The sequence below is a fragment of the Nocardia nova NBRC 15556 genome, assembly GCF_001613005.1.
Classification (GTDB): Bacteria; Actinomycetota; Actinomycetes; order Mycobacteriales; family Mycobacteriaceae; genus Nocardia; species Nocardia nova.
In genome coordinates this window covers 172,061-229,224 of sequence record NZ_BDBN01000002.1, presented here as the reverse complement: position 1 = coordinate 229,224, position 57,164 = coordinate 172,061, and the positions used below count along the sequence as shown (strand labels likewise).

Annotated in this window: 53 protein-coding genes and 1 pseudogene (2 of these 54 running past the window's edge); 36 read left to right on the top strand and 18 right to left on the bottom strand. The window is 66.6% G+C overall.

The window, feature by feature from the left end:
• On the bottom strand, window positions 1-41 hold the 5' end (the start) of the coding sequence (locus tag NN2_RS02140) for an acyl-CoA dehydrogenase family protein (RefSeq protein ID WP_063009822.1). Its footprint begins 1,198 nt before the window's first position; only the first 41 of its 1,239 coding nucleotides appear in the window; the start codon lies at window positions 39-41; its stop codon lies off the left edge, out of view.
• A 46-nt stretch (window positions 42-87) separates the two neighbouring features.
• On the bottom strand, window positions 88-501 hold the full coding sequence (locus NN2_RS02135) for an SCP2 sterol-binding domain-containing protein (RefSeq protein WP_063009820.1): 414 nt from the start codon (window positions 499-501) through the stop codon (window positions 88-90).
• A gap of 381 nt (window positions 502-882) precedes the next feature.
• Between NN2_RS02135 and NN2_RS02130 the strand changes: the two genes are divergently transcribed.
• The 7 genes from NN2_RS02130 to NN2_RS02100 all read left to right on the top strand — a co-directional run bounded on the left by NN2_RS02130 (window position 883) and on the right by NN2_RS02100 (window position 10,000).
• On the top strand, window positions 883-1,335 hold the full coding sequence (locus tag NN2_RS02130; RefSeq protein WP_063009818.1) for a ketosteroid isomerase-related protein: 453 nt from the start codon (window positions 883-885) through the stop codon (window positions 1,333-1,335).
• Window positions 1,336-1,365: 30 nt separating this feature from the next.
• Entirely contained in the window at window positions 1,366-1,869 is a 504-nt protein-coding gene (locus NN2_RS02125) for a ketosteroid isomerase-related protein (RefSeq protein WP_063009816.1), read from the top strand.
• 2 nt (window positions 1,870-1,871) lie between these two features.
• Entirely contained in the window at window positions 1,872-3,437 is a 1,566-nt protein-coding gene (locus NN2_RS02120) for an acyl-CoA synthetase (RefSeq protein ID WP_063009814.1), read from the top strand.
• A 47-nt stretch (window positions 3,438-3,484) separates the two neighbouring features.
• On the top strand, window positions 3,485-4,990 hold the full coding sequence (locus NN2_RS02115) for an aldehyde dehydrogenase family protein (protein ID WP_063009812.1): 1,506 nt from the start codon (window positions 3,485-3,487) through the stop codon (window positions 4,988-4,990).
• A 140-nt stretch (window positions 4,991-5,130) separates the two neighbouring features.
• Window positions 5,131-5,748, top strand: a complete 618-nt coding sequence (locus NN2_RS02110; protein WP_063910641.1) for a hypothetical protein — start codon at window positions 5,131-5,133, stop codon at window positions 5,746-5,748.
• Window positions 5,749-5,802: 54 nt separating this feature from the next.
• Complete coding sequence (locus tag NN2_RS02105; protein ID WP_063009808.1) at window positions 5,803-6,360, top strand: flavin reductase family protein; 558 nt, start codon at window positions 5,803-5,805, stop codon at window positions 6,358-6,360.
• A 184-nt stretch (window positions 6,361-6,544) separates the two neighbouring features.
• On the top strand, window positions 6,545-10,000 hold the full coding sequence (locus tag NN2_RS02100; RefSeq protein WP_063009806.1) for a serine/threonine-protein kinase: 3,456 nt from the start codon (window positions 6,545-6,547) through the stop codon (window positions 9,998-10,000).
• Between the two features lie 120 nt (window positions 10,001-10,120).
• Here the strand turns inward: NN2_RS02100 and NN2_RS02095 are convergent, their stop codons facing one another.
• The 3 genes from NN2_RS02095 to NN2_RS02085 all read right to left on the bottom strand — a co-directional run bounded on the left by NN2_RS02095 (window position 10,121) and on the right by NN2_RS02085 (window position 14,771).
• Window positions 10,121-12,286 carry a 3-hydroxyacyl-CoA dehydrogenase NAD-binding domain-containing protein gene (locus NN2_RS02095; RefSeq protein WP_063009804.1) on the bottom strand — a complete coding sequence of 722 codons (2,166 nt, stop codon included), beginning with the start codon at window positions 12,284-12,286 and terminating at the stop codon, window positions 10,121-10,123.
• Window positions 12,287-12,306: 20 nt separating this feature from the next.
• Window positions 12,307-13,515, bottom strand: a complete 1,209-nt coding sequence (locus tag NN2_RS02090; RefSeq protein WP_063009802.1) for an acetyl-CoA C-acetyltransferase — start codon at window positions 13,513-13,515, stop codon at window positions 12,307-12,309.
• Between the two features lie 158 nt (window positions 13,516-13,673).
• Window positions 13,674-14,771 carry an LLM class F420-dependent oxidoreductase gene (locus NN2_RS02085; protein ID WP_082856641.1) on the bottom strand — a complete coding sequence of 366 codons (1,098 nt, stop codon included), beginning with the start codon at window positions 14,769-14,771 and terminating at the stop codon, window positions 13,674-13,676.
• Window positions 14,772-14,843: 72 nt separating this feature from the next.
• Here NN2_RS02085 and NN2_RS02080 point away from each other — a divergent pair, with 72 nt between their 5' ends.
• Window positions 14,844-15,473: a TetR/AcrR family transcriptional regulator gene (locus NN2_RS02080; protein WP_063009800.1), complete on the top strand. Its 630-nt coding sequence runs from the start codon at window positions 14,844-14,846 to the stop codon at window positions 15,471-15,473.
• Window positions 15,473-15,727: pseudogene (locus NN2_RS38365) on the top strand (AMP-binding protein); the annotation flags it as partial. The gene NN2_RS02080 and the pseudogene NN2_RS38365, both read left to right, overlap by 1 nt.
• 48 nt (window positions 15,728-15,775) lie before the next feature.
• Here the strand turns inward: NN2_RS38365 and NN2_RS02075 are convergent.
• A complete protein-coding gene (locus NN2_RS02075) occupies window positions 15,776-16,375 on the bottom strand; it encodes a TetR/AcrR family transcriptional regulator (protein WP_063009911.1) in 600 nt (199 codons plus the stop codon).
• Window positions 16,376-16,683: 308 nt separating this feature from the next.
• Here NN2_RS02075 and NN2_RS02070 point away from each other — a divergent pair, with 308 nt between their 5' ends.
• Window positions 16,684-18,279: a long-chain-fatty-acid--CoA ligase gene (locus tag NN2_RS02070; RefSeq protein WP_063009798.1), complete on the top strand. Its 1,596-nt coding sequence runs from the start codon at window positions 16,684-16,686 to the stop codon at window positions 18,277-18,279.
• Window positions 18,280-18,947: 668 nt separating this feature from the next.
• Here the strand turns inward: NN2_RS02070 and NN2_RS02065 are convergent.
• From NN2_RS02065 to NN2_RS02055, 3 genes are all read right to left on the bottom strand, one after another.
• Entirely contained in the window at window positions 18,948-20,153 is a 1,206-nt protein-coding gene (locus NN2_RS02065) for an acetyl-CoA hydrolase/transferase C-terminal domain-containing protein (protein WP_063009791.1), read from the bottom strand.
• A gap of 3 nt (window positions 20,154-20,156) precedes the next feature.
• Entirely contained in the window at window positions 20,157-21,347 is a 1,191-nt protein-coding gene (locus tag NN2_RS02060; RefSeq protein WP_063009789.1) for an acyl-CoA dehydrogenase family protein, read from the bottom strand.
• Between the two features lie 108 nt (window positions 21,348-21,455).
• Window positions 21,456-22,577, bottom strand: coding sequence for an acyl-CoA dehydrogenase family protein (locus NN2_RS02055; protein ID WP_063009787.1), 1,122 nt, complete (start codon window positions 22,575-22,577; stop codon window positions 21,456-21,458).
• A 243-nt stretch (window positions 22,578-22,820) separates the two neighbouring features.
• Between NN2_RS02055 and NN2_RS02050 the strand changes: the two genes are divergently transcribed.
• Entirely contained in the window at window positions 22,821-23,306 is a 486-nt protein-coding gene (locus NN2_RS02050; protein ID WP_064909361.1) for a MaoC family dehydratase, read from the top strand.
• Between the two features lie 120 nt (window positions 23,307-23,426).
• Window positions 23,427-24,569 carry an acyl-CoA dehydrogenase family protein gene (locus tag NN2_RS02045; protein WP_063009778.1) on the top strand — a complete coding sequence of 381 codons (1,143 nt, stop codon included), beginning with the start codon at window positions 23,427-23,429 and terminating at the stop codon, window positions 24,567-24,569.
• Between the two features lie 85 nt (window positions 24,570-24,654).
• Here the strand turns inward: NN2_RS02045 and NN2_RS02040 are convergent, their stop codons facing one another.
• A complete protein-coding gene (locus NN2_RS02040; protein WP_063009776.1) occupies window positions 24,655-25,440 on the bottom strand; it encodes an enoyl-CoA hydratase/isomerase family protein in 786 nt (261 codons plus the stop codon).
• A 48-nt stretch (window positions 25,441-25,488) separates the two neighbouring features.
• The gene (locus NN2_RS02035) at window positions 25,489-26,169 is read right to left on the bottom strand and encodes an SDR family oxidoreductase (RefSeq protein ID WP_063009774.1); all 681 of its coding nucleotides are present in this window, start codon (window positions 26,167-26,169) and stop codon (window positions 25,489-25,491) included.
• A 171-nt stretch (window positions 26,170-26,340) separates the two neighbouring features.
• On the opposite strand from NN2_RS02035, the gene NN2_RS02030 reads away from it, so the two are divergent.
• On the top strand, window positions 26,341-26,796 hold the full coding sequence (locus tag NN2_RS02030) for a MaoC family dehydratase (RefSeq protein WP_094026590.1): 456 nt from the start codon (window positions 26,341-26,343) through the stop codon (window positions 26,794-26,796).
• 78 nt (window positions 26,797-26,874) lie between these two features.
• On the opposite strand, the gene NN2_RS02025 is transcribed toward NN2_RS02030, so the two are convergent.
• A complete protein-coding gene (locus NN2_RS02025) occupies window positions 26,875-27,780 on the bottom strand; it encodes a VOC family protein (RefSeq protein ID WP_143860115.1) in 906 nt (301 codons plus the stop codon).
• 382 nt (window positions 27,781-28,162) lie between these two features.
• On the opposite strand from NN2_RS02025, the gene NN2_RS38900 reads away from it, so the two are divergent.
• The 9 genes from NN2_RS38900 (at window position 28,163) to NN2_RS01980 (ending at window position 38,059) form a co-directional block, all read left to right on the top strand.
• Entirely contained in the window at window positions 28,163-29,362 is a 1,200-nt protein-coding gene (locus NN2_RS38900) for an acyl-CoA dehydrogenase family protein (RefSeq protein WP_082856640.1), read from the top strand.
• Window positions 29,359-30,402, top strand: a complete 1,044-nt coding sequence (locus NN2_RS02015; protein WP_218021983.1) for an acyl-CoA dehydrogenase family protein — start codon at window positions 29,359-29,361, stop codon at window positions 30,400-30,402. The genes NN2_RS38900 and NN2_RS02015 overlap by 4 nt, the downstream gene beginning before the upstream one ends.
• A 201-nt stretch (window positions 30,403-30,603) precedes the next feature.
• Window positions 30,604-30,855 (top strand): SDR family oxidoreductase, encoded by a 252-nt coding sequence (locus NN2_RS38895; RefSeq protein WP_063009766.1) that lies wholly within the window; start codon window positions 30,604-30,606, stop codon window positions 30,853-30,855.
• Complete coding sequence (locus NN2_RS02005) at window positions 30,855-32,000, top strand: acyl-CoA dehydrogenase family protein (RefSeq protein WP_063009764.1); 1,146 nt, start codon at window positions 30,855-30,857, stop codon at window positions 31,998-32,000. The genes NN2_RS38895 and NN2_RS02005 overlap by 1 nt, the downstream gene beginning before the upstream one ends.
• Window positions 31,997-33,052 carry an acyl-CoA dehydrogenase family protein gene (locus NN2_RS02000; RefSeq protein WP_063009761.1) on the top strand — a complete coding sequence of 352 codons (1,056 nt, stop codon included), beginning with the start codon at window positions 31,997-31,999 and terminating at the stop codon, window positions 33,050-33,052. Before NN2_RS02005 ends, NN2_RS02000 begins: the two co-directional genes overlap by 4 nt.
• A 62-nt stretch (window positions 33,053-33,114) precedes the next feature.
• Window positions 33,115-33,564, top strand: coding sequence for a Zn-ribbon domain-containing OB-fold protein (locus NN2_RS01995; protein ID WP_063009759.1), 450 nt, complete (start codon window positions 33,115-33,117; stop codon window positions 33,562-33,564).
• On the top strand, window positions 33,551-34,699 hold the full coding sequence (locus tag NN2_RS01990) for a thiolase family protein (protein ID WP_063009757.1): 1,149 nt from the start codon (window positions 33,551-33,553) through the stop codon (window positions 34,697-34,699). Before NN2_RS01995 ends, NN2_RS01990 begins: the two co-directional genes overlap by 14 nt.
• Window positions 34,700-34,735: 36 nt before the next feature.
• Window positions 34,736-36,280, top strand: a complete 1,545-nt coding sequence (locus NN2_RS01985) for an AMP-binding protein (RefSeq protein ID WP_063009755.1) — start codon at window positions 34,736-34,738, stop codon at window positions 36,278-36,280.
• A 213-nt stretch (window positions 36,281-36,493) separates the two neighbouring features.
• Window positions 36,494-38,059 carry a class I adenylate-forming enzyme family protein gene (locus NN2_RS01980; RefSeq protein ID WP_063009753.1) on the top strand — a complete coding sequence of 522 codons (1,566 nt, stop codon included), beginning with the start codon at window positions 36,494-36,496 and terminating at the stop codon, window positions 38,057-38,059.
• Between the two features lie 40 nt (window positions 38,060-38,099).
• Here the strand turns inward: NN2_RS01980 and NN2_RS01975 are convergent, their stop codons facing one another.
• The gene (locus tag NN2_RS01975; protein WP_063009751.1) at window positions 38,100-38,978 is read right to left on the bottom strand and encodes an acyl-CoA thioesterase; all 879 of its coding nucleotides are present in this window, start codon (window positions 38,976-38,978) and stop codon (window positions 38,100-38,102) included.
• Window positions 38,979-39,283: 305 nt separating this feature from the next.
• Between NN2_RS01975 and NN2_RS01970 the strand changes: the two genes are divergently transcribed.
• From NN2_RS01970 to NN2_RS01935, 8 genes are all read left to right on the top strand, one after another.
• Window positions 39,284-39,847, top strand: coding sequence for a TetR/AcrR family transcriptional regulator (locus tag NN2_RS01970; RefSeq protein WP_218021982.1), 564 nt, complete (start codon window positions 39,284-39,286; stop codon window positions 39,845-39,847).
• Between the two features lie 264 nt (window positions 39,848-40,111).
• A complete protein-coding gene (locus NN2_RS01965) occupies window positions 40,112-41,296 on the top strand; it encodes an aromatic ring-hydroxylating oxygenase subunit alpha (protein WP_218021981.1) in 1,185 nt (394 codons plus the stop codon).
• A 5-nt stretch (window positions 41,297-41,301) separates the two neighbouring features.
• Window positions 41,302-41,655: a 2Fe-2S iron-sulfur cluster-binding protein gene (locus tag NN2_RS01960; protein WP_063910640.1), complete on the top strand. Its 354-nt coding sequence runs from the start codon at window positions 41,302-41,304 to the stop codon at window positions 41,653-41,655.
• Entirely contained in the window at window positions 41,648-43,294 is a 1,647-nt protein-coding gene (locus NN2_RS01955; protein WP_063009743.1) for an FAD-binding protein, read from the top strand. The genes NN2_RS01960 and NN2_RS01955 overlap by 8 nt, the downstream gene beginning before the upstream one ends.
• Complete coding sequence (locus NN2_RS01950; protein WP_063009741.1) at window positions 43,291-44,280, top strand: thiamine pyrophosphate-dependent dehydrogenase E1 component subunit alpha; 990 nt, start codon at window positions 43,291-43,293, stop codon at window positions 44,278-44,280. Before NN2_RS01955 ends, NN2_RS01950 begins: the two co-directional genes overlap by 4 nt.
• Before the next feature lie 2 nt (window positions 44,281-44,282).
• Window positions 44,283-45,281, top strand: coding sequence for an alpha-ketoacid dehydrogenase subunit beta (locus tag NN2_RS01945; protein WP_063009906.1), 999 nt, complete (start codon window positions 44,283-44,285; stop codon window positions 45,279-45,281).
• Between the two features lie 40 nt (window positions 45,282-45,321).
• On the top strand, window positions 45,322-45,552 hold the full coding sequence (locus NN2_RS01940; protein WP_063009739.1) for a biotin/lipoyl-containing protein: 231 nt from the start codon (window positions 45,322-45,324) through the stop codon (window positions 45,550-45,552).
• A gap of 154 nt (window positions 45,553-45,706) precedes the next feature.
• Complete coding sequence (locus NN2_RS01935; RefSeq protein ID WP_063910631.1) at window positions 45,707-46,084, top strand: hypothetical protein; 378 nt, start codon at window positions 45,707-45,709, stop codon at window positions 46,082-46,084.
• A 67-nt stretch (window positions 46,085-46,151) separates the two neighbouring features.
• Here NN2_RS01935 and NN2_RS01930 read toward each other — a convergent pair whose 3' ends face one another.
• From NN2_RS01930 to NN2_RS01915, 4 genes are all read right to left on the bottom strand, one after another.
• Complete coding sequence (locus tag NN2_RS01930) at window positions 46,152-47,066, bottom strand: LLM class flavin-dependent oxidoreductase (RefSeq protein WP_063009737.1); 915 nt, start codon at window positions 47,064-47,066, stop codon at window positions 46,152-46,154.
• 3 nt (window positions 47,067-47,069) lie between these two features.
• Window positions 47,070-48,614: an AMP-binding protein gene (locus tag NN2_RS01925; RefSeq protein WP_063009735.1), complete on the bottom strand. Its 1,545-nt coding sequence runs from the start codon at window positions 48,612-48,614 to the stop codon at window positions 47,070-47,072.
• A gap of 67 nt (window positions 48,615-48,681) precedes the next feature.
• Window positions 48,682-49,719, bottom strand: coding sequence for an alpha/beta hydrolase (locus NN2_RS01920; RefSeq protein WP_063009733.1), 1,038 nt, complete (start codon window positions 49,717-49,719; stop codon window positions 48,682-48,684).
• A 90-nt stretch (window positions 49,720-49,809) separates the two neighbouring features.
• Window positions 49,810-51,042 carry an FAD-dependent oxidoreductase gene (locus NN2_RS01915; protein WP_063009731.1) on the bottom strand — a complete coding sequence of 411 codons (1,233 nt, stop codon included), beginning with the start codon at window positions 51,040-51,042 and terminating at the stop codon, window positions 49,810-49,812.
• A 104-nt stretch (window positions 51,043-51,146) separates the two neighbouring features.
• On the opposite strand from NN2_RS01915, the gene NN2_RS01910 reads away from it, so the two are divergent.
• From NN2_RS01910 to NN2_RS01895, 4 genes are all read left to right on the top strand, one after another.
• Window positions 51,147-51,794: a TetR/AcrR family transcriptional regulator gene (locus NN2_RS01910; RefSeq protein ID WP_218021980.1), complete on the top strand. Its 648-nt coding sequence runs from the start codon at window positions 51,147-51,149 to the stop codon at window positions 51,792-51,794.
• Window positions 51,791-52,132: a nuclear transport factor 2 family protein gene (locus NN2_RS01905; protein WP_063009730.1), complete on the top strand. Its 342-nt coding sequence runs from the start codon at window positions 51,791-51,793 to the stop codon at window positions 52,130-52,132. The genes NN2_RS01910 and NN2_RS01905 overlap by 4 nt, the downstream gene beginning before the upstream one ends.
• Before the next feature lie 201 nt (window positions 52,133-52,333).
• Entirely contained in the window at window positions 52,334-53,104 is a 771-nt protein-coding gene (locus tag NN2_RS01900; protein ID WP_063009728.1) for an SDR family NAD(P)-dependent oxidoreductase, read from the top strand.
• A 218-nt stretch (window positions 53,105-53,322) separates the two neighbouring features.
• Window positions 53,323-54,120, top strand: a complete 798-nt coding sequence (locus NN2_RS01895) for a FadR/GntR family transcriptional regulator (RefSeq protein WP_369689948.1) — start codon at window positions 53,323-53,325, stop codon at window positions 54,118-54,120.
• A 4-nt stretch (window positions 54,121-54,124) separates the two neighbouring features.
• Here the strand turns inward: NN2_RS01895 and NN2_RS01890 are convergent, their stop codons facing one another.
• Window positions 54,125-54,946: an enoyl-CoA hydratase/isomerase family protein gene (locus tag NN2_RS01890; RefSeq protein ID WP_063009724.1), complete on the bottom strand. Its 822-nt coding sequence runs from the start codon at window positions 54,944-54,946 to the stop codon at window positions 54,125-54,127.
• 228 nt (window positions 54,947-55,174) lie between these two features.
• Here NN2_RS01890 and NN2_RS01885 point away from each other — a divergent pair, with 228 nt between their 5' ends.
• Together NN2_RS01885 and NN2_RS01880 are read left to right on the top strand one after the other, a co-directional pair.
• Window positions 55,175-56,389 (top strand): amidohydrolase family protein, encoded by a 1,215-nt coding sequence (locus NN2_RS01885; protein WP_063009722.1) that lies wholly within the window; start codon window positions 55,175-55,177, stop codon window positions 56,387-56,389.
• A gap of 104 nt (window positions 56,390-56,493) precedes the next feature.
• Window positions 56,494-57,164: the 5' portion of an acyl-CoA thioesterase gene (locus NN2_RS01880; RefSeq protein ID WP_063009720.1), read on the top strand. It continues 151 nt past the right edge of the window; the window shows 671 of its 822 coding nt (coding positions 1-671); its start codon is at window positions 56,494-56,496; its stop codon lies beyond the right edge, outside the window.

Below are 57,164 nucleotides of genomic sequence, written 5' to 3'. Positions count from 1 at the left end.
TGCGGCTGGAATTCTTCGTCGGTCATATCCGGTTTCAGCATGTCTGCTCCTTGATTGGGGTGAGAAATGGTGGGGGAGAGGGGGTTTCTAGCGGATCAGCAGATCCTCGCGGCCGTTGTCGACGAGCAGCTTCTTGTAGACGTCGAACAATCCGGAGGTCAGCGGCAGCAGCTTCAACGCGACCGACCGCTTGCCGTCGAGCTTGACCTTGCGCTGTGCCATGGCCAGCGTGAAGTTGAGCTTGCCCTGCCAGAACCGATTGCTGTTGTCCGACGACATCCGAAGCTGCACGGTGGCGTCCAGATCCCGCGCGGCTTCGCCGGTCGTAACCTTCTGCCCCGGGAAGTCGATGACCAGCACCGCGTCCGGGTCGGTCTGGATCAGTTTGACGACCAGACCGGTGCCCGCGGTCGCCTCGACGAACGCCTGTTCCTTGGTGGCGATATCGAAAATTCCGCCGATATAGGTGTAGACCTCGTCGGCATTTTTGAAGGTGCTCATGGATCAACCCTTTTGTTTTCCGAGTGTGTGCAGCCCAGTCTGGCAACGGCGAGCATGCGGCCACACCTCCCGGAAGAGGGATTTGAGACCAACAAAGGGGGAGAAATTCCGGGGTACGGACGAGATGACCGCGTTCGTGAGTACACGTGTGCGGGTGGTGGCGCCGGCCGGACGCCGGTTGGGGTGCGGCCGGTCGGCCGGCAACGGCGCTAATTGCCGTTCCGGCCAGATTTCGCGCTGCCGGCAGGTGGTTGCCTCGGTGCGCCCGACCCGGCATCCCCCCTTAGGGCGGTGCTTTTCCTCCGAGAGGAAGTCGAATCAGTGATGTGGGTCGCAATACCTTGAAGGTGTTCCTGACGAACCGAGGGAGAGCGAAGTTTCATGAGTCATACGTTTGCGATCAAATGGCTGAAGGCCTTCCGAGAGAGCCCGGAGGCAATCGTGGCGCTCTATGCCGACGAGTTTGTTTTCGAGGACCCGATTCTCGGTCAGAAGATCACTGACAAAGAAGAATTGCTGCGTGTTTTCGCGCCCTACGCGAACAAGGACACCGAGAACGGCATCGGTATCAACAATTTCCGGATCGACGAGGTCGTCGGCGACGAGAAGTCCGCGATCTATCGGTGGACCTGGGAGGCGCCCACCGCGACCGCGTTCGTCGGTGTGCCCACCAACGGCAAGGTCCCAGGGACTCGCGGGATCACCTTCCACGTCTACAACGACGAGGGCCTGATCGTGAAGGAGGCGAGCCTGTGGGATGTCGCCACCGCCGCCGCCGAACTGGGCCAGCCGATCCAGCCACGTTCGGTGACCAAGTCGCTCGCCAACGCCTGAACCGCGAACTCTCCGAAGGGAATCCGAATCATGAGCACCCACGAAGACCACGCCCAGCGCTGGGCCAAGGCGCTGACCACCGATACGGCGGCCGCGGTCGAGCTGTATGCCGACGACCTGGTTTACGACGATCACGCCGATCGTGACCACGTGCTGTCCACGGCGATCACCAAGCAGGAGCTCGAGCCGCGCCTGGCGCCGTTCGCGAATACAAATCCGGCCAACGGCGTCGGTACCCACCGCTTCGATGTCTTCGAGACCTTCGCAGTGGCCGGCGCCGGCGGCAACCCCGCGGTGGTGATCCGCTGGCAGTGGACCGGTGAGGGACTCGAGACCTACCGCGGCGTTCCGACCGGCGGCAAGACGCTGACCACCCAGGGCATCACCTGGCACCAGCTCGACGCCGACGGCAAGATCGCGCGTGAGACGACCTACTGGAACGACACTCCTGTGCTGCAGGAGCTGGGCGTACCGATCATCACTCCCGAGTACTGGGTCGAGGGCTTCGATCCGTCGACGCTCGTCGGTTCCTGACCATGTGGGGTACGTTGCCGGACGTCCTGGATCGGGCGTGCACCTATTACTCCACCTCGGTGGCGATCATCGACGGCGACCGGTCTGTCACATACCGGGAGCTGGGCGAATGGCGTAACCGCGTGGCCAACGGCTTGGTCGCGCTGGGTCTGCAGAAGGGCGAACGAGTCGGACTGTTGCTGCCGAACTGCCTGGAGTTCATCCCGACACAACACGGGATATGGGCGGCCGGCGGCGTGCTCGTCCAACTGCCGACGCGATCGGCCGCCGAGGGACTCCGATCGAATCTCTCGCAGACCGACGCCACCACGCTGATCTACCACGCGCAGTTCGACGACAAGGTCGCCGCGATCCGGGGCCAATTGCCGAAACTGCAGAACCTGATTCGGATCGGCGGCAGCCCGGAATCGAATCCGAATGACGCACAAGACTATTCGGAACTTTTCCGGGCCCAGCCGACGACCCGGCCGGAACTGGCGCTGTTCGAGGACGACGAAGCGTATGTCCTGTTCACCTCGGGCAGCACCGGGGAGCCGAAAGGTGTGGTGAACTCCCACTTCACCTGGGCGCAGTACAGCATCTCGGCGGGACTCGAGATCGGTGACATCCGGTTCGGCGAGGTCTTCGCACACGGTGCGCCGCTGACCCACTTCAGCCAGATCTTCGTGATGCCGACGTTCGTGCGCGGTGGTACGAACGTCATGTTGCCGGGGCTGGAAGTCGACGGTCTGCTGAGCAGTATCGAGCGATTCGGCGTCACCGCGACAGCGGTGGTTCCGACGATCATCTACCTGTTGCTGGATCATCCGGCGTGCGAACAACGAGACTTGTCGTCGTTGCAGACCATGATCTACGCGGGGTCGCCGATCACGCCCGAGCGGCTGCGCGAGGCACTGGAGGTCTTCGGGCCGATTTTCATCCAGACCTACGCCGGAACCGAGCAGGGATACGTCTCGTGCCTGCGTAAGAACGAGCACCGGCTCGACTCGCAGGTCTGGATCGACCGCCTCGCATCGGCGGGGCGACCGATGTTCCAGGTGCGGGCGAGCATTCAGGATGAGGACGATCAGCCGCTGCCGGTCGGCGAGGTGGGAGAGATCTGCTCGAAACAGCTCGGCCAGATGCTCGGCTATCTCGACTCGTCCCGCAATCACGAAGCGGTACGCGACGGGTGGGTGCACACCGGCGATATCGGCCGGCTCGACGAGGACGGCTTCCTCTACATCGTCGACCGCAAGAAGGACATGGTCGTCAGCGGTGGATTCAATGTCTTTCCGCGACAGGTCGAAGATGCGCTGGCTACCCACCCGGCGGTGGCGCAATCGGCGGTGATCGGCGTACCGCACCAGAAATGGGGCGAAGCCGTGCATGCCGTGGTCGTCGTGAAACCGGGGGCGCGGCTGACCGAGCGCGAAGTGATCGACCATGTCAAGGCCGCGCTCGGTAGCGTTCCCGCGCCGAAGACGGTCGAGTTCGTCGACAGCGTGCCGGTGAATCCGGCGGGCAAGGTCGACAAGAAAGCGATCCGCGCGCCGTATTGGCAAGGGCGAGAACGCCAAATCGGATGACGCGCCCGCGCCATATCCGACGGTTCACATCACATCAGGAGTAACCGATGAGTACCCCCCACTACTCACTGTTCGTCGACGGCAAATGGACCGACACCGGCGACATCTACGAAATCCGTAGTCCCGCAACCGAAGAACTCGTCGCGACGGTCGCCAAGGGTGGCGTCGCCGAGGTCGACCAGGCGGTGGCCGCGGCCAAGGCGGCGCACGAAGAGGGCACCTGGCGGCGCACGCCGCCGGCCGAGCGCGCGGCCCTGCTCAACGAGGTCGCCACCCGGCTGGGCGGTCGCATCGACGAACTCGCGGTGCTGCAGACCCAGGAGAACGGCGCCACTATCCGTATCACCGGCGCGCTGCATGTCGGCTTGTCGGTGGCGCAGATCCAGTATCTGGCCTCGCTGGCGGAGAACTACGAATGGGAGACCAGCGGTCCGGAGATCGGCCCGGTCCCCGCGGTCGGAATCGTGCGCCGCGAGCCGCTGGGCGTGGTTGCGGCCATCGTCCCGTGGAACATCCCGCTGCTCACCACGGTGTGGAAGATCGCGCCGGCGCTCGCGGCCGGAAATACGGTGGTGCTCAAGCCGGATGAGCACGCACCGCTACTCGCCCTCGAGCTGGCCAAGGAATTCGAAGCAGCAGGCCTGCCCCCTGGCGTGCTCAATGTGATCACCGGTGACGGTGATCCGGTGGGCGCCTACCTCGCGGGACACCCGGATGTCCGCAAGGTGGCATTCACGGGGTCGACCGTCGTCGGCAAGAGCATTCTGCGTCAGTCCGCCCAGACCATTCGGCGGGTCACCCTCGAACTCGGTGGTAAGGGCGCCAACGTCCTGCTCGACGATGCCGATCTGGATATCGCCGTGGACGGCGCACTCTTCGCCTGCATGGCCAACAACGGTCAGGCATGCGAGGCGGGGACCCGGCTGCTGGTGCCTGCGAGCCGTTACGACGAGGTGGTCAGCCGCCTGGTCGAGCGCGCCTCGACCCTGAAGGTCGGTGACCCCCTCGATCCGGCCACCCATATCGGCCCGATCGCATCCCGGGTACAGCGCGATCGCATCGTGGAGTACTTCAAGATCGCGGCTGAGGAAGGCGCCACCGTCGCGTTGGGCGGACGTGTCCCGTCCGCGCCCGGATTCGACAAGGGTTACTGGGTGGAACCGACCATTTTCGTCGACGTCACCAACGACATGCGGATCGCGCGGGAGGAGGTCTTCGGGCCGGTTCTCACCGTCTTGGCCTACGACTCGGTCGACGAGGCGATCAAGATCGCCAACGACACCAACTACGGATTGTCGGCCGGCGTCTGGGGCAGCGAGGAGCGCGCGCTCGAGGTGGCCCGGCAGCTGGATGCCGGCATGGTCTGGGTCAACGATTGGCACGTGATCCATCCGGCGTATCCGTTCGGTGGCTACAAGGAAAGTGGTCTCGGTCGCGAGGGCGGGCCGGATGCGCTCGACGAGTACACCGAGCAGAAGTTCATCTCGCTCGACCGGTCGGGCGGTATCGAGAACAAGGCGTTCGCCATCGTGATCGATCCGGTCGCGAGCTGACGCCTCGGCTGGCCCCGTAGTGGATGGTGGCTCGCGCCGTCGTGGCGAGCCACCATCCGCCCCGGGCTCGTCAGGCCTGCGCCGGGCGACGCTCGGCACCGACGGACGAAGACGGGATCCGAAGACAGGAGTGGATGAATATGTCGCGCTGGATAATCGGGGCCAGGCCCCCCTTGCATGTGGCACTGGAGCTGGCGAACGCCGGCCACCACGCCGCTGTGGCGAGCGACGGTCACACCACCGAGCCGGACGAATGGCTGAATCTGACCTCCACCGACCCGCATCGGCGCCGACCACCGTCCATAGTCCGAATTCAGGCGCCGGACCTTGCCGCCGCTCAACAACAGACAGCCCGGATCAGAGCGGCCGCGACCGGTGAGGGATACGACTCGTCCGACGTGATCGTCTTGGTCGATGTCGAAGTGATGGTCGCGTACGACGCGCCGACCGCGCGTAGGGAACTCACACGGCTGGACGGTCACCTCACGGCCCCCTCGGTCCCGGCCTCGCTGCGGTACGTCGGAACACCGAACGGATTGGCCGGCCTGGTGGCCGACATCCACGCCGTGCATGTCGCCGACGGCGTGACGCTGCGGCCACTGATCAACTCGGAGGTGTTGGCGCACATCGCGTTCCGCACTCTGCCGTGGCTCGAGTCGATCGGTGTGCCGTTGTCGCCGCAGCAGGTCGCGGCGGTAAGGAGGCGCGCTCTTCGATCCGGCGCCGGTCGGTGCGCGGACAATCGGCAGCCGGCCTGAAGAGCGGCGAGCTCAGTTACCCCTACCGTCTCGAACGAAAACCAGGAGGAAGCTATGTCGAACTCGGTCGAAAAGGACGAGGACGTGCTTACTCGGTCGGACCGGTTCCGCAGTGTCAGTGCCGTCGAGTACCGCGCCGCGCTGCGCCGTCACCCGGCCGGCGTCACAATCGTCACCCTGAACTCGCGCAGTGGTCCCGTTGGGTTTACCGCAACCTCCTTCGCCTCGTTGTCGCTGGACCCGCCACTGGTGTCGTTCAACATCACCTGCACGTCGTCGAGCATCGGTGCCCTGCAGGCAGCGGAGTCCGTGGTCGTCCATCTGCTCGGCGCCCATCAACTCCATCTCGCGCAGCGATTCTCCAAGAGCGCCGATCAGAGGTTCTCCGATGAGTCGCTCTGGGCGCCCCTGGATACGGGCGAACCCGTGCTGCACGGGACGCCGACGTGGATGCATGCCCGGGTGCACCAGTTGATTCCCGCCGGTGATTCGGTATTGGTCATCTGCCGGGTCGTCCGCGTGTACTGGGACGACGACGACGGCGAGCAGAGGCACGAGCCCCTGCTGTATCACAAGGGCGCCTACTCGGCCGCGGTTCCGCTCGCCGAGTAGCCGACCAGGCCCTGCCATGTTCAGGCAGCGGGTAGTTTCCGGAGCTGTCTCGCTCTCCCGAGCCGGCCGCACCCAGCGCGGTATGCTGGCGATACGCGAGCAGGCGGACCGGACGTCTGACGGGGTGATAAACCTTCTCCGGTCCCATGTGGCGCGGGTGGACATCGGGAGATGGGACCGATCGATGGTCAGCGGCGACCCTCAGGACGCGCACCGAGATCTCACCGAAGGCATTGCGGCGGAGTTGCGGTCGGCCGGGTTCGAGGCCGTCGTTCCGATCGGGAAGGGCGGCTTCGGAGTGGTGTACCGCTGTGAGCAGTCCGCACTGCGGCGAACCGTGGCGGTCAAGGTGCTCACCGCCGAGCTCGACTCGGAGAATCGATCGCGCTTCCTGCGTGAGCAGCGAGCCATGGGCCAGCTCTCCGTGCATCCGAATATCGTCAGCATCCTGTTCAGCGGTGCGCTCTCGCAGGGCCGGCCGTACATCGTCATGCCGTATCACCCACAAAAGTCGCTGCGGGAAACGATCGAGTGCGACGGCCCCCTCCCGTGGAGCGATGCTGTGCGGATTGTGATCAAGATGGCCGGCGCGCTCGAAACGGCCCACCGATCGGGCATTTTGCACCGCGATGTCAAACCCGGCAATATCCTGCTGAACGAGTTCGGCGAACCCGAGCTCACCGACTTCGGAATCGCACACATTTCCGGCGGATTCGTCACGACGTCCCGGGTCGTCACCGGATCTCCGGCCTTCACCGCACCGGAGATCCTGCAGGGGCATCCGCCGACCGCTGCCTCCGACGTCTACAGTCTCGGGTCGACGCTGTTCTGCCTGATCACCGGCCACGCCGCCTTCGAACGCCGTAGCGGGGAGAAGCTCGTCGCACAGTTCCTGCGAATCACCTCCGAGCCGCTGCCGGACCTGCGGGCACGCGACATTCCCGACGATGTCTGCCGCGTGATCGAGCGTGCGATGTCGCACAGGCCGCAAGATCGACAGGCCTCGGCTGCGGCGCTGGGTGAGCAGCTGTGCGCGGCGCAGCGCCGTCACGGTCTCCCCGTCGATCGGATGGTGCTGCCCGCGAGTGCGAAAACCGAAGGAGCGGAGAAGGATTCGACGATCCGCGTGACCGGTTTGCCGCAGTTCACGACCGGCGCCTACGGCCAGGTCCGGAGAGCGGCTGCCGTCGATACACCGCCGGCCGCATCGACCAAATTCCGGCCGCCGACCCCGACGCGCCCGCTGGTCGTACGGCAGCGGCTGCTCGAACTGCTCCGGGCCGGACAACGTCGTCGATTGATCGTGATTCACGCGCCCGCCGGATTCGGGAAGAGCACTCTGGCCTCGCAGTGGCGCGAGGTGCTCACTCGGGAGAACGTGCGGGTGGCGTGGCTCAGCGTCGACCAGGACGACAACAATGTCGTGTGGTTCATGGCGCATCTGGTCGAGGCGCTCCGGCCGGTGTCGGCCGAGCTGGCCGAGGCGCTCGGGCAATTACTCGAACTGCACGGCGACACCGCGCAGCCCTATGTGCTCTCGGCGCTGGTCGACAGGGTCCATGCCGCCGCACAACCGGTCGCCCTGGTCATCGACGACTGGCATAGGGTGACCGACGCCACCACCATATCGGCGCTCGGCTACTTGCTCGAGCGCGGATGTCACCACCTGCAGGTGATCGTCACCAGCCGGAGCCGGACCGGGCTGCCGCTGAGCCGCATGCGAGTCCAGGACGAGCTGGTCGAAATAGACTCGAATACATTGCGTTTCAACGTATCCGAGGCGGGCTCCTTCTTCGCCGGCGCCGGTGGGCTGGCGCTCGAACCCGCCGACATCGATCATTTGACCGAGTCGACCGAAGGCTGGGTTGCCGCGTTGCAACTGGCGGCGTTGTCACTACGCGGCGCCGACGACCCCGATGATCTGATCGGCCACCTGTCGGGTCGCCACCACGCGATCGGTGACTTCCTGGCGGAAAATGTGCTCGACGGTCTGGAACCGCGGTTACTCGAATTCATGCTCCGCACATCGGTCACCGAGCGGTTGTCGGGCAGTCTGGCATCGGCGTTGTCCGAGATGCCGGACGCAACGGCTTTGCTGGAAGAGGTCGAGGCCCGCGACCTGTTTCTGATCAGGTCCGATGCGGATCGGAACTGGTTTCGGTACCACCACCTCTTCGCAGAGTTTCTGCGGCGGCGGCTCGAGCGCGATCACCCTGACTGGGTCACCGACCTTCATCGCGTGGCATATCGATGGTTCGCCGACCACCAGTTCCTGCGTGAGGCGGTCGATCACGCACTGGCTGCCGGTGACGAAGACTGGGCTGTCGAGAAGGTTGAGCGCGATGGTACCCACCTTCTCGAGCAGTCACAGATGTCGACGTTACTGGCGGTGATCGAGAAGCTACCGCCGTCTGCGGTGCGGACCAACCCGCGCTTGCAGCTCGCCAAGGCGTGGGCCAACCTCCTCCTGCAGCGCCGCGAGCCGGCGAATTCCGCGCTGGCGCAGGTTCGTTCACTGCTCCGAGACGGCCTCGGCGTGCGGGATGAGACGGTGGAGATCGAAGCCGACGTGGTCGAGGCGGCGGTGCGAGTCTCGGCCGACCGTCTCGGCGGCGTGGCAGAACTCGTAGCCGACGCGCTGCACCGGCCGCAGGAGCTGCACCCATGGGTCGTCAGTACGGCGGCCGATATGGACGCCTTCGTGGCGATTTACCGTTTCGACTTCGCCGCGGTGCACCGCCGTCAGCAATGGGCGATCGACTATCACAGGCGTATGCGCGGGCCGTTCAGCGTCATGTACGGCTACAGTTTCGACGGCATCGCGGCGAACGAGGAGCTCGATATCGTGACGGCCGAGGACGATTTCCGTACCGCGGTGCGAGTCGCGGGGCGAAGCGGTGGCGGCCGGTTGCACGCGGCGCGGATCGCCGGCGCGTTGCTCGGAGATCTCCTGTTCGACAAGGGGGACCTCGACGCCGCCGAACGTCTACTCGACGAGGGTTACGAACTCGGCCTGGAGGGCGGAATCGTCGATTCGATGCTCGCCACCTTCGGTACGGGAGCGCGGATCAAGGCGTTGCGTGGTGATCTCGACGCCGCCCGGCAGCGCTTGTACGACGGGTGGCGTCTGGCCACCACGTTGTCGATGCCGCGTCTGGCGGCCCGCATCGCGAACGAGTGCATCCGGGCCGGGATACCCGTTCCCGCCGGATGTCCTTCGTCCGGTCTCGTCGCGTCGTCCGGCTGGGACGAGGCAGCGAACGGGATAGACCTGGTCACCGCGGAACTGCAGGAGGAATCGGTGATCCGGGAGTTGCTTGCCCGGCAATCGGTTACGGCGGCCGCCGAGGCGTGTGTGCTGGCGCGCTCCCGAGTGGACCGCCTTGCCGGGCACCATCGGCCCAGAGCCCTGTTACACGCAAATCTGCTGCTGGCCGGCTGCCTCGCCGCCGCCGGTGAGACGGAGCAGGCCGAGCGGACCCTGCTACCGGGGGCACGCCTGTGCGCCGAACGTTCGTTGATCGGTCTGCTCCGCTACGGCGATCCAGGAGTGCGCGCGATAGTGAGGCGGCTTGCGGGTAACAGTCGCGAGGGCGGGCCGACGCTGCCTGCGGCCTTCGTCGACGCGGTGCTGTCCTGACACGGATTCGGGGTGATCATGTGTCCGCGCCGGACTCGGCGCACATCTTCGGAACGCGACTCATCGTGCGAACGCGGAGGGGCACCGCGCGCAGCGAGTGCCCCTCCGCGATGTGGTGGACTAGCGGTAGATTTCGCCGCGAGAGGCCTTGGCCTGCAATGATTCCGGCGGGTTGAAGCGGTCGCCGTAGCGCGCTGCCAGCTCGCGAGCGCGTGCTACGAAGCCGGGCACTCCGCCGTCGTAACCATTGATGTACTGCAGCACACCGCCGGTCCAGCTCGGGAAGCCGATCCCGTACAACGATCCGATATTGGCATCGGCAACGGAGGTCAGGACGCCCTCGTCGAAGCAACGCACGGTTTCCAGTGCCTCGGCGAACAGCATGCGCTCCTGCAGATCGCGTATCGGGATGTCGTGCGTGCCCGATCCGAAGGCGTTGCGCAGCCCGGGCCACAGGCCGATCCGCTTACCCGATTCGTCGTAGTCGTAGAAGCCGCTCCCGGTGGAGCGACCCTTGCGATCGAATTCATCGATCATGCTGTCGATGACCGCTTCCGAGCCGTGCGCGGACCAGCGCCCGCCGGCCGCCTCGATCGCGGCCCGCTTCTCCTGCCGGATCTTGCGAGGCAGCGTCAGAGTCAGCTCGTCCATGAGTTGGAGTGGCGGGGCGGGGTATCCGGCTTGTGCACCGGCCTGCTCGATCAGTGCCGCGGTGACGCCTTCGCCGACGGCGGCGACCGCCTCGTCGAGGAAGGTCATGATCACGCGGCTGGTGAAGAAGCCGCGACTGTCGCCTACGACAATCGGAACCTTGCCGATCTGCTGGGTGAAGTCGAAGACCTTCGCCAATGTCTGCTGCGAGGTGTTCTTCCCGGTGATGATTTCGACCAGCGGCATCTTGTCGACGGGCGAGAAGAAGTGTATTCCGATGAAGTCCTGTTGCCGTTTCACGCCTTCGGCGAGCGTGCTGATAGGCAGTGTGGAGGTGTTGGACCCGAGTACCGCATCGGGCTCGACGATATCCTGAACCTCTTGGAACACACGCTGTTTGAGCGCGACGTCCTCGAACACCGCCTCCACGACGAAGTCCACGCCCGCGAGATCGCCGGCCTCGGCGGTCGGACGAATTCGGCCGAGAAGCTCTTTCGACTTCGCTTCGGTCGTCGCGCCCCGGGCCACTGCCTTGGCCTCCAACTTCTCGGCATAGGTTTTACCGCGCTGCGCCGATTCCAGCGTGAGGTCCTTGAGTACGACCGGCAATCCGGCTCGTGCGCACACATACGCCAGGGCGGAACCCATCATCCCGGCGCCGAGGATGCCGACCTTCGTCGCCGCGAAGGCGGGTTCGCCCGCTGGACGGCTGGCGCCGCCCTGCACGGTTTGGATATCGAAGAACGCCGACTGGATCATGTTCTTCGCGATCTGGCCGGTGACCAGCGGGATGAAGTAGCGGGTCTCGATCGATGTGGCGGAGTCGAAGTCGACCTGCGCCCCCTCCACGGCCGCGGCCAGGATGGCACGCGGTGCCGGCAGCGGGGCGCCTTTCGACCGGCTGCGCAGGGTCGCGGTGAGGATCGGGAGGCGCGACGCCAGCCCGGGATCGGCGGGGGTGCCGCCGGGGATGGTGTAGCCCTTGGTATCCCACGGCTGGGCGGCATCCGGGTTCGCCTCGATCCAGGCCTTGGCCGCCGGGACCAACTCCTCGGCCGTGGCGACGACTCGATGAATCAGCCCGAGTTCCAGCGCCTTCTGCGGCTTGAACCGTGTTCCGGTCAGCAGCACCTCGCTCAGCGCGCGTTCCACACCGAGGATGCGCACGGTGCGGGTGACGCCGCCCACCGCCGGCAGCAGTCCCAGACCGACCTCGGGCAGGCCGACGACCACGCCCTTGGCGGCCGCGATGCGGTGATGGGCGGCCAGTGCGAGTTCCAGCCCGCCACCCAGGGCCGCGCCGTTGATGGCGGCGACAACCGGACGGCCCAAGGTCTCGAGCCGGCGCAGCTGATGTTTGATGCCATTGCAGAAGTCGGTGAAGTATTGCGCGTCGTCGGGCGTCGCGGCGACGAGATCGTCGAGGTTGCCACCCGCGAAAAACGTCTTCTTCGCCGAGGTGATCACCACGCCGCGCAACGTGTCGCGCTCGGCGGCGAGGCGATCGACCACCGCGGTCAGCGATACGAAGAACGCGCCGTTCATCGTGTTCGCCGAGGCGGCGGGATCGTCGAGGGTGAGGACCACGATATCGTCGGAGCCGCGCTCCCAGCGGATCGTCTGTGCCTGTGTCATTTGCCGAATTCCGTTCCTGCTCAGAGGCGTTCGATGATGGTCGCGATGCCGATGCCGCCGCCGACGCACAGCGTCACCAGCGCCCGGCGTTCGCCGCGGCGCTCGAGTTCGTCGATCACGGTGCCGACGAGCATCGCGCCGGTGGCGCCGAGCGGATGACCCATGGCGATCGCGCCGCCGTTGACGTTGAGCTTCTCGTCGGGGATATGGAGGTCCTTCTGGAACTTGAGAACCACCGACGCGAAGGCCTCGTTCAATTCGAACAGGTCGATGTCGTCGAGACTCAGCCCCGCCTTGGCGAGCACCTTCTCGGTGGCCGGCCGCGGCCCGGTCAGCATGATGGTGGGGTCGGCGCCGGATACCGCGGTGGCCACGATGCGTGCCCTGGGCGTGAGCCCGAATTGTTTGCCCGCCTCTTCGTTTCCGATCAGGACCAATGCCGCACCGTCGACGATGCCGGAGCTGTTGCCGCCGTGGTGGACGTGGTCGATGCGTTCCACCGACGAATACTTTTGCAGCGCAACGGCGTCGAAGCCGGCCGCGCCGAGGGCGGCGAACGACGGCTTCAGCGCCGCCAGCGACTCGACCGTCGTGCCGGGGCGCCGGTGCTCGTCATGGTCGAGCACGGTGACTCCGTTGAAATCCTTCACCGGCACCACGGACTTCGTGAAATATCCACCGGCCCAGGCATTTTCCGCGCGTTGCTGCGAGCGTACGGCGTAGGCGTCGACGTCGGCGCGACTGAACCCCTCGATCGTCGCGATCAGATCGGCGCCGATGCCTTGAGGTACGAAATGCATGTCGTAGGCGGTTGCCGGGTCGTTGAACAGCGGGCCGCCGTCGGTGCCGATCGGTACCCGCGACATCGACTCCACGCCACCGGCCAGTACCAGGCTCTCGAATCCGGAGCCGACCTTCTGGGCGGCGAGGTTGGTCGCTTCCAGGCCCGACGCACAGAATCGGTTGATCTGAAGGCCCGCAACGGTTTCCGGCAGTCCCGCGGTCAATGCCGCGGCCTTGGCGATATTGCCGCCCTGATCGCCCACCGGGGTGACGACGCCGAGGACGAGGTCGTCGATGTGGGCTGGATCGAGATCGGGAAAGCGCGCGCGCAGTTCGTCGATCAGACCGACAACGAGGTCGATCGGCTTGATGCTGTGCAGCGATCCGTTCTTTCCCTTACCTCGGGGTGTGCGAATCGCTTCGTACACGATGGCCTGATTCGGCATCGGCTTCTCCTCATTCTCCGCATATGGCCCGATCGAGGGCACGGCCCGGCCGTAGCGATAGCGCGGCGGGGCGAACGACGAATCACGTGCTGGGCAGGTGACGGGTTTTCCGCGTTGGCGCGGTACCAACTGACGCTAACCCAGTAGGAGACCTGCAGTCAATACTGACTGTAGCTGTCCGCTGTGGGTTGCGCGCCGGCCTCGCTCCGGGGGCATGCCGTCACCGATTCGTGCAGGTCGTCGATGATGGTGTAGCGCACGGCGTCGGCCATCGGGTATGGCGTGTACAGGGTGAATCTGTCGATGATCCCGGCGAATCGGCGGTGGATCTGCGCGCCTATCGTGTCGGGTTCGCCGACCACGGCGAAGGTTTCGAGCACTGTGTCGTCCACCAGATGTGTCATCGTCTGCCAGTCCCCGGACTTGGACAGGCGATGGAGTTCGGTGCCCAGCTCGCCCCAGCCGTGCAGTTCCAGCACCGGACGATAGGAAGGGGTGGCTCCGTAAAAGGCTATCTGCCGGCGCACCGCATCTAGTGCCCGGTCGAAGTCGCGTTCGTCCGCGCCGGTCACGACCAGTCCCGGATAGCTGGTCGTGAACCGGGCGTGGTCGCGCCCCGAGGCGCGCAGCTCCGCTTCGAGGAGTGGGATCGTGACCTCGCGCAGGTATCGCTCGGTGGTGAAGCCGTGTAGCACAATGCCGTCGGCGACCTCCGCGGCGACCCGGGTCATCTTCGGTCCCACCGCCGCGAGCAGGATCGGCGGTGGCCCCCAGGGGTTGCGCTCGGGTCGGAACATCGGAGTCATCAGCGTGTGCCGGTAGAACTCGCCACGGAAGTCGAGGCGCTCGTCGGCTTCCCAGCTGTGCCAGATCGCGCGCACCGCCGAGATGAATTCCCGCATCCGATCGGCCGGGGCCGACCAGGGCATGCTGAAACGACGCTCGATATGGGCCTGGATCTGCGAGCCCAGTCCGAGCATGAACCGCCCCGAACTGAAGGCGTGCAGATCGTTGGCCACCGTGGCCGTCGTCATCGGATTCCGGGCGAACGCCACGGCGACCGCGGTGCCCAGTTGCAGCCGAGGGGAGCGCTGCGCGGCGGCCAGCAGGGGCAGAAACGGGTCGCGGGCGACTTCCGTCGACCAGACGCCGTCATATCCGAGGCGGTCGGCGAAGTCGACCTGTTCGCCGACAGCGTTCAGGTCACCGCCGCCGGTGCCGTCGATCGAGCCGCCGATATTTCCGTCAACCAGCATGGCGTTTCCTTCTCTGCGAATCCTGCAGTCAGTGCTGACTGTACTCTGCCGCGGCGTCGTAGTATCGAGGCCATGGCAGCCACACGCGCAGAGAGTTACCTGCAACAGCAGGAGAGACGTAGTCGAGCCAGCCGTCAGCAGATTCTCGACGCGGCCGTGCAGTGCCTGGTCGAATACGGATACGCGGGTGCGTCGACGCTGAGGATTCAGGAATTGGCGGGCATCTCGCGCGGGCGGCTGCTACATCATTTCTCCTCGCGAGACGAGCTGCTGGTCGGGGCCGTCCAGCATCTGGCGTCCGCGCGAGTCGCCGAGCTGCGCACGGAGGTCGGTTCGATGATCGCCGTGCCTGACGACGACCCGGCTCGTATCGATGAGGCGATCGGACAGATGTGGACGAATTTCCATCAGCCCTTCTTCTGGGCCTCTATAGAGCTCTGGGTGGCGGCTCGGCACAACGACTCGCTGCGAGAGGCGTTGCGGCCGGCGGAACGGCAGTTGCAGAAGGCGATTCACGAAACTCTCGCGGTGATGTTCGGGCCGGTCTGGTCCGCGCGCCCGCGGTATCAGCAGGTGGTCGACACATTGCTGTCCAGCATGCGAGGGGCTTCGGTGGCGTACGGGTTCGATCCGCGAACTCCGGCTCGGGATCCGCATCTCGCGCAGTGGCGGGATGTGGCGAGAGTTCTGCTGGCCGCGTAGCCCTCGAGGCCATCGAGCGCTACCGGGTGGCGCACGGTCAATGGGTGCCGACGATATTCGTTCGCATGTGAAGCTGCCCCAGCCCGACCGCGAGCGATTCCGACCTGGCCAGTCACCGGGTGGCCGTACATGCGGCCGCTCCGTGCTCGGTCGAGGTCGAGCAGGCCATGATCGACTGGTGGGGACCGATCCTGCACGAGTACTACGCCAGTACCGAGGGGATGGGGATCACCATGATCGACTCCGATCAGTGGTCGACATCGCAGTGATCGGGCTACCGGACCCGGGGACCGGCGCTCGGGTCATAGCCCGAGTACCGCCCGCCCGGCGTCGGCCAGGATTTGACGCAACCGATCCTCGGGCAGGCCCGTGTTGTGGAACAGCGACGACTGGATCGCACCGATCGCGGCATGGACCATGGCACGCGCGTCGGCGTCGGACAGGTCGTCACGCAACTCGTCGAGCAGGTGCACCCACTCCTCGATGTACATCCGCTGTTTGCGTCGCAATCGGCGGCTGTCCTCGTCGGGCAGATTGTTGATCTCGTTGTGGTAGACCTGTGCCAATTCACGGTCGCCCACTACGAACTCGACCTGACCGTCGATGAGCCGGTTCAGGGCCAGCCGAAGGTCTGCAACTGATTCCACGATGGCGTGCTCGTCCATGAGCAGGTTGTCGATCGCCTGTTCGAACAGTGACACCAGGACGGCCGATTTGCTGTCGAAATGGCGGTAGATCCCGGACCCGGTGATACCGGCCGCGTGGCCGATGTCGGACATGGAGACCGCGTGAAAACCTCTGCGAGCCACTAGATCGGCAGCCGCGACGAGGATGCGGTCCTTGCGCGCGGGGTCGCGGATCCGCGTCGGCGGCTCGACGTCGGGCGTTGCTTGCTCGCTGATGATGACCTCCCTGGCTCGCGACAAGTCCGACCAATGTTAGTCCTCATTGACTAATGATGAAATAGTCCGTATCCAGACCCTCCATCCTTGCCTCGAACTGCTCCGATGCGTCGGTACCGTGGAGTGAGTGAGGCTACTGGTCAACAGGGGATAACTATGTAAGGGCCCTCGTCGAGCTCCTCGGTGAGACAGGCGTCCTGAGCGCCACATCTGTGAGCGCCGGGGGCAAGTTTGCGGAACTGACGCAGAGTTAGTGAATTGCGGTTAACGTTCTCAGTACCCCTTAGCGATGACTGGAGTCGACACCGATGTCTGCCACCGAACTGCACGCCAACCTGATCCACCGAGTCAACGTCGGTGACAGCCTGACCCGCTCCGCGGACCGCCGGCCGAACGCCATCGCGGTCGTCGAGGGCGATGCTCGCTACACCTACGCCGCGCTCGACACGTGGGTGAACAGGGTCGCGAACGCGTTGCACGATCGCGGGTACCGGCGGGGGGATTCGCTCGCGCTCGCATCCGGCAACTGCGTCGAGTTTCTCGTCACCTACTACGCGTGCGCGAAACTCGGTGTGGTCTGTGTGCCGATCAATCTCGGCTGGCGCAGCCAGGAGACGGCCTACGTTCTGGAGCATTCCTCGTCGCGCGGAATTGTGGTGGAAAGTCAACTGCTGGAACAGATCTCCGATGCGCTGCTGCAGGTGCCGGCGGTTGCCGAGGTGATAGTCGCGCCCGGTATCGGTGCCGGGGAGTGGAATACCGTGCCGGGGCGTTCCCGGTTGACCTTCGCCGAATTGACCTCTGCCGGTAGCGTTGCCGAACCCGAGCACCTCGTGGGTGATCGTGATCCGATCACCTACCTGTACACCAGTGGGACCACGTCTTTTCCCAAAGGTGTGGTGGGCAACCACACGGCGATCTACCTGGAATCCATGAGTATGGCGCTGGAGTCCGGGTTCCGTGACGACGACCGATTCATCGCCATGTTGCCGATGTTCCACACCGCGCAACTCAACTGCCACTGCACCGCGGCGCTGATGGTCGGCGCCACGATCTACATCCGTCGCGGCTTCGACGCGGATGAGGTACTCGACCAGATCGAGCGCGAGGCCGTCACGCAGATCTTCGGTCTTCCGACGATGTACCGCGCGATGCTCGAACATCCGCAACTGAGGGAGCGGGATCTCAGCAGCCTGCGCCGGGCCTGTTATGCGATGGCACCGATGCCCAATGCTCAACTGGAACAATGTCTCACCGCCTTCGGTTGTGATTTCTACCTGCTGTTCGGCCAGACCGAGATGAGTCCGACCGCGACCATGTTCCGGCCCGAACACCAGTTGTCCCACGCGGGTGCGGTAGGTACGCCGGTGGTGAACATCCAGGTCGCGATCATGGATGCCGAGGGCGACCGGCTGCCTCGTGGCGCCGAGGGGGAGATCGTCTACCGCGGGCCGCACACCATGACCGAATACCTGAACAATCGTGCGGCCACCGAGGAGGCGTTCGCGCACGGATGGTTCCACTCCGGAGATATCGGGCACATCGACGGCGACGGCATCCTCTGGTTCAGCGATCGGCGCAAGGATGTGATCAAGACCGGTGGCGAGAACGTCGCGTCGATCGAAGTGGAGAAGGCCGTGTACGCGGCGGACCCGAACGTGGCCGAGGCGGTGGTCGTCGGCCTTCCTCATGATCGCTGGAATGAGGCGATCACCGCCGTCGTCGTCGCCAAGCAGGGTGCCCGCATCGACGAAACCGAGTTGAAGGCCGCCCTGCGACATCATGTGGACGCGTACAAGGTGCCGAAGGCGGTGATTGTTGTCGACGCCTTACCGAGGACATCCACGGGCAAGATCCAGAAGAACATCGTGCGCCAGCAGTTCAGCGACTACTACCGGCAATGAATTCTATCGGTGCATGCGCCGAAGCTGGCTGAATTATCGGACGAAGCACCGATCGTTCGTGAGGTGGACGCGGTCGTCAACCGCGGGACGAGAGCGATGGACGCCCCGGTCACGCAACGCATGGACGCGGCTGGTGACCGGCGCGAATCATCCTCCGGCACCACCGGATTTCCCAGGGGCGCGGTGCTGTACCACAAGGGAATCGTGAACGAGGCCACCTTCGTCTTCGAACGAGCCGGCAAGACAGAGCGGAGCAGGGGGCGGTTAAGGTTAAGGTGGTCAGGTTCGACGCGGCAGTCTGCACGGGTTGCGGTCGAACCGCAGTTGTCACTAGCCGGACCATCCGTTTTCGAGCGTCGAGGCCGCGGTCAAAGCGCGCTTTACGGGGTGGTCGAAGAAGTAGCGCACCCACCTCGACCATTCTCTCCAGTGCACCAAAGAAGTCCGCGTTCCAGGGAAGCGTAACCGCGTATTCGTTCATCGCTGCCTGCACCCGCTCACCGGACAACTCGGTCAGTGAGGTCCCCCCGCTTTCTCGGAGGGCTTCGACCGATTCGGGTAGCAATCGTAAACAGAACGCTGTCCCCGACCCGGTGGCATTGCTTCCCACGGTGACGCTGGAGGATTCGGCACGATGAACATGCGAATGGCAGCCGGGGCCTTGACGATCAGGTTGTGCCGCTATCTGTTTCGGACGAATCATCGGGTTCGCGGACACCCGCGGAACCCCACGCGGCGCGCAACGCCTCGGTCCGTTCAGGGCGGTCCAGACCCCGCAGATCCGCGATACCGTGCTCGGTCACGACGATATCCACATCGTGAGACGGTGTACTGACGGGACGGGAGAGTCGCTCGACCAGGGTTGATCGGCCGCGGTGCGTCGTGGTCACGGCGATGATGCTGAGCCCACCCACCGACCGCGCCGCCGCGGCCGCGTAGTCGTGGTGACCGCCGATACCGCCGACCACGGCACGTTCGGTGCCTTCGACGTTGATCTGCCCGTCCGTATCGATCTCCACCGCGGTGTTCACCGCGAACAGCGGCGACGCCGACAACCGGCCCGGATCGTGGGTGAACTCGATGGGATGCAACACATCTCGGCCCGACACCCACTCCCGCAACCGCGGTCCACCGGCCAGGTAGGTCGCCACCGGGGTGCCGATGAGAAGGTCTCGCTCGGCGAGGTCGACCACGGAGTCCGGCAGCAGCCCGGAGTCGATGCGCACCGGGACCTCGAGTTTCCGCAGCACCGTCGCACCGAGTGCTCCCGGGCCGATCTGCAATCGTGCCCCCTCGGGAATGAAGCGCACCAGATTCTCGACGAGGCGTTCGAGCTCCGGCGCCACCGGCTCGTCCGGCATGTTCAGGGGCGGGTGGTCGGTCTCCCCGACGACGGTCAGCCGCTCCGCGGGCAGAACGGGACCCGCCGCGCACACCGGGGCAGCCCGCGACACGAGCGCGGCAACCCGGGCGCCGGCGTCGATCGCGGCGCGCTGCCAGGAGACCTCGTTGGCGAACCGGTATCCGGACGGCGTGTGCACCACGGTGGCCATCAGCACGTCGGGACGCAGCGGCCCGTGCAGCAGCGCGGGAGTGCCCGACAGCCGCACCGGCAGGAAACGGATATGCCCCTGCGCGACCGCCGAGCGCAGCCCCCAGCCGGGCATGAAGGTTCGCACATCGGCGAAGGCCCTGGGGTCGAGATCGGGATCGGCGACGGGCATCCAGCCCAGCACCAGCCGCAGGCCCTCGGTGTTCTCGGCCACCGCGGTCAGCTGCTCGGACAGCTCCCGCGGCGCTCCGAACCCGTCACCGATCGCGATGGTGGTATCCGGGCGGATGAGCGATGTGAACGCCACGGTGTCGGTCTGCATCGGTCAGCCCTTCTGCACGGCGGGTTCGCGGGGGAGTCCCAGCACTCGTTCGGCGAGAATATTGCGCTGGATCTCACTGGTGCCACCCAGAATGGTCTGCGCCCGGGCGACGAGCATCCGGTGCACGATCGGATTGTCCGCAGGATCGTCGGTGATATCGAGTCCCAGGGCGTCGACGGCCAGATCCGCCAGATCGCGATGGGTTTCCGAGCTCATCACCTTCAGCACCGAGAAGGTCGGGGAGGTCAGCGAGGACTCGGCGTGTACCGCGCGCAGCCAGGTCGCGCGTAGCAGCCATATCCGGGTCCAGATCGAGACGATGTCCTCGCGCAGGCGCGGGGTGAGCCGGTCGCGCCGGGTCGCGGCGGCGACGATATCGTCCAGCGCGGCGAACATCGACACCGACTGCGTGCCCAGCGACAGCCGTTCGGTGCCCAGCGTCGCGGTCGCTACCGCCCAGCCCTGCCCGATCTCCCCGAGCCGATCCTGTGCCCGCAGTCGCACGCCGGTGAGGAACACCTCGTTGAATTTGCTCTCACCGTCCATCTGCTCGAGCGGGCGCACGGTGATTCCGGGCGCCGTCATGGGGACGATGAACGCGGTCAGGCCGTCGTATCGGCCGGGGCCCGTCCTGGCGATCAGCAGACCGTAATCGGCCGCCGCCGCGGCGCTGGTCCAGACCTTGTGTCCGTCGATCACCCACTCGTCGCCCTCGGCGACCGCGCGAGTGCGCAGTGAGGCCAGATCCGATCCGGCCTCCGGCTCGGAGAACAGCTGGCACCAGAGGTGTTCGCCGACCCGGATCGGCTCCAGGTGCCGCGCCCGCTGCTCATCGGTGCCGAACTCCATGATCACCGGCGCGGCCAGCGCCGGGCCGACCAGTCCGAGCTGGCGGGGCACCCCTGCGCGCGCGGTCTCCTCGGCGAAGACCGCCTGTTCCATGATGCTCGCGCCGCGGCCGCCGTATTCGACCGGCCACGGCAGGCAGGCATAGCCGCCATCGGCCAGCAGACGCTGCCATTGCCGTCCGGGGAGTACGTCGTTCACCGTCGGGGTCGGGCCGTAGTCCCGCAGGCCGGCGGGCCTGGGCACCGACTCCAGCCACGCCCGTAGCTGCTCGCGGAATTCGGTCGTGTCATCCGCCTGATCGGACGTGTTCCCGGACCCCTGTCGTGCGGTCGGCGTCCCTGCCATGCCGGCTCCCTCCTTGTCGCCCTGTTCGGTCGAATACGCCGGGGCTGCAATGGAATAGGTTGAATTGGATAGGTAATCGAGTTGAACAGCCGAACGTGGCGCGTCCGCCTACGCGGGCAACGTCTCCGTGCGCAGTGCCAGTCGCTCGCGGTGGTAGCGGGGTGTTCCGAAATGTGCCTCGCCGCTCTTGGCGCGCTTGTAGTACAGGTGCGCCGGATGCTCCCAGGTGAAGCCGATTCCGCCGTGAATCTGGATGTTGTCGCGTGCGCAGAGGCTGAACGTCTCCGAGCAGACGGTCTTGGCCAGTCCGGCCAGCAACTCCAGATCGGGGTCGTTCGCGGCCACCGCCTCGGCCGCGCAGCGCGCGGCCGAGCGCGCCGATTCCACGGCAACCAGCATGTCGGCGCATGTGTGTTTGATCGCCTGGAACGAACCGATGGGCCGATCGAACTGGTGGCGCGTCTTGGCGTAGCCGACCGCCATCTCGAGTACGCGCTCCGCGCCGCCGACTTGCTCACACGCCAAGGCGACAGCGGCGCGATCGAGTATCCGGCGCAGTACCGCCCGGCCCTGCGCCGGCCCGGCGAGCAAACGCGCCGGTGTGTCGGCGAAGTCGAGGGTGGCCTGTCTGCGGGTTCGATCCAGCGTCGGCACCGCGGTGCGGCGCAGTCCGAGGTCGGTGTCGACGATGAACAGTCCGACTCCCTCCGGCAGCCGGGCGGCGACCACGATCGCCTCGGCCGACGCGCCGTCGAGTACATGCCGTTCGCGGCCGCTGAGCAGGTAGTGCTCGCCTTCGCGGCGCGCTGCCAGTCGGATCGATTGCTCATCCCATCCGCCGGCGTCCTCGGCGATTGCCGCTGTCCCGACGAGCCGGCCCGCGGCGATCTGTGGCAGCCAGGTTCGGCAGGCGTCGTCGTCTCCGCTCTCCAGTAGCGCGGTGGCGAACAGGACCACACTGCTGAAGAACGGGCCGCACAGCAGTACCCGGCCCATCTCCTCGAGTATCACGCTCAGTTCGAGGAAGCCGAACCCCGCGCCGCCGTACTCCTCCGGAATGGCGATGCCGTGCAGGCCCATCTGCTCGGCCATCAGTGTCGCGAGCTCCCGGTCGTACCCCTCGGCGGCATCCATCGTCGCGCGGACAGCGGACTCCGATGATCGCTCCTGCAGTAACTTTCGAACGGCGGCGGCCAGTTCCTGCTGTTCCGCACTGCGTACGCCGTACATGCCCCACTCCTGCCTAATCAGCTATAATCGTTAGATAATTTACCAGTATGCGCGCGGATCTGCATGCATCTCCGAGTGGATGTGCCGGTTCAGGTTGCGATACCCGGTGACGGGTGCGCGCTGGATCCACGTCGATGGCGGTGGCTGCAACCCTCGGGCTCACACCAGGCGGCGCCCGCCGTTCCCGTGGGAATAGAGGTAAATTATATAACTTATATGGATCATTAGTGGAAGGTGGGTCGAGTGAGTAGCGGCGAGAAATTGGATCCGTGGGCGATCGCTCCGGTTCTGCATGGGCGGACATTCGAACAGATGCGGCCGGGGGACCGCTTCCGAACCGGGAGCAGGACCATCACCGAATCCGACCTGATCGCTTTCGTCACCCTCGCCGGGCTCAGTGAGCCGCTGTTTCTGGATGAGCGAGGTTCGGTCGAGGCCGGTTACTCCGGGCGCGTCGTTCCCGCGGCTCTGACCTTCGCCTATGCCGAGGGGCTGGTCCTGCAAACCGGGGTGCTGCACGGTACCGGCATGGCGTTCATGCGTTCGGATCTCGATATCAAGGGGCCGGTTTTCGTCGGTGACACCATCTCTGTCGTGGTCGAGGTGCTGGAATCGCGGCCGACGAGTTCGGGCGGCAGAGGTGTGGTGACGACCGAGAATTCGGTGGTCAACCGTGACGGCGTCGTCGTGCTGGAGTACCGGCCCGTGCGCTTGGTTCTCGGGCGCTGACGACGCGGAGCGACCGTGGGGTTTCGGCCGCGGTGGCGGCCAGGTGTGGCGATTGACGTCACCTGGAAAGAATAGTTCTATTATATAGTTAATTTACCTACAAAGTGGAGGTCACAGGCGATGCGCCGTAGCATCTTCGAGCCGGAGCACGAGCAGTTCCGCGCAACCGCGAAAGCGTTCTTCGACACGGAGTGCGCTCCGCATGTGGAGGAGTGGGAAACCGCGGGGAAGGTAAGCCGGCAGGCTTGGAAGCGGGCCGGCGAGCTCGGGCTGATCGGCTGGGAGGCCCCCGAGGAGTTCGGCGGCCTCGGGCTGCGCGACTTCCGTTTCAATCAGATCGTGAGTGAGGAGATGTTCGCGACCGGCTCCGTCGGGATCGGCCTGGGCATCCAGAACGACATCATGGCGTCCTACCTCATCGGGCTGACCACCGATGAGCAGAAGAAGCGCTGGCTGCCGGGATATGTCCGGGGCGAGACGATCACGGCCATCGGAATGTCCGAACCGGCGGCGGGCTCCGATCTCGCCGGCATCAAGACCACCGCCCGCCGCGAGGGTGACCACTACGTCATCAACGGCCAGAAGACGTTCATCAGCAACGGCATTCTGGCCGATCTGGTGCTCGTGGCCGCCAAGACCGATCCGGCCGCCGGGCGTCGGGGCATCAGTCTGATCGTCGTGGAATCGGATACGCCCGGCTTCACCAGGGGCCGCAAGCTGGACAAGATCGGCCAGCGCGCGACCGACAGCGCCGAACTGTTCTTCGATGATGTGCGCGTGCCGGTCGAGAACCTGGTGGGTGAGGAGAACCGCGGCTTCTACCACCTGGTCGCCAACCTCCCCTATGAGCGGCTCGGTATCGCCACCTACGCGGTGCCGATGGCTCGGCGCGCCCTGGACTTGACCCTCGCGTACGCCACCGATCGCAAGGCGTTCGGGACCGCGATCGGCAAGTTCCAGGTGAACCGGCACTTCTTGGCCGAGATGAAGACCAAACTCGAAGTGGCGCAGACGTATCTGGACCAGTGCGTGCTGGCGGCGAACGCCGGTGAACTCACAGCCGAAGAGGCCGCCGGACTCAAGTGGTGGACCTCCGAAGTGCAATGGGAGATCCTGGATCGCTGCATGCAGTTGCACGGCGGTTACGGCTACATCAACGAATACGAGATCGCCCGGCTCTGGCGCGACTCCCGCGTGCAGCGCCTCTACGGCGGAACGACCGAAATCATGAAGGATCTCATCGGGCGCTTGATGGGGTTCTGAGGCAGCACCGGCCTCGAGCACGACAAGCGCGGGCACCGACCATAGGGTCGGTGCCCGCGCTTACTCATCCGGGCGGTCTGGCCGCTCAGGCTTTGGAATCGGTCTTGCTCAAGAATTTGTCGACGATCGCCTGATGCTCGGGGGTGTCGAAGGACTGGAATTCCTCCGCGAGTGCGTACTCGAGTATTCCGGTGATAGCGCGTTTGACGTGCAGGTTCAGCACGCGCTTGGTGGACTGGATGGCTTGTGGCGGCTGGGCGGCGAACTTGGCGGCCAAGGCGACCGACTGCTCCAGCAGTTCGGCGTCGGGCACCACGCGGTTGGCCAGACCGAGCGCGACGGCCTGCTGGGCGGGAATACGCTCGCTGGTGAACAGGTACTCCTTGGCGCGCAACAGACCCATCAGCAGCGGCCAGGTGGGCGCGCCGCCGTCGGCCGCGGTGAGTCCGACACCCACGTGCGGATCGGCCATGTAGGCGCTTTCGGCGATCAGGACGACATCGCTGAGCACGGCGAGATTGCAGCCGAGCCCGACCGCCGGCCCGTTGACCGCAGCCACGATCGGCAGCGGGAAGTCGACCATTTCGGTCACCAGGGCCCGTGCCCCGTCGATCTCCGAGCGTCGCTTGTCGCGGTCCAGCCGCACCGCGCGCAGATGGTTGAAATCGCCACCCGCGCTGAACGCCCGCCCGGCCCCGGTCAGTACCACCGCGCGCGCCTCCGGATCGGCGGCGATGTGGCGCCAGACTCCGACGACGGCGTCATGCAACTGCTCGTTCGCCGCGTTCAGGGCCTCCGGCCGGTTGAGGGTCACGATACGTACGGCACCGCGCGCCTCGATCAGAAGTTCGGGTTCGAAAGGCGATCTCATAGGTTCTCCCAGGGTTCGGATGGGTGTGCGGTCGGCGGGTGCCGGGTGTCAGGCGTCGGCGCGGTCTTTCACCGAGAAGGTCAGTACCGGACCGGGATTCGAATCCGGGTCGGTCAACAGCTCCGCGACCCGCTCACCGATCTCGACATCGGTGAGCCAGTCCGGCTCGGCCTGCGCACGGGTGCTGCGGCCGTTGACCATGGCCGCGATCAGGAGTTCACGGATCTTCACTCCGGAGTCGCGGTTCTCCTTGGACCAGGCGCGCACCAGGTTGCGCTGGGCAGCCTGGACCATCGAGACCGGAGCCATCCCGGGGAAGACGGCATCGGCCATGCCTCCGCCGATGGCGAGATAGGTTGCTCCCGGCGACAGCCGCGGCAACAGCACCCGCGCGGCATTCACGTGCGGACGCAGGAGCTTGTCGAATACTTCGGTGACTGTGTTCCAGCCACATTCGGCGACGGGCGTCGGCTGCCACGGCCCGCTGACGGTGACCACGACGGCGGAGGCGGAGGCGAGGTCGGCCGCGTCCGCGAGTTCGGCGGCCGATGCTTCGCTGTGCAGGCTCCCGGGCACCGTGGAGAGCAGGGGATCGTTGTGCTTCCCGGCGAGGTCGGCCAGTGTCGACTCCGTCCGCGCGGCCGCGACGGTCGTCCACCCGCGTTTCAGGCACGACGCGACGACACCCCGTCCGACGTCACCCGTCGCGCCGATCACCAGCACCCGCATCTGCCACCTCTCGTCGCAATCGTTTATTTAGTAGAATCATATATCTATATTTTGCCCTCTGTCCGCTGTCTTGACAAGTAGTTAAATGATATGACTGAATGCGGTGACGGTTCTACGCTCGGGGATCCCGAAGTGCGTTTCGACGCCGAGCATCCAGTCGGAAGGTGAATGATGGAGATCTACCGTGGTATCGCGGACCTCGAGGCCGCGGTCGGCCGGGAATTGGGGCCCACGGAGTGGTTCACGATGGAGCAGGAGCGAATCGACCGCTTCGCCGATGACACCGAGGACCATCAGTGGATTCATGTGGACCCGGAGCGCGCGGCCGCCGGCCCGTTCGGGGCGACCCTGGCTCATGGGTTCCTCACGGTCTCGCTGGTGCCGTATTTCCTGAACCAGTTGCGCCGGATCGAAGGTGTACGCATGGGGGTCAACTACGGGCTGAACAAGGTTCGCTTCCCGGCGGCGGTTCGCGGTGGTGACCGCGTCCGGGCACGCAGTACTCTGATCGGCGCCGAGCGTGTCGGTGCGGACGGTGTGCAGCTCGTCACCCGGACCACTGTCGAGATCGAAGGCGGTGACAAGCCGGGCTGCGTGGCGGAACTTGTTGCCCGCTACTACTTTTGAGCCATCACTTCCGATCGGTGCGCCCCGTGAACGGCGCGGCTGTCGCTGCCGATGGGCGTCGGAGTCGAGATCGAGTGGTCAGCGAGGTTCGGCCGGCCGCCGCACCTCGGTGCGCGGCCGTTCCACGAGCTCGACGACCACACCGTCGGGATCTGCCAGGAACAGGACGGTGAAACCGCCGGTCGGAACGTCGGGCATCGGAATGAACGACGGCTGCTGCAGGCCGGGGTGACCGCTCGCGGCCAGGGCCGCGTACGCGGCGCGGACATCGTCGACCGCGAGTGCTATCCGGTAGAGGCCCTGCGTATTCGCGGTCCGCTGCGGTGTCGCGCCCCCCGCCGGCGCCTGGTCGAGTTCCAGCGAGAACGTCGGGTCCGGAGGCAGGACCAGCGATATCCAGCCCTCACCCCGGGCGCGTGCGGCGAACCCGATCCGCGAGTACCACCGCAGGCTCGCGGACAGATCAGCGCAACTGAGCCGTTCGTGGGAGATGAGCGCCGACTGTGGGTCCGAGGGTGCATGTTCGATCTCGACGAGTTCGACGACAACCCCGTCGGGGTCCCGCAGTCGCACCGCGGGCCTATGGGCTCCGCGGACCATGCTGCCGCCGGCGACCTCCACCGGATCGTGACCGGACTCGGCGAGGTGCCCGCGAATCCGGGACAGCGATGGCACACGGTATCCGATAGCTGTCAGGCCCGGCGCCCCCGGAGGTGGGGTGGGTGCGACGGTCGCGGGTGTCTGCCACTCGACCAGTTCGAGGGCGGGCGCCGCCCGCGGACCGCGTCGATCGTAGAGAAACACCGTCTCGCTGTCGGTCCTCGACGGCATCCCCATGCATGTGGCATCCACCCCCTTTCCGGTCGAACGCATCCGGGGCGCGATCTCGAACAAGGTCGTGTAGTAGGCCTCGGCGCGCGCCTGATCAACGGTGTTGAGGTTGCAGTGCATCACAGCATGGGCGTGTTCGGGAGGTGGATTCACGGCAGGACTCTCCCCTTCGGAGATCGGGCCGCAACGGAGATCGCGGTCGCGGGATCGGCTCAACCTAACCAATTGTGACGATTGCGTCAATATTGTCCGTTGATCAGGCGGCGACGCGCCACTATCCTACAGCTTTCACTGGGAAGGGTCGCCGAAAACTACTGTAAGAAGGGCTATTCAGTACTCCGACGACTTTTATTGACGAAATAGTCAAATAGTCTGTTACAGTGACAGTCGAAGTTCGACCGTGGCCTCGTTCCCGCCCACAGGGAGCCGACCGGCACATCAGCATCGCGGGGCCCCGCCGTCGGGCACCGCTGGAACCAGGAGGGGTCATGCAGAACCCGTTCGCACCCGGCCGGGCGATCGTGGGTGGATTCGGATGACCGAGTCGGCCGGGATGGAGGTCTCCTACCTCGAGGCGCGCGATGACTGGGCCCGAGACCCGTCCGCCTATCGCCGGGCCCTGCGGCAATTCATCGCCACCGAGCCCGGACTGGATCGCTGGCGCGGGGGCGACTATCCGACCACCGAAGACCGGATGCGCGACAACGCCGCGCTGTCGAAGTTGCTCAGCGAGGGCGGATGGAATCGCTATGGATGGCCCGTGTCGGCCGGCGGGTTGGGCGGAGACGAGCGACATCGCGCGGTGATGTATGACGAGCTGAGCGCCGCGGGGCTGGCGGTGCCCGAGCAGAACAAGTTGCTCGAGACGCTCGGCCCGGCGGTGTTGCGGTTCGCTCCGGACTTGGCGGTGCAGTTCATGCCGTCTTATCTGGCCGGCGAGGAGTGGTGGGGCCAGGGCTTTTCCGAGCCGGAGGCGGGTAGCGACCTGGCTGGGCTGCGCTGCCGCGCCCGGCGTGCGGGCGAGACTTACGTGTTGTCCGGCCAGAAGATCTGGACCAGTCACGGCGCCACCGCGCGCCGGCTGATCTGCCTGGTCCGTACCGGCACGCTGGAGAGCAGGCACCGCGGACTCAGCATGATCATGGTCGATACCGACACCCCGGGCGTTACCATCCGGCCCATCGCGCTGGCCAGTGGTCACAACGAGCTTGCCGAGGTGTTCTTCGACGATGCCGTGGTTCCCGCGTCGCGCCTGCTCGGCCAGGAGGGGGAGGGCTGGGCGGTGGCGATGTATCTGCTGCAGTTCGAGCGGGCCATGTACGCCTGGCTCAGCGCCACGGTGGCCTCGCGCCGGCTGCGCGAACTGCGCGCGGCGCTGATCGGGCGACGGCTGCCCGACGGCGCTATCCGCCGATTCGGCGAATGTTATTCGGACATAGCCACTTTGAAGGCACGCAGTGCCGATACGGTGCGCCGGCTCGCCGCGGGCCGGACGGTGGGGCCCGAGGCGAGTATCGACAAAATCCTGCTGGCAACGGTGGAGACCGGACTGCACGACCTCGCCCGGGATGTGCTGCCGGGTGAATTCCTCTTCGGGGACGACCCTGCCGCACAGCAGTGGCGGGCCGAGTGGTGGTACAGCCGGGCCTCGACGATCATGGGCGGTTCCGCGGAGGTTCAACGCGGGATCATCGCCGATCGGGTCCTCGGCCTGCCCAAGGAGCGTGGCGCATGAGCGCGGCGTCGAGCACGACCACGCGCTCAGCGACAGATACGGCCGAGGGAAGAGATATGGGCTTGGATGCCGAGACACAGACCGTCATCGCCGAGTCGCTGCGAGAGCTGTTCGCGGCGCGGAATGGGCGAACGAGCCTGGCGCCGTTGCTCGCCGAGCTCGGCTGGGCAGAGGTACTCGCCGCGGATCCGCGCGCGGCGGTCGGATTGCTGTTCACCGAGCACGGTCGCGCGCTGGCCGGTTCCCGTGCGCTCGACGACGTCGTGCTCGCCGAACTGCCCGAACTGCCCGACGCCGATCTGCGCCGCGCCGTCGTCTATTCGTCCGGAACCATCGATCTGCCGCGGGACCACGAACGGATCGACGGAATCGTGCTGGGACCCCTGGACGACGTCGACGAGGTTGTTATCCCGGTGGCCGGGGCGCAGGGGGCGCCAGCGCTGTTCATCGTGCCGGTGGCCGATATCCGCGCCTCGGCTGCCCCGCTGGGTGGTTTCGACCCGGCCGCCGGATGGACGGCGATCGGCGGGCTCGCGCTGGGGGATCTGGTTCCCACCCCGGCCGGCCGGAGCTGGGAACGGGCCGTCGCCGCCGGGCGTCGAGCACTCTCGGCCGAGATACTCGGAATCTGTGATGCGACCATGGATCTGGTCACCGCGCACACCACGACGCGCGTCCAATTCAACCGCCCGATCGGTTCGTTCCAGGCGGTGCGCCACCGGCTCGCCGAGGCAGCCGTCGCGATAGCCGGCGCACGCTCGGTCCTGGACGCCGCGTGGAACGCGGCCGCGGCACCCGGCGGCGGCGCGTGGGCGGCGAAGATCGCCAAGGTGCGAGCCGGCCGTGCTCAGGCCGAACTCATGCGCAACGCCGTTCAGGTATTCGGCGCCCTGGGCCTGACGCGGGAGGGTGATCTGCACCGGTACGTGACCAGGGCGGCCGCGCTCGACGCGTTGCTCGGCGGGCATCGGCTGCTCACCGAAGCCGTGGGAAATGCGGTACTCGACGGCACGGAGGACGACTCCGCCTTCGGCTTCTGAGCGGGAATTTCCGGTCGGTGCGTGGAACAAGGGGCAGTACCTTCCAGCGGCCTATGGGCGCAACGCTTCGGCGAGGATCTGCGGAATGCGCAATGCGAAGATGGCATAGTAATAAGTGTAATTAGAGTACTCATTTACCTATAGAATTCATATCGTCCGGCCCGGTCGACCCACCGTGGACCATCTGTTCAAGGAGATCACATGACTTCCGCTGCGCGCCTTGCCGATCGCGTCGCGATCGTGACCGGCGCCGGTCAGGGCCTCGGCCGGGCGATAGCGCTGCGATACGCCGCCGAAGCGGCCCAGGTCGCCGTCGTCGACATCAACGAGGCCACGGCCGAGAAGGTGGCCGGGGAGATCGCCGGGGCCTACGCCTTCCTGGCATCCGAGGACGCGAACTACATCACCGGACAGGTGCTTCCGGTGGACGGCGGACTGGTCATGGTGCGCTGATGGCCGCGGGTGTGCAGCGGCTCGAAGCCGCGGAACTGACCGCCGAGGAGCAACGACTGCGGGAGGAAGTCCGCGAATTCCTGGCCGAGCGTTTGCCGGCGGGAAGTTACGACATCGGGCTCGGAATCGCGGCCGATATCGATGCGGAATTCTCCCGCGACCTCGGCAAGCGCGGTTGGCTGGGAATGGCGCTGCCTGAGGAGTACGGCGGTGGCGGCCGAACGGCGGTGGAGCGCCTGATCGTCGTCGAGGAATTGCTCGCGGTCGGGGCCCCGGTGGGCTGGCACTGGGTTGCCGACCGCCAATCGGGGCCGAATATCGCGGCCAACGGCACCCACGAACAGAAGGAGTACTTTCTCCCGCGAATTGCCAAGGGAGAGTTGTCGTTCGCGATCGGGATGAGCGAACCCGAATCGGGCTCGGATCTCGCGTCGGTGCGTACCAGGGCAGTCCGGGTCGACGACGGCTGGCTGATCAACGGAACCAAGATATGGACCTCCGGTGCGCTGGAGGCGACGCATATCCTAGGGCTCTTCCGCACATCCGACGAACGATACGGGGGCCTCACCCAGTTCATCGTGGATCGCCGGAGCACGGGGCTGCGAGTATCGCCGATTCCGTTCATCGACGGAACCCGGCATTTCTGCGAAGTGTCGTTCACCGACGTCTTCGTGCCCGACACCATGCGGCTGGGAGACATCGGCGCGGGCTGGGGACAGAACAAGGCGGAGCTCGTCCTCGAACGCGGGGGAGTGGACCGGTGGATGTCGCTGATGCCGGTCCTCGAGCATTGGGCAGCGCATCCGAGCAGCGCGGATACGCGATGGGCCCAGAGCGATGTGGGGTCGATTGCCGCCCGGGCGTGGGCATTTCACGGTTTGTCGCTGTCGATAGCGAGGGCTGTGGACGAAGGCCGTTCGCCCACCGTCCAAGCGGCGCTGGCCAAGGAGATGGCGACCCGGTTCGAACAGGAATGCATCGAGATCGTCGCGCGTCATTTCGGCCGCACACCCGACTTGTCCTCGCCGGACCCCTACGAGTCGCTGCTCGCCCGGGCGATTCTCACCGGACCCTCGTGGACCATCCGCGGCGGCACGACCGAAATTCTGCGCAACATCATCGCGAAGGGGTTGATCCGGACATGAGTGAAGTCGTCCGGCGCGATCCGGATCTGGTCCGGCTCGTCACGGAATTCTTCTCGCAGACATTCACTCCGGATGTGGTGACAACGGTGGAGAACACGGGCTTCTCACCCGGTCTGTGGTCCTCGGTGGAACAACTCGGCCTGCCGCTGATCGGAATCGAGGAAGACCTCGGCGGTTCCGGCGGCTCGCTGCTGGATCTGCTGGCCGTCGGCCACGGGGCCGGAGAGTATGCGGTGCCGCTGCCGCTGGCCGAGACCAGCCTGGCCGCCTGGTTGCTCACCTGCGCCGGTGCCCCGGTGGAGCCCGGACCGATGACCGTGATCACGGATTCGACCCGCCTGCGTCTGGACGGAAATCGCCTGTCCGGCACCGCCGGGGACGTGGCGTGGGCTCGCGGTGCCACCCGCGTGGTCGCGATCGTCGAGGACGGTAGCGGGTCCTCGCGCGTCGTTTCGGTGAATGCGGCGGATCTCGACATCGAAGCGGGCACCGACCTGGCCGGTATGCCGAGGGATCGGATATCGGCCGCGCACGTCGAGGTACAGACCTGGGCCGGTGACGTCACCGCCGATGCCCTGCTGCTGCGTGGCGCGCTGCTGCGTTCGGCGCAGATGGCGGGCGCGATGACCGCGGCCTTCGATCTCACCAAACGATATGTCGAACAGCGGGTGCAGTTCGGCCGGCCGATCGGTGCGTTCCAGTCCGTCCAGACTCACATCGTGGAGCTGGCGCAGGCATCGGCATCGACCACGCTCTCGGTCGATCGGGCGGGAGCCGCGGCATTGCGTGGCCCGGCGTCGTTCGAGATCGTCGCCGCGAAATCGCTGGCCAACCGAAACGCGGGCCTCGCGGTCCGGGCCGCCCATCAGGCCCACGGCGCGATCGGGATGACGAGGGAGTACTCGTTGCAACTGCTCTCGCGCCGCCTGCAGGGGTGGCGCGGGGACTTCGGCGACGAAATGACGCTGAACATGCGGCTCGGCGCGGCCATGGCCCGGGAGCGCGGTATCGCCGCCGCGGTCACATCGGTCGGTTCGACGGTCGCCGTCTGAGCTGCGCTCGCTCCGTTCAACGCGACTTGACGTTTTATCACTCAGTGGAAGGAACATCGCGCATGACCCGATCAGTGCCCTTGGCAGAGGGGTTGTTCACTTGGCCTTCGGACGATCCCGCCTTGATCGGCGGGAAGGCCTCCGACGGCAGCATCGTCTTCCCCTATCGTGAGCACCGCCTCGTCGGTGGCCGCAGGGAGAAGCTCGAGCCGGTGGAGCTGCCCCGGCGGGGCACGCTGTGGACGTTCACCACACAGCGGTTCTGCCCGCCGATTCCGCCCTATGCGGGCGATGCCGAAGCCTTCGAACCATTCGCGGTCGGTTATGTCGAACTCCCCGGCGCGCTGCGGGTGGAAGCTCGGTTGACCGAGCCCGATCCGGAGAAGCTGCGAATCGGTCAGCCGATGGAGTTGCGGATCGTGCCCTTCGGCAAGAACAAGGAAGGTGCGCAGACGATGATGTTCGCCTTCGCTCCGGTCGACGAGGAGGAGGACAGCCGTGGCGAGCAGTGAGGTCGCGATCATCGGGGTGGGTCTGCACCCGTTCGGGCGCCATCAGGGCAAGTCCGCCCTGGAGATGGGCGAGGACGCCATCATCGACGCCCTCGCCGACGCCGGCGTGGCCTGGCCGGATATTCAGGCCCTCTACGCGGGCAGCATGGAGGTGAAGAACCCCGAGAACGTCGTCTCCCTGCTCGGTCCTACGGGCATCCCGACGCGCGCGGTGTTCACCGGATGCGCCACCGGCGGAACCTCACTGGCGATGGCGGCCAACGCGATCCGGGTCGGTGATCACGACCTGACGCTGGCGGTGGGGCTGGACAAGCATCCGCGCGGCGCCTTCTCCGACCACCCGTCGGTGGTCGGGCTCCCGGACTGGTACGGCGAGATCGGCCTGTTCCTGACCACCCACTTCTTCGGTATGAAGATCAACCGCTACATGCACGACCACGGGATCTCGCACGAGACGCTCGCCCGGGTGTCGGCGAAGGCGTTCCGCAATGGCGCGGCCAATCCGACCGCGTGGCGGCGCAAGCCGGTCACCGAGGCGGAAGTGCTGGCCTCGCAGGTGCTCAATTATCCGCTGCGCCAGTACATGTACTGCAGTCCGGACGAAGGGGCGGCGGCCGCTGTCCTGTGCCGCGCGGACCAGGCTCACAAATACACCGATACGCCGATCTATCTGCGTGCCTCCCAGCTGTTTTCCCGCCGGGAGGGCTCGATCGAGGTGCTGACCCCGTCGCTGAACATCGAGACCGCGCCGAGCCCGACCGTCTTCGCGTCCCGGGCCGCCTACGAAGAGGCCGGCATCGGACCCGAGGATGTCGATGTCATCCAGTTGCAGGACACCGACGCGGGCTCGGAGGTCATTCACATGGCCGAGAACGGTTTCTGCGCCGACGGCGATCAGGAGAAGCTGCTCGCCGAGGGGGCGACCGAGATCACCGGGCGGCTGCCGATCAACACCGACGGCGGACTGCTCGCCAATGGTGAACCGGTCGGCGCGTCCGGCCTGCGGCAGGTGTACGAACTGGTCAACCAGCTGCGTGGGCGGGCGACGGGTCGGCAGGTGGAGGGGGCGCGGGTCGGCTACGCGCAACTCTACGGTTCCCCGGGCACCGCCGCGGTCACGATTCTGTCGCGCTGACACGAAGGGGCCCAAGGATTTCGGAAAAGGAGCACCATGCCTTCGGAGCTGACTCTGGGTGACATCATCGGTGACAATGCGGTGCGGTTCCCGGATGTTCCCGCCTATATCGCCGACGGTGAAATCCGCACCCATTCCCAGTTGCTTCGTCGTGCGACGGAATTGGCCGCCGCACTGGGCGAGTGCGGCGTGCGCCGCCAGGATCGCGTTGCGGTACTGAGCCGCAACGGCATTCGCTTCGGCGAGGTGCTCGCGATGGGCCAGCTCAGTGGCATAGTGGTCGCGACGGTGAACTATCGGCTGGCGGTGCCGGAGATGGGCTCGATCCTGCGCGACGCCGCGCCGCGGGTGCTGTTCTTCGAATCCGAATATCTGGCCGCCGTGGCAGAGCTTCGCCCGGGGCTGACCGGTGTCGATCTCTATGTATGCCTGGACGCTCCGGCTCCCGGCGCCGTGGAATACCGGGAATTGCTGGCCGCGGGCGCCGATCGTGAGTTGCCGTTCAGCGCGGTGGCGGCCGACACCGCCTGCCTGATCTACACCACCGGAACCACCGGACGTCCCAAGGGATGCATCCTGGGCCAGCGTGAGCTGCGGCGGATGGGTGCCGTGCTCAACGGCGAGATGCGCAGCGGGAGTAGCGATCGTGCGATGCTGGTGATGCCGATGCTGCATATCGGCGCGATCGCGATCGCGCTGGGTGTGCACGCACGCGGCGGCACCGCCGTACTGCACCGGCAGTTCGAGCCGGCCGCGATGCTGGCAACCGCGGCCGCGGACGGGATCACCATCCTGCACCTGGCGCCGACCATGTTGCAGACGTTGGTCGACGTGGCCGGCCCGGACAGTCCCGCACTGGCCGGGATCCGCACGGTGGTCTACTCCGCGGCCCCGGTCACCAGCACCATTCTGCGTTCGGCGATGGCGGCGATGCCGAATGCCGGATTCCTCAATCTGTACGGGCAGACCGAGGTGATCACCTCCGGCCTGCCGCGCGAGCTGCATCGCACCGCGACCGAGGACGACCGGCGGCGGCTGACCTCGGTCGGCTACCCCTTCCCCGACACCGAGGTCCGGATCGTCGACGGCGACGGCCGGGAGTGCCCGCCGGGACAGCCGGGAGAAATCGTGGTTCGCTCGGCCGTGATGTTCCGCGGCTACTGGAACAACGACCGTGCCACCGCCGAAACGATTCGCGATGGCTGGTGTCATACCGGTGATGTCGGGATGTTCGATACCGAGGGTCTGCTGTATCTGGTCGACCGGAAGAAGGACGTGATCATCTCCGGAGGCGAGAACGTCTACTCGGTGCAGGTCGAGGAGGTCGTCGCGAGCCATCCCGCGGTCGCGGAATGTGCGGTGATCGGCATCCCGGACGAGCGCTGGGGTGAATCCGTCTGTGCGGTGGTGGTCCCGGTCGAGGGAGCCACCGTCGATGCCGACGACCTGCGTGACCATGTCGCGGCGCGGATCGCCCGATACAAGGCGCCGCGCCGCACGATCGTGGTGGACGAGCTGCCGAAACTGCCGACCGGAAAGCTGGATAAGAAAGTGCTGCGGGCTCGTTACGGGGGTTCCTGATCCGCATTTCCGATGTAACGCAGCACTTTTCGTCTGCGGAGCAGGCCCCGGCAGGTTTTCGGTGTCCGCCGCGGGAGTATCCGCCGCACCGCTCGCGGTGTTCTCGTCCCGCCGCCGGGAGGGCAGGGAACAAAGCATTGAATAAATAGTGAGATATTTTTACTATATTTCTGAACTGTGGCGCCCGCCACGGGCTGGTGAAAGGACCCTCCGATGCTGGTCGACCCCGCTGCTGTTGTGAGTGACACCGATCCGATTGCGGCGGAGGGGTTCTGGGATCTGATCCGCGAGCGCGCACAACGATCGGCGCGCCTGCCGATGCTGGCCGACGAACACGGCACCACACTCACCTTCGGGGACTTCCATGGGCGGGCCGAGCGGGTCGCGGCCGCACTGCGGGCCGAGGGAATCGGCCCGGGGACGCGCGTGGCCTGGCAGCTGCCGACGCGGATCAGCACGCTGCTGGTGATGGCCGCGCTGGCCCGGCTCGGGGCGGTGCAGGCGCCGATCATCCCGATCTATCGGGAACGCGAGACCGGTGCGGCGGTGGCCGCCGCCGAGGCCGACACGATGCTGATCCCGGGAACGTGGCGGGGCACCGACTACCGCGCGATGGCCGAGGGGTTGCCGGGGACGCGTCGGGTACTGACCATTGGGACGTCCGCACCCGAGTCGGCGGATGTGGCGGCGCTCCCGCCTGAACCCGGTGTCTCGCAGGATATCCGGTGGGTCTACTTCACCTCGGGGTCGTCCGGTCTGCCCAAGGGGGTCTGTCACGGCGACAGCTCCCTGCTGGCCGCGGCGCGGGGATTCACCCAGCGCGGCGGACTCGGGCGCGAGCCCGGCGAAGTCGGCGGAATACCGTTCCCGGTGGCCCATGTCGGCGGTGTGGTCTATCTGATGTCGTTGCTGCTGGCCGGATTCCCCGCGGTCGTGGTCGAGGCGTTCGATCCGGCCACCACCTCGGAGCTGTTCCGCCGGCACCGCGTGACATTCACCGGCGGCAGCACGGTGTTCTACACCGCACTGCTCAACCAGCAGCGCACACTGCCCCCGGGTGAGCGGCTGCTGCCGAGCCTGCGTGTGCTCAAGGGTGGCGGAGCGCCGTGCCCGCCGAGTGTGTATCACGCGGTCCGCGCTGAACTGAACGCGACGGTCGCGCACGACTACGGCGCGACCGAGGTGCCGATGATCTGCGTCGCGTCCCCCGACGACACCGACGAGCAGTTGGCAAACACCGAAGGCCGCCCGATTCCAGGCCTTCGGCTGCGCGTCGTCGGCGCGGCCGGGGAGCTACCGCTGGGGCAGGACGGGGAAATTCAGGTCCAGGGCGCATCGGTATTTCGTGGCTACACCGATCCGGAGCTGACGGCCGCGGCGTTCACCGCCGACGGCTGGTTCCGCACCGGCGACCTGGGTCATCTGCGTTCGGACGGACATGTGGAGGTGACCGGCCGCCTGAAGGACATGATCATTCGCAAAGGTGAGAACATCGGACCCGTCGAGGTGGAGGCGCTGCTCGCCGAACATCCCGCCGTGGCCGAGGTCGCGGTGATCGGCTTGCCCGATGACGAACGCGGTGAGCTCGTGTGTGCGGTGATCGCCGTCCGTCCGGGTGCGGCAACGCCCACCCTCGACGAGGTCGCCGCGCATCTGCGGCGGGCGGGCCTCATGCCACAGAAGCTCCCCGAGCACCTCGAGGTCCTGGCGGAGCTGCCCAAGACCGGGCTGGGAAAGCTGGACAAGCAGTCGCTGCGGAGGACCTTTTCCGGAGCGTGAGCGGGTGCGCACGTCCGTGCCGGCCGGCGGGCGCACCGCGTTATTCCGGCGCGATCCGGATCAGCCCCTCCTGAACGACGGTCGCCGCCAGCTCGCCGCCGCGCCGGAAGATCGAGCCCCGGCACAGCGCACGGGCCGAACCGGCCCAGATGCCTTCCTGCTCGTACCACAGCCACTCGTCGGCAGGGCCGGGTGCGTGGAACCAGATGCTGTGGTTGATCGTGGCGAAGCGCAGATCGGGGTCGTGTACGGTCCGGCGATGCGGACCGAGCGAGGTCGACAGCAGTAGCGCGTCGGAGAGATAACCGAGTACAGCGGCATGGACCACGTCGTCGTCCGGCAGCGGCTGCGGGGGACGCACCCAGAACCTCTGGTACGGCGCCACAGCGGTGCCCTGGCCGGCGGAAACCCGGACCGGGGTGTCGGGGAAGCGGAATTCCAGCATCGTGGTCCGCTCGAGTGCCGACAGCCATGCCCGATCGGCCCCCTCGCCCACGATCTGCGCGGCCGGTTCGACGTCTTCGGGATGGGGTGCGGACAGCGTCGTAAGTTGATGTGCCAGACCGTTTTCGGGTCGCTGGAACGAGGCGGTGGCGATGAAGATGATCCGGTCGTGCTGGGTGGCTGTGACAAGCCGGGTGGTCAGTGACGTCCCGTCGTGCAGGGGTTCGACCCGGTAGGTGACAGGAGAATTGCCGTATCCCGGGCGCAGGAATGTGGTCTGCAGGGCGTGTATCGGCCGATCGTCGGTGACCGTCGCCCGGGCGGCGAGTATGGCCTGTCCTACGGTGACGCCGCCGAAGATGCGCGGTGCCGCGGTGGGCCGGGCAGGGCCGAGGAATTCGGATCCGCCGATCCGGTGGATGCTCAGAACGTCGGCCAGGGAGACCGGATCGACAGTCCGCGTCGCCATACTCATCGCTGGAACCTCTTCTCTCGGTGGCAAGCCCGCACGGGTACCCACCAACCCGTCGTTTGTCGCTTAACTATCTAACTATATTGCCCGAGGCGCTGTGCGGGTGCTACCGAGTCGCGCCCGGATTCCGCGTAGTAACCCGTGGGTCTTCTCGCTCGCCCCGCTGCCGGGCGGGAGGCGATGGCAGGTGTCCGAGATGGAACAATGGCAGCTCGATACTGTCCTCGTAGGGAGGAGATTCGATGTCGGCGCCCGCCAGGATGGGCCGTCCGGTGAATGCGGACGGGGAACAGACTCGCCTCCGAATCATGACCGCGGCGATGGACCACATCGCCGAGGTCGGCTACGCCAAGGCGACGATGAAGTCGATCGCCGAGCAGGCGGGGCTCACCAGTGCGGCGATCTACCACTACTTTCCCTCCAAGGTGGAGCTGGTCACCGCGACGCTGAACGTGCGGATCGACGAGGTGATGGCTCGACTGGTGCACGCGGTCGACTTCCCGGGCACGCTGCGCGAACATTTCGTCGCCCTGCTGGACGAGGCGATCGCGTGTGTGCGCGACTATCCGTCGGTGACCCGCTTCGATGCCACCGTCTACCTCGAATCCGCGCGCTACCCGGATCTGGGTGCCGCGGTCACGCGACGCCAGCGAGCCGAGGAGGCGCTCTACTCGCGGCTGGTGGATGAGGCGGTGCGCGCCGGCGAGGTGGCGCCCGGTATCGATGCGCGGTCGGTGGTGGACATGCTGACCTCGCTGACCTGGGGGCTTGCTCATCTGTCGGCCACCGCGACCGCCGACCGGCACCGGGCGGCGGTCCGTGCGACCGAAGCGCTGCTGGCCGGAACTTTGTTGATTGAACGCAATCATTAAACGAATTTAAGTCATTTTTTCGGAATCGCTCCCGCGGCTCGGGCCACCTCCATAAAGTAACTCATCAATTAGTTAGTTACATGCAGCCTTGTCACGAGGAGGTGGCTGGCTTTGACCACCCACGTCGAACACCGGATCGAGCAGCCGAGTACAGCCGGAGTCCCGTTCGCGATCACCGACCCGGCCAAAGTTCCTGCGGGAAGGTACTTTTCGCCTGAGTTTGCCCAGCTCGAGAAGGAGAAGCTCTGGCCGCACGTTTGGCAGATGGCCTGTCGGGCCGACGAGATCCCACGCCCGGGTGACTTCACCGAGTACAAGATCAACGATCAGTCGATCATGGTGGTGCGTCAGCGTGACGACACCGTGAAGGCCTACTTCAACGCATGCCGCCACCGTGCCACGGCCCTGGCCTCCGACAGCGGAACCTTCCACGGTGGTCAGATCGTCTGCCCGTACCACGGCTGGCGCTGGAACCTGGACGGCTCCAATTCCTACGTGTATGCCGAACGCGGCTTCGCTCCGCACTGTCTCGATCCGGAGTCGTTGCGGCTGGTGGAGTGTCAGGTCGGCGAATTGTTCGGGCTGGTGTGGATCAATATGGATCCGGCCGCGCCGCCGTTGCACGAGGCGATGGCCGGGATCGCCGAGGCGCTGGCGCCGATCGCTTTCGAACGGATGCGGGTGCGCTGGTGGCGTCACCTCATCCTGCCGGGGAACTGGAAGGTCGCCCAGGAGGCGTTCATGGAGGCCTACCACGTGATGCAGGCGCATCCGTCGCTGTCGATGGGCGCGTCCGACGAGGACTTCAACCTCGACGCGTTCGGCGGCACGTTCGAGACCTTCGCCGGCGGCCACGCGCACATGCTGCCCGTGCCGGGTGAGATTCCGGTCGAGGGAATGTCCGCGGCGGAGTACTTCGTCCAGTACAACACCGCGCTCTACCTGGGCACCGATGCCTACGCCACCGAACGGGAGATGTTCATCCAGCAGGGCTTGCTCGAGCGCGACATCGATCCCGATCAGTTCCCGTCGGCGTTCTTCGGCGCGCTGTACGACTACGCGAAGGGGGCGGGCGTCGATCTGCCGGCGCCGCCGACAAAGACCAGCGGTTACGGTCACATTTTTCCGAACATCACCGTGTTGCCCGCCTATGGCAATTCGATCATGTACCGGGTCCGGCCCAACGGCGACGATCCGGAAAGCTGTGTCTTCGAGGTCTGGGCACTGCAGATTCCGGCGGCGGGGGAGGAGAGCGCCGATCGGCCCGAACTCGAGGGACCGATCCCGGTCGAGGACTGGCCGCAGATCCTCAAGGAGGATTTCCACAACATCATCGCCCAGCAGAAGGGTCTGAAGACTCGCGGGCTCGACGGGCTGACGCTGTCCGAACCGTACGAGGCGATGATCGTCAACAGTCATCGGACGATCGATCAGTATCTGGCGCGGTGATCCGGGTGCCAGTGGTACGAGTGGACCCGGCCGGTTTCGAACTGGCCGTCGGCGACGGTGAGACGCTGTTCGAGGCGGCGCTGCGGGTGGGGGCTCGCTGGCCGACCATCTGCTACGGGCAGGCCCGCTGCACGGCCTGCGCCGTGCGAGTGATCGACGGGCACGACCGGCTCGGCCCGGTCTCCGACGAAGAGCGAGATGTCTTGCGGCAGATCACGAATCGGCGCATGGGATGGCCCCTGCGCGATACCCGGCTGGCATGCCGGTTGACGGTGACCGGTGACATCACAGTGGAAAAGCGGGCGGCCCGGCCGTGTGCGCCCGGAGTGTCCGACAGTGAGGAGCGGGGCGGTGAGTGAGCAGGGACCGGCAACGACGCCGGAACAGGTCTACGACGTCGTGGTCGTGGGCTTCGGCGGCGCCGGGGCCTGCGCCGCGATCGCGGCCGCCGAAGCCGGCGCTTCGGTGCTCGTAGTGGACAGGTTTTACGGTGGCGGATCGACGACGCATTCCGGGGGTGTGGTCTACGCCGGCGGCGGCACACCCGCGCAGCGGGAGGCGGGCGTCACCGACACCGCCGAGGCCATGTTCACCTATCTCGCACAGGAGGCCGGTGACGCGGTGGGCACCGCGACGCTGCGCCGGTTCGTGGACGGCAGTCCCGCGATGATCGAATGGCTTACCCGCCAGGGCGTGCCGTTCGAGGGCAGCCTGTGCCCGTACAAGACGTCCTATCCGACCAATCGCCACTTCTTGTACTACTCGGGCAACGAACAGGTTCCCAGCTATGCCGACAACGCCGCCCCGGCCCCGCGCGGGCACCGGGTCCGGGCGAAGAATTTCAGCGGGGCCGCGTTCTACGCCACGCTGCGAGATGCCGCGCTGGGCAAGGGCATCGAGTTCCGCCCGCTGGCCGAGGTGCGCGAGCTGATCGTGGCCAACGGTGCGGTGGTCGGCGTCGAATTCGACGCCCCGGACCCCGGTGTCTTCGGGCGCCGGCACAAGATCCGCACCGAGATCGCCGCCAAGGCAGAGGTGTGGCATCCGCCGCTGGGCGACCGCCTGATGGCGAAAGTCGTTTCGGCCCAACGCAAGCGGAGCACTCGCCACCGGGTCCTGGCCCGCGGCGGGGTGGTGCTGTGCACCGGCGGCTTCGGGCAGAACAAGGAACTGGTCCGGCGCCACGCGCCGGCCTGGACCGAGGTGTCGCCGCTGGCCGCCGGTGGTGACGACGGCGCGGGCCTGCGGCTGGGTGCGCAGGTCGACGCCGCCACCAGCCACCTGCACAAGATGTCGGGCTGGAAATTCATCTCGCCCCCGTCGGGATTTCTCGAGGGGGTCGCGGTCGGAATGGAGGGCGATCGGTTCGCCAACGAACAGCTCTACGGCGCGACCATGTCCGAACCGCTGATCGAACAACAAGGCGGGCGCGGATTCCTCATTCTGGACGCGCCGGGCTGGCGCACCGCGCGACGGCAGGCGCGGGAACAATCGGCATTCTTCCAAGTTCCGCAGAGCCTCTATATTTTCAGCCCATTCGGCCACCGCCGGGCCGCGACCGTGCAGGCGCTGGCCTCAGCGTGCGGTATCGATCCGGCCGGTCTGGCGGCGACCGTCGCGAAATACAACCAGGACATCGAGGCCGGACGGCCCGATCGGTTCGGCAAGGCCGACCAGTACCGGCGGGTGCTCGACCGCGGCCCGTATTTCGCGGTGAATCTGGCGCCGGGCGTCAGCCCCGCCTATCCGTTCCCGTTCATCACTCTCGGCGGGTTGGCGGTGGACGAGGACACCGGGGCGGTTCGCCGGGCAACCGGTGGCACCGTCCCCGGACTGTACGCCGCCGGCCGCGCGGCGGTCGGAATCTGCAGCAACAGTTACGTGTCCGGGCTGTCGCTGGCCGACGCGGTGTTCTCCGGCCGCCGTGCCGGTGAGCATGCGGCTCGCTCCGGCCGCGACGTCGAAATCCTCGAATCGAAGAATCAGGAGACCAGGTGAGTCCATCGACCCCCGCGCCGAGCCCCGAGGCGCAACTCGACATCTTCGCCACCGCGACGCGAATCGCGTTGTCGGACGAGAAATATCGCTCATACATGTTGAGCGGCAAGATCGGCGGCATGTACTACTCGCCGCGCGGACAGGAGTTCGTCGCGGCTTCGGTAGCGGCGCATCTACGGCGCGACGACTACGTGGTGACCACTTATCGCGGACTACACGACCAGGTCGCCAAGGGGGTGCCGCTGCGCGATCTGTGGGCCGAGTACCTGGGCAAGGCCGCCGGAACCTGCGGCGGCAAGGGCGGGCCGATGCATGTGACCGCGCCGGAGTACGGGCTGATGGTCACCACCGGTGTCGTCGGCGCCGGTCTGCCGATCGCGAACGGACTGGGCTTGTCCGCGCAGATGCGCGGCACCGATCAGGTGACCGTGGTGAACTTCGGTGACGGCGCGTCCAATATCGGCGCCTTCCACGAGGCGCTCAACCTGGCGTCGGTGTGGCGGCTTCCGGTCGTCTTCGTCTGTCAGAACAACAGATACGCCGAGTACACGCCACTGCGCGAGGGCACCTCGGTGGAGAGCATCGCCACCAGGGCGGCCGGTTATTCGATGCCCGGTGTCACTGTGGACGGCAATGATCCCATTGCGATGTACCAGGTCGCGGGCGACGCGATCGGCCGGGCCCGGCGCGGTGAGGGGCCGACGTTGCTGGAGGCTATGACCTTTCGCTTCCACGGCCATGTCATGGGCGATCAGCAGGGGTACATGCCCAAGGAGGAACTCGCGGCGGCGATGGCGAACGATCCGCTGCCGCGTTTCCGGGCCCAACTGATCGAGTCGGGCGCGGCCACGGTCGAGCAGATCGAGGCCGTCGAAGCGGCGGCGGCCGCCGAGGTCGCCGATGCCGCCGAATTCGCCTTCGATGCGCCCCTACCGGATCCAGCGGAACTGACCACCGATGTGTATGCGGAAGGAGCGGCGGCATGACCATCGCAGAACAGCCTGTGCAGACCCGGACCCTGGGCTTCGTCCAGGCGATCAACGACGCGCTCGATATCGCGCTGGAGACCGACGAGCGGGTCTTCGCCCTCGGCGAGGATATCCAGGAGCCCGGCGGTGGCGGTTTCGGTGTGTTCAAGGGCCTGGGAAAAAAGTATGGGACACAACGGATTAGGCATACACCGATCTCCGAGCAGGCGATCATGGGGGCCGCGATCGGCGCGGCCATCTCCGGGCTGCGGCCCGTCCCGGAGATCATGTTGATGAACTTCACCCACGTCTGCATGGATCAGCTGGTCAACCACGCCGCCAAGTTGCGCTACATGTCCGGTGGCCGCACCCCGGTGCCGATCACGGTGCGCACGGCCACCGGCGCCGGCGGTGGATTCGGGGCACAGCATTCCGACATGCTCGAGGCTCAGTTGGTGCATGCCGCCGGCCTCAAGGTCGTGGTGCCGAGCAATCCGGCCGACGCCAAGGGACTGCTGCTGTCGTCGATCTTCGACGACGACCCGGTGGTATTCGTGGAGATGTTCGGGCTCTACTTCGCCTCGCGCGGTGAGGTTCCGGTGGGGGACCATCGAGTTCCGCTCGGTAAGGCGGCCATCGCGCGCCCCGGATCGGATGTCACCATCCTGACCTATGGGCGGCAGGTGGTCGACTGCCTGGCCGTCGCCGAACAGCTGGCCACCGAGGGGATCGACGTCGAGGTGGTGGATCTGCGGACGCTGCAGCCGCTCGACATCGAGACCGTGCTCGCCTCGGTGGCCAAGACCAAGCGTGCGGTCGTCGTGCACGAAGCGGTGCGGCGCAACGGATTCGGCGCCGAACTGGCCGCGACCATCCACTCCGAGCTGTTCGGTGAGCTGGCCGGTCCGGTGGCGCGGGTGACGGCACCGAACACGCCGGTGCCCTACGCCAAATCGCTGGAACAGGCCTACATTCCCGGGCCGCCGCAGATCGAGGCGGCCGTGCGCGGGCTGTTGTGACACCCGATCACCCGATTCATCGCGAGAGGAGACGCCTTCCGTGGCGCACGAACTATTGATACCCCAGCTCGGTGTGACGATGACCGAGGGGACGATCACGGCCTGGCTGGTCGAGGACGGCCAGACGGTGCAGCAGGGAGATCTGCTCTACACCCTGGCCACCGACAAGACTGAGACCGATATCGAATCACCTGCCGCGGGCACGCTGGTCATAGTCGGTGAGATCGAGGTGGAGTACCCGGTCGGCTCAGTCGTCGGCCGGATCGAATAGCGGGGCCGGATCCCGCGGCACGCCGTTGTCCGCTGCCGCGGGCCGGTGTCCTGCACCGTTGACCACCGGCGGGGTTCCGGATGCGCGGAGCTCACCGAAGTTACCGCGCACCAACATGTTTTGTACCAGACATGCTCGTTCGAGGAGAACAGTCGTGGCACGAGGAATCTTGTACGTCGAAACCCGGCCCAGTGCCCCGCAGCGTACCGCGGAGTATCACAGCTGGTACGACGAGACGCATCTGCGTGAGGTGGTGGCGATGAAGGGGTTCGTCTCGGGCCGCCGGCTCGAGCCCGTCGCCGATGACGGCCCGTTCGTCGCCCTGTACGAAATCGAGGCCGACGATCTGCAGGCCGTGGTCGACCGGCTGTTGGCCGCCGCGGTAGGTGGAGCCCTGCACATGTCCGATGCCCTGTGTATGGATCCTGCGCCGGTGGTCCGCCTGTTGCGCACGATCACGGTGCAGGAGTCCGAGCCCGAGCCCGGTCCCGGTCGATCTGCGCTGGCCGATTCGGGCACAGCCCCGCGCTGAGCTGGTGAGGGGCTGGTCGCCCCCCCCTGACGTGGGGGCGACCAGGGCCTCGCGGCCGGTGGCGCACCTACCGATCCGCGGCCGCGCGCCGCAACGGCGCCGCGACCTGGGTGGCGAACAGGTCGAGCGTGCGTGCGGGGGCGTGATTGTGGAAGCGCAGGATGAACAGATCCACGCCCCGCGCCCGCTCGCGGGCGAAGTAGTCGACGAGTTCGGCCGGGGTGCCGACAACCGGTGGGCCCCAAGATGATTCGGGCATGCGCCACAGAAGTTTCGCGCGCACGGCTTCGGGGTCGTCGCCGGGATGGACGAGGCCGACCGGATATTGTGCGGAGATGCGCGCGCTGCCGCGCAGCGGCGCCAGTTGGTCCATACGCTCGCGGGCGCCGGCGACGCAGTTCCACCAGTCGGCGTATTCGGCGACCAGTGGCATCGTCAAGGTCGGCCCGCCGCCACCGATGTGGAACGGGATCCGGTCCTGTGCCGGTACGGGCAGTCCCCACGCATCCCGCAACCGAAAGTGCTTGCCGGCGTAGTCGAAACGTTCACCGGTGAACATCAATGCCAGGATCTCGAGCGTCTCGGCCAGTCGTTGCGAGCGCACCCGCGGCGAACCGGCCTCGATGCCGAACCGGGCGAATTCCTCCTCGATCGACCCCCAGCCCAGGCCCAGATCCAGGCGGCCGCCGCTGATGCGATCCAGGGTCGCGGCCATCTTCGCCAGCACCGCCGGATGCCGCAATGGTGCACATCCGACCAGATGGCCCAGGCGGATCGTGGCGGTCGCGGTGGCGATGGCGGTGAGCAGAATCCAGCTGTCCGGCACATCCACCGGCGGGGCGGCGGGGGCGTAGAGATGATCCATGAGCCAGAACGAATCGAAACCCGCGTCCTCGGCTGTGCGAGCGGTGGCTATCACGGCATCCGGGCTGGTGTTGAACTGCGGGAGGAAGACCCCGAATTGTGGAATCGGCGCGGGCATCGGTCACAGCCTCGCCTGGGCCCAGTACGGGTCGCGCAGCAGCTTCTTGTACAGCTTTCCGTTGTCCTGGCGGGGAAGTTCGCGGGCGAAATCGATCGATCGCGGCCACTTGTAGGAGGCCAGCCGGCCACGGCAGTGGTCGAGTAGCCGCTGGGTCAGCTCAGGTCCCGCATCGGCCCAATCGGCGGGCTGGACAACGGCTTTGACCTGTTCGCCGAGTTCTGGGTCCGGCACTCCGAAGGCGGCCACATCGGCCACCTGCGGGTGCAGGATCAGCACATCCTCGATCTCGCGGGGATAGATGTTGACTCCGCCCGCGATGATCGTGAAATCACGCCGGTCGGTGAGATATAGATATCCGTCGGCATCCAGCTGCCCGATATCGCCGAGGGTATGCCAGTCCGGATGCTCCGGATGTGAGACGGCCGCGGTGCGCTCGGGGTCGCGGTGGTAGCTGAAGTTCGCGCCGGCGGTTTCGAAATAGACGGTGCCGATGTCGTCGTATGACAGTTCGTCGCCGTTGTCGTCGCAGATATGGACGGTGCAGCCCACCGGCCGCCCGACCGAGCCCGGATGGTCGAGCCATTGCTCGCTGGACAGGGCGGTGGTGCCGAAGTTCTCGGTGCCGGAGTAGTACTCGGTGATGATCGGCCCCCACCAGTCGATCATCTGCTTTTTGACCTCGATCGGGCACGGCGCCGCGGCGTGCACGGCCACCCGCATGCTGGACAGGTCGAAGCGGGACCGAATCCGCGGCGCCAGCTTCAGCATGCGCACGAACATCGTCGGTACCCACTGACTCGAGGTGACCGAGTATTCGTCGATGGCGCGCAGCGCGGCCTCGGCATCGAATTTCGGCATGATTGCCACCGTACCGCCGCTGCAGTGCACAAGACATGAAACACGCAGTGGCGCAGCATGGTACAGCGGAGCGGGGGACAGGAACACGGTGTCGGCATCGAGACCGAACAGGGCTCGCCCGCTGGGCAGTAACTCCGCGTCACCGTGGGCGGCCGGGTGATCGGGCAGCGGGTAGCGGATGCCCTTGGGCCGGCCGGTGGTGCCGGAGCTGTAGAGCATGAAGGTGCCGCGGACCTCCTGATCGTCCGGTCCGACGGAATACCGCGCGGCCGCGTCGTCCAGCGATTCGTAGGATGTGCTGGTGCCGTCGAGCATGAAACGCCGCACGACGTCGGGAGTGAGGTCGACGATCTGTTCGGCCACCGAGGCCAGCGCGGCGGTCGTGATGACCACCTTCGCGGTGCTGTCGTTGATCAGATAGGCGACCTCGGCGGCGGTCAGGTGGGAGTTGACCGGAGTGACGTACAGACCGGAATTGAGTCCCGCCCAGACCAGTTCGAAATATCTCAGGTGGTTCTCGGCGAGAACCACGTAGTGGTCGCCGGGCCGCAATCCGGCCTCCCGCAGCAGCCGGGCGAGCCGGTTCGCACCGGCGACCAGCTCGCCGTAGGTCTGCACGGCGCCGGTGGCGGTGTCGATCACCGCCGGCTTGTCCGGGGTGGATGCGGCGAAGTGGGCTGGATACACGAACTCTCCCGTTCTTGCTCGATGCGTTGTCATCCGCCGGCGTCGCCGTCGAACACGATGCGCGGCTTCATGATTCGCTGATGCTGTGCACCCATTCGGCGGCCCGGTCGAAGAACTCGGCGCTGTTGAGCGCCAGGTTCATCGAATGGCCCGATCCCGGCAGCACGTAGGTTTCGAGCTCCGCGCGGGGGAAGAACGGGCGTTCGGAGCTGTACAGAGCCGCGGCGCTGGAGCAATCGGTGAGCGAGCCGCCTGCTCCCTGCGCGCAGAAGACTTTGTCCGCGGTCCCGTTCGCGATGAGCACCGGCACCGCGATATCGAAAGTGGCGGGGATGAATACCGGGATGGTGGCCAGAATGCCGATAGTGCCGGCGGCGCGCGTGGCCTCGTCGGCGGCCACCACCTGGGGATCGGAGTCCCCCGGTGCGTGGAAGGCGGCCTGGCGGGCGCCCGGAACGCTCAGGTAACCCAGGTCGCCGGCGGGTATCCGACCCGCGGTGGCGGGATCGTCGAGTGCCGGACGTGCCGCGCCGACGATGGTTGCGATGCCGCCGGGCCCGGGAGCGTGTGACGCGCCGCTGACCAGGAGCCCGTCCACGTCGTGATAGGTCCCGGCCTCGAGCATCGAGGTCAGTGAGCCGAACGAGTGGCCCACCAGCACGACGTGGTTCCACGCCCGTCCCAGTGCCCCGGCGCGCGCGGCGCCGATGACCTCGTGCACGGCCTGGGCCGCCGACAACGCCGAGACCTGTACCCCGACCGGCTTGGAACTCTTGCCGACGCCGATCGGGTCGATGGCGAGGGTCGCCAATCCGGCGCGGGCGGCGTGCCGCACATAGGAGTAGCGGCCGTCGAATCCGGGGAAGTCCCAATAGGTCCGGTCGTAGGTGGCTCCGGGCACGAGTATCTGGAGTGCGGAGGACGGATCGGCCGGCCGGCAGTAGGTGCCCGCGATCCGGGCCTCGCGGTCGACGGTGACCGGGATGGAGACCTCCGTGCACCGGGGGCCGGCCGCCGGCGCGGCGGTGGCCGGTGCCGCCAGGCCCGCGAACGCTATGACCGCTATGACCGTCGGCCAGAACCGTACTGCCCGCAGACTTCTCATTCTCGACCCTTCCGCTGTGCCCCCGGTGTCGAGCATGCTAACAGCCAATAGGGTAATGAGATTACTTATTCATCTAATTGATGGCGGACCTCAGGTCAGGGCGAGCGTGGTCAGGATGTCGGGGCTGAAGGCCGCGGCCGGCGGCGTCCAGGGGCCGGAGTGGATGCCCCCGAGCGCCGCGCTCGTTTCCGGGCGCTCGGCCACCAGTTTCAGCATGCGTGCCCGCTTGGCGGTGCGGTCGGGCAGCCCGAACGCCGAGAGCATGTCGGTGAGCGCGGTGGCGAAACGCAGCCGGGCCATGCGCACGCTGCGCTCCTCGCTGTAGCCGCGCAAGGTCGCCGGAGTCCACGTCCGGTTGTCCAGCAGCGCTTCGGCGAGCAGCCGGGCATCGCGCAGGGCGATACTGAGTCCCTGGGCGCCGATGGGATTGCTCCACCCGGCCGCGTCGCCGATCAGCGCCACGCCGGGGACGACGGGGGTATCGGTCCAGGCGTCGGTCAACGGAAAGGTGGCGCAGGGGCCCAGGGGCTGCGCCGTGGCCAGGGCGTCGCCGCACGGCAGCGCCGGGGTGCGGTAGGCATCGAGTAATCGGCTGATCCGATCCGGCCCGGTGATGCGTTCCGGATCGGTGGTGCGGCGGCCCACGTAGAGCCGGATCCGCCCGTCGGCGCGCGGGATGACGATGTACTGGTTGCGACCGCTCACCGCGATCGTGGTCTCGGCGCGATCCCATGCGCCGTGGTCGTCGACGAGCATGCCCGACAGCATCACTCGCGGGCTGGTGATGGTGAACGGGATCTGGGTCGCGGTCCGGGTGGCCGAGTTCTTGCCGTCGGCGCCCACGACGATCCGGCAGTCCAGATGGTGTTCGGTTCCCGCCCTTTCGTAGTCGACCGAGGGTGACGCGCCGTGCCCGACGACGCAACGGGCGACACCGCGCACGACCGTGGCGCCCGCCTTGGTCGCCGCGGTGGCCAAGGCCTCTCGCAGCTCGGGGTGGCCGACTCCGATGACGCCGGGCGCCTGCGGTACCACCGCGCTGAGATCGATCGCCCCGCGCCGCGCCCGGGCGATGTCGAGACTTTCGTCGTAGGGCACCATCCGGGTGATCACCGAGGCGCCGGCGGCGCCGGTGACGGCGTCGGCGATGCCGAGATCGATCGCTTCGAGAAACCCCCACGGCACCAGGGCCTCGCCGCGAACCTGGTCTCGGTAGACCGGCTCGCGCTCGAGTACGGTCACCGCCACCCCGGCGGCCGCCAGCCGGGCCGCCAATGCACATCCGGCCACGCCGCCGCCGACTATGACTGCGTCACAACGCATTCCATCCTCCTTCGGTCCATTTACTGGTGCATAATGAGATTCTCATTTACTGTGACATAATGATTCGCGGAACGCGAGAGAGGCTCGAGCACCCGGAGGTGTCGGTGGCGCGTCAGCGTGGTGGGACACAACCCGTTCCGTTGTCGGCGCAGGACATTCTCGAGGCCGCACTGCGGATCGTGCAGCGGTGTGGTCTGGATCGGCTGACGGTGCGCGCGGTCGCCGACGAGCTCGGGGTCACGCCGCCGGCGGTGCACTACCACCTGCGCGGCGGAGAGGATCTGGACGCGCGCGTGATCGAAGCGGTGGCCTCCCGCATCGAGATAGCCGTCGACCCCGAGGCGCATTGGGTGGATCAGTACGCCGGTCTGGTGTCGAGCATGGACCGCGCGTTCCTGCGCTATCCGGGCACGGGCACCCGGGTGCTCACGGCCGCACGGGAATCCCCGGCCGCCGAACGCCTGACCGGTGCGGCGCTGTCGATTCTGCGCACCGCCGGGTTCGGCGAGGCGGACGCCGTCGACCTCTTCACGGCCACCTATCTGATGTTCGCCGGATGGCTGGCCACCCGCGGCCTGCGCGAGACCGGCGGCACCCATCCGGCGCTGATCGCCGCGGGTGTCACGGCACCGGACCTGGCAGACGGAACGGCGCTCGACCGGGCACTGCGGCGACTGCTGGAAAACGCTGCGGCGGCCAGGTCGGGCACCGGGAACGAACGAGACAATCCACGAGACGGGAGAAAACCATGACCGAAACGACCGCGATCGAACGCTACTTCGCCGCATGGAATGCCGGTGACGCCGACGCGATCATGGCAACGCTCGATACCGATGTCGTACTCGAGGATGTGCCCAGCGGCCACGTCGCCCGCGGCCCCCGCGAGGCACGGGCTTTCGTCGCCGGGGCGCTGGAGAAGGCGCCCGGGGCCTCCTACGACGTGGTGAGCAGCCATATCAGCGGGGATGCGTTCGTCGTGGAATGGATCATGCAACCGATCGGGTTGCGGGGCGCGTCGGTCGGCTCGCTGCGCGGGGGGCGCATCGGTACCAACCGCGATTATTGGAATGCGGGCCCGGCGCCGGCCTGAGAGTGTCCAACGGGAATGCGTGCATGTCACCGACGTGGCGGGCGCGGGCCGGCTACCTACGGCGCAATCCGCTCTATCCGCAGAATTAGAATATTTAGATAACTGATTCTACTATGGGGGTGATGTCGCCCAGCGTCGCGGCCGGGTGCCGCCAGGTACTCGCGGTCGCGACGGGCGATCGGATCGAGACGAGGAGCAAATATGAATCTGGCCGACAGTGTGGTGTTGGTGACCGGTGGCGCGGGCGGACTCGGTGAGGCCGTGGTCCGGGAGGTCGCCGCGGCCGGTGCCGCGGTGGTCATCGCCGATCTCGCCGACGAGAAGGCCGAGAAACTCGCTGCCGACCTCGGCTCCAAGGCCAAGTACGTGCGCACCGACGTGACCGACGAGGACAGCGTGCGCAACGCGGTGGCCGAGGCCGGCAAGCTCGGCACCTTCCGGTACGCGGTGGTGGCGCACGGTGGTTTCGGCGTCGCCGAGAAGGTGATCGGCAAGGATGGCAACCCGGCGAGCTTGACGGGCTTCACCAAGACGATCGACCTGTATCTGACCGGCACGTACAACGTGCTGCGCATCGCGGCGGCGGCCATCGCCGGGACCGAGCCCGACGAGGACGGGCAGCGCGGCGCCATCGTGGCCACGGCCAGCATCGCCGCCTTCGAGGGGCAGATCGGCCAGATCGCCTACTCGGCGGCCAAGGCCGGTGTGGTCGGCATGACCATCGTGGCAGCCCGCGACCTCGGGTCCCTGGGCATCCGGGTGGTCACTATCGCGCCGGGCACGATGCGCACGCCGATCATGGAGTCCGTCGGCGACGAGGCACTGGCCAAATTCGCCGCCAACATCCCGAATCCGCGGCGGCTGGGAAAGCCGGAGGAATACGGTGCGCTCGCGCGCCACATCCTGGAAAACGCATACCTCAACGGCGAGACCATCCGGCTCGACGGTGCGCAGCGGTTCACCCCGCGGTGAGCGCGTGACCTGGGCCCGCCCCCCCGGGCGGGCCCACGTCGGCCGGGTCGTGGAGCTGAACGCTTGCCGGTTCTACCGCCTCCTTGCGGCCGCTGCGGCGCCGGTGGGCGCGGCGAGTTGAGCTCGCGACGGCAGAGACCGCCGCCATGTCCACAGTGCGCCCAATTAGTTCTATTATATGATTCATTTAAAGTATCGTTCGGCGGTGGGAGGTAAGCGTGGCAGTCGATTCCCCGACCGGGGCGTCGCGTGGGGCCCAGCGGTCCCCGGCTCGCGGCACGACTCAGCGCGTCCGGGTGCCCAAGATGGCCGAACTCGTCGCTGCCGAACTGCGCCGCCGCATCATCCGGGGCGAATTGTCAGAAGGTGAGGCGCTGTCGTCCGAGACGGAGCTGATGAGCCGATTCGGGGTGTCGCGTCCGACCCTGCGCGAGGCGTATCGGGTGCTGGAGTCCGAACGGCTGATCGTCATCCGCCGCGGCGCCAACGGCGGGGCGCGCGTGCAGCCGCCGCGGCGTGAAGTCGCCGCCCGCTACGCGGGTTTCATCCTCGAGTATCAGGGTGCCTCGGTCAAAGACGTCTACGAAGCACGTGCCGCGCTCGAGGTGCCGAGCGTCGGCCGGTTGGCGGTGCGCCGGTCCGCGGCTGATCTGGCCGCGCTGACCGAGGCGCTCGACCGCTACGACGACGAATACGACCCGTCGCGGTCGATCCGGCTGCACGGCGAATTCCATCAGCTGGTGGTCCGGCTGGCCGGTAACGAAACCCTGACCCTGCTCTCGGAGATGGTGCATCACATCATCGAGACCGCCAACGTGACACTGCAACCCGACAGTGGTCCCTCCGCCGAGCGGGCCCGGCGCGACACCGGCAGGGTCCATCGCAAGCTGGTGGAGCTCATCCGTGAGCGAGATGCGCGCGCGGCCGAGGAGCTGTGGCACCGTCACCTCGGCGAAGCCGAGGGCTACGTTCTCGGTGACGATGCGGCGACCAGCGTGCTGGATCTGCTCGGCTGAGAGTTCACAGCCGGCCGTCGCGGCGCAATTCGGCGGGCACCCAGTGCGGTGAGCGGCGCTGCTTGAATGCCTGCAAGCCTTCCAGTGCTTCGGGCCCGGCGAGGCTGGACTCCATCGCGATACGAGCGAAATGCCCGAGGTAGCCGTCCAGACTGGCCTTGATCTCCCGGCGCGCGTCCGGCGCGGTCCGGCAGATCTGGGCCAAGGCTTCGGTCGCGGCGCCGAGAAGTTCGTCGTGCGGCACCACCCGCGAAACGAGCCCCCAGTCCAGTGCCTCCTGCGCGGACAATGTGCGCCCGGTGAGTAGCAAGTCGCGGGCGCGCACGACGCCAACCACGCGTGCGAGCACCTGGGCGTAGTAGGTATCGGCGATGCCGCGCAACAGTTCCGGGACGCGGAAACTCGCCCGGTCGCTGACCACCGCCAGATCACTGCACAGAGCGATCATCAGGCCGCCGCCCTGGCACAGGCCGTTGACCGCGCACACCACGGGCTTGGCCGAACGGCGCAGCGTATCGAACGGCGTGACGTCCATTCCGAGCGCGGTTTCGAAATCCAGCCAGTCGTCGGCGCCGCTCTTGCCGAGGTCGCCGCCCGGGACGAAGGTGTCGCCCGTGCCGGTCAGCAGCAGTCCGGCCACGGCCGGATCGCGGTCGACCCGGTTGATCACGTACCGCAGACCGAAGTACATCGCCGGGGTCAGCGCGTTGCGTGCCTCCGGCCGGTCCACCGTGCAGACGGCGAATACGCCGTCGCGCTCGAAGCGAAGATACGGAGTGCCGAGCCAGTCGCCCGAGGGTGGTTTGGGCTGCTCCTGTGCGGACATCGTCTTCCCTTCGTCGGCGGAACCGATCCGATACAGCTAACTTATTATGCTGTATGGGCCGTAACGGCACTGCGGTTGACGATTAGATCAGAGTGTTGGGAATATTGTGCGATATATAGCCGCTAAACAGCCTCTATAAACTTGACACTTTCGTCAAGTTGGTTCTATCGTAGAGATCGACTCAGTGGCCATGCCGCAGCAACCGCATTTTCGGACAGGGGACATCCCATGACACAGTTCACCGACGCGCCGATCTTCGACGCCGATCAGCACATGTACGAGACGCCGGACGCGCTGACCCGCTATCTACCTGAGAAGTACCGCCGCGCAGTGCAATTCGTGCAGGTCGGGAACGCGGCGCGGATCGCGATCCTCGGCCGGATCACCGAATACATCCCGAACCCGACATTCGACCGGGTGGCCGCGCCGGGATCGTGGGAGAAGTTCTTCGCGGGTCAGAACGTCGAGGGCAAATCGCTGCGCGAGCTGTCGGTCGGCATCGATGCCGAACCCTCGTTCCGGGAGCCCGGACCCCGCATCGCCGAACTCGACCGGCAGGGTGTCGACGAGGCGCTGATCTATCCGACGCTGGCCAATCTGGTCGAGCACTCCGCGGCCGAGGACCCCGAACTGGTGGTCGCGGTGATCCACGCGCTGAACCGTTGGATGCTCGACACCTGGGGCTACACCCATCAGGATCGGCTGTTCATGACACCGGTGATCAGCGCCGCCATGGTCGACGACGCCCGCCGGGAACTGGCCTACGTCGTGGAGAACGGGGCCAAGGTAGTGCTGATGAAGCCGGCTCCGGTGAAGGGCCTGCGGGGCTGGCGCTCACCGGCGCTGCCGGAGTTCGACCCGTTCTGGAGTGATGTCGAGCAGGCGGGGATTCCGGTGGTATTCCACGCCAGTCAGCCGCCGCTGGACGGCTACATCAACCAGTGGGAACCGCCGGAAACCAACAACCACCTGGAGACGAGCGCGTTCCGCTGGATCACGCTGGGGCACCGCGAAATCGCCGACATGATGACCAGTCTCATCTGCCACGGCACGCTGACCCGGTTCCCGAAATTGCGCGTGGCCAGTGTGGAGAACGGCAGCGCCTGGATCCAGCCGCTGTTCGACGATTTCGAGGCCACGTATGCCAAAATGCCGCAGGCCTTCGACGAGCATCCGCACGAGGTGTTCCGCCGCAACATCTGGGTCAGCCCGTTCTGGGAGGGCAAGGTCGCCGATGTGGTGCACACCGTAGGCTGGGACAAGGTGCTGTTCGGCTCCGACTTTCCGCATCCGGAGGGCCTGACCGAACCGCGTGGCTTCTACAAATACGCCGAGGGCATGGACGAGCGGCGCACCCGCGACTTCATGGGTGACAACGCACGTCGTCTGCTCGGGCTTCCGGTGCGCAACCCCGCCGGTGATAGCGTGCCCGTCCCCGCGTAATCGAAATACAGTGTGCCACACTGGTATTCGATGAGCGGTATGGCACACGCCGGTTGACGACCCGGTCGGCCCGGCGCGCGGGTGTGTGCCGAGAAAGGTGTGAGATGTCGCTGGAGTCGGCACCGATAGCGTCTGCGACGCTGCTGGATCTGCTGGAGCTGGAGCAGATCGATCGCGATCTGCATCGTTCGGTCGTGCTTTTCGACGAGCCGTTCTCGCTGTACGGGGGGCAGGTCGCCGCGCAGGCCCTGTACGCCGCCGGGCGGGCGGTACCACCGGGGCGATTGCCGCATTCGCTGCACTGCTACTACCTGCGCGGCGGCAGTGCGGCGCGGCCGGTGCTGTTCCGGGTCGACCGGGACCGTGACGGCCGGTCGTATTCGGCGCGCCGGGTGACCGCACTGCAGGATGGCGAAGTCATCTTCACGATGTCCGCGTCGTTCGCGACGCCGCGGCGCGACGCGGACCACGAGGTCGAGCCGATGCCCGACATCGCAGCGCCGGAGTTGCTGCCCGAGTGGGAATTCGAGCGCATGTGGTCGATGCAGGCGCGAGTGCCACCGCAGCGAACCCGCTCCACTCCGTGGCCGAGCCAGTTCTGGGCTCGCAGCGCGATCGAGCTGCCGGATTCGCCGCTCGTGCACGCCTGTGTGCTGACCTATCTGTCCGATACGTCAAGTGGTCTGGTGGATGTGCCCGGCGGCGCGCAGTGGGCGGGTTCGACTCTCGACCACACCGTGTGGTTCCATCGCCCGGCGCGATTGGACGAGTGGGT

What these genes read in the sequence shown, in the direction of transcription:
- NN2_RS02135 (WP_063009820.1), bottom strand. Translation starts at nt 501, where the DNA reads ATGAGCACCTTCAAAAATGCCGACGAGGTCTACACCTATATCGGCGGA.
- NN2_RS02130 (WP_063009818.1), top strand. Translation starts at nt 883, where the DNA reads ATGAGTCATACGTTTGCGATCAAATGGCTGAAGGCCTTCCGAGAGAGC.
- NN2_RS02125 (WP_063009816.1), top strand. Translation starts at nt 1,366, where the DNA reads ATGAGCACCCACGAAGACCACGCCCAGCGCTGGGCCAAGGCGCTGACC.
- NN2_RS02120 (WP_063009814.1), top strand. Translation starts at nt 1,872, where the DNA reads ATGTGGGGTACGTTGCCGGACGTCCTGGATCGGGCGTGCACCTATTAC.
- NN2_RS02115 (WP_063009812.1), top strand. Translation starts at nt 3,485, where the DNA reads ATGAGTACCCCCCACTACTCACTGTTCGTCGACGGCAAATGGACCGAC.
- NN2_RS02110 (WP_063910641.1), top strand. Translation starts at nt 5,131, where the DNA reads ATGTCGCGCTGGATAATCGGGGCCAGGCCCCCCTTGCATGTGGCACTG.
- NN2_RS02105 (WP_063009808.1), top strand. Translation starts at nt 5,803, where the DNA reads ATGTCGAACTCGGTCGAAAAGGACGAGGACGTGCTTACTCGGTCGGAC.
- NN2_RS02100 (WP_063009806.1), top strand. Translation starts at nt 6,545, where the DNA reads ATGGTCAGCGGCGACCCTCAGGACGCGCACCGAGATCTCACCGAAGGC.
- NN2_RS02095 (WP_063009804.1), bottom strand. Translation starts at nt 12,286, where the DNA reads ATGACACAGGCACAGACGATCCGCTGGGAGCGCGGCTCCGACGATATC.
- NN2_RS02090 (WP_063009802.1), bottom strand. Translation starts at nt 13,515, where the DNA reads ATGCCGAATCAGGCCATCGTGTACGAAGCGATTCGCACACCCCGAGGT.
- NN2_RS02085 (WP_082856641.1), bottom strand. Translation starts at nt 14,771, where the DNA reads ATGCTGGTTGACGGAAATATCGGCGGCTCGATCGACGGCACCGGCGGC.
- NN2_RS02080 (WP_063009800.1), top strand. Translation starts at nt 14,844, where the DNA reads ATGGCAGCCACACGCGCAGAGAGTTACCTGCAACAGCAGGAGAGACGT.
- NN2_RS02070 (WP_063009798.1), top strand. Translation starts at nt 16,684, where the DNA reads ATGTCTGCCACCGAACTGCACGCCAACCTGATCCACCGAGTCAACGTC.
- NN2_RS02065 (WP_063009791.1), bottom strand. Translation starts at nt 20,153, where the DNA reads ATGCAGACCGACACCGTGGCGTTCACATCGCTCATCCGCCCGGATACC.
- NN2_RS02060 (WP_063009789.1), bottom strand. Translation starts at nt 21,347, where the DNA reads ATGGCAGGGACGCCGACCGCACGACAGGGGTCCGGGAACACGTCCGAT.
- NN2_RS02055 (WP_063009787.1), bottom strand. Translation starts at nt 22,577, where the DNA reads ATGTACGGCGTACGCAGTGCGGAACAGCAGGAACTGGCCGCCGCCGTT.
- NN2_RS02045 (WP_063009778.1), top strand. Translation starts at nt 23,427, where the DNA reads ATGCGCCGTAGCATCTTCGAGCCGGAGCACGAGCAGTTCCGCGCAACC.
- NN2_RS02040 (WP_063009776.1), bottom strand. Translation starts at nt 25,440, where the DNA reads ATGAGATCGCCTTTCGAACCCGAACTTCTGATCGAGGCGCGCGGTGCC.
- NN2_RS02035 (WP_063009774.1), bottom strand. Translation starts at nt 26,169, where the DNA reads ATGCGGGTGCTGGTGATCGGCGCGACGGGTGACGTCGGACGGGGTGTC.
- NN2_RS02030 (WP_094026590.1), top strand. Translation starts at nt 26,341, where the DNA reads ATGGAGATCTACCGTGGTATCGCGGACCTCGAGGCCGCGGTCGGCCGG.
- NN2_RS38900 (WP_082856640.1), top strand. Translation starts at nt 28,163, where the DNA reads ATGACCGAGTCGGCCGGGATGGAGGTCTCCTACCTCGAGGCGCGCGAT.
- NN2_RS02015 (WP_218021983.1), top strand. Translation starts at nt 29,359, where the DNA reads ATGAGCGCGGCGTCGAGCACGACCACGCGCTCAGCGACAGATACGGCC.
- NN2_RS38895 (WP_063009766.1), top strand. Translation starts at nt 30,604, where the DNA reads ATGACTTCCGCTGCGCGCCTTGCCGATCGCGTCGCGATCGTGACCGGC.
- NN2_RS02005 (WP_063009764.1), top strand. Translation starts at nt 30,855, where the DNA reads ATGGCCGCGGGTGTGCAGCGGCTCGAAGCCGCGGAACTGACCGCCGAG.
- NN2_RS02000 (WP_063009761.1), top strand. Translation starts at nt 31,997, where the DNA reads ATGAGTGAAGTCGTCCGGCGCGATCCGGATCTGGTCCGGCTCGTCACG.
- NN2_RS01995 (WP_063009759.1), top strand. Translation starts at nt 33,115, where the DNA reads ATGACCCGATCAGTGCCCTTGGCAGAGGGGTTGTTCACTTGGCCTTCG.
- NN2_RS01985 (WP_063009755.1), top strand. Translation starts at nt 34,736, where the DNA reads ATGCCTTCGGAGCTGACTCTGGGTGACATCATCGGTGACAATGCGGTG.
- NN2_RS01980 (WP_063009753.1), top strand. Translation starts at nt 36,494, where the DNA reads ATGCTGGTCGACCCCGCTGCTGTTGTGAGTGACACCGATCCGATTGCG.
- NN2_RS01975 (WP_063009751.1), bottom strand. Translation starts at nt 38,978, where the DNA reads ATGAGTATGGCGACGCGGACTGTCGATCCGGTCTCCCTGGCCGACGTT.
- NN2_RS01970 (WP_218021982.1), top strand. Translation starts at nt 39,284, where the DNA reads ATGACCGCGGCGATGGACCACATCGCCGAGGTCGGCTACGCCAAGGCG.
- NN2_RS01965 (WP_218021981.1), top strand. Translation starts at nt 40,112, where the DNA reads ATGGCCTGTCGGGCCGACGAGATCCCACGCCCGGGTGACTTCACCGAG.
- NN2_RS01930 (WP_063009737.1), bottom strand. Translation starts at nt 47,066, where the DNA reads ATGCCCGCGCCGATTCCACAATTCGGGGTCTTCCTCCCGCAGTTCAAC.
- NN2_RS01920 (WP_063009733.1), bottom strand. Translation starts at nt 49,719, where the DNA reads ATGAGAAGTCTGCGGGCAGTACGGTTCTGGCCGACGGTCATAGCGGTC.
- NN2_RS01915 (WP_063009731.1), bottom strand. Translation starts at nt 51,042, where the DNA reads ATGCGTTGTGACGCAGTCATAGTCGGCGGCGGCGTGGCCGGATGTGCA.
- NN2_RS01905 (WP_063009730.1), top strand. Translation starts at nt 51,791, where the DNA reads ATGACCGAAACGACCGCGATCGAACGCTACTTCGCCGCATGGAATGCC.
- NN2_RS01900 (WP_063009728.1), top strand. Translation starts at nt 52,334, where the DNA reads ATGAATCTGGCCGACAGTGTGGTGTTGGTGACCGGTGGCGCGGGCGGA.
- NN2_RS01890 (WP_063009724.1), bottom strand. Translation starts at nt 54,946, where the DNA reads ATGTCCGCACAGGAGCAGCCCAAACCACCCTCGGGCGACTGGCTCGGC.
- NN2_RS01885 (WP_063009722.1), top strand. Translation starts at nt 55,175, where the DNA reads ATGACACAGTTCACCGACGCGCCGATCTTCGACGCCGATCAGCACATG.